The 56,081-nt window shown below is 66.0% G+C and carries 57 protein-coding genes, 1 tRNA gene and 1 pseudogene (2 of these 59 running past the window's edge); 44 read left to right on the forward strand and 15 right to left on the reverse strand.

Features of this window, described 5'->3' with window-relative positions; all coding sequences use genetic code 11:
* The 10 genes from folK to cls all read left to right on the forward strand — a co-directional run.
* Window positions 1-146, forward strand: partial view of a 2-amino-4-hydroxy-6-hydroxymethyldihydropteridine diphosphokinase gene (gene folK, locus MQH31_RS09575; RefSeq protein WP_243011842.1) — the 3' portion only. 475 nt of this gene lie to the left of the window's left edge; the window shows 146 of its 621 coding nt (coding positions 476-621); the start codon falls outside the window, past its left edge; the stop codon is at window positions 144-146.
* Window positions 143-628, forward strand: a complete 486-nt coding sequence (locus tag MQH31_RS09580) for a DUF3180 domain-containing protein (RefSeq protein ID WP_243011843.1) — start codon at window positions 143-145, stop codon at window positions 626-628. The genes folK and MQH31_RS09580 overlap by 4 nt, the downstream gene beginning before the upstream one ends.
* Window positions 621-1,181, forward strand: coding sequence for a PH domain-containing protein (locus MQH31_RS09585; RefSeq protein WP_243011844.1), 561 nt, complete (start codon window positions 621-623; stop codon window positions 1,179-1,181). The genes MQH31_RS09580 and MQH31_RS09585 overlap by 8 nt, the downstream gene beginning before the upstream one ends.
* Window positions 1,178-2,890: a PH domain-containing protein gene (locus MQH31_RS09590; protein ID WP_243011845.1), complete on the forward strand. Its 1,713-nt coding sequence runs from the start codon at window positions 1,178-1,180 to the stop codon at window positions 2,888-2,890. The genes MQH31_RS09585 and MQH31_RS09590 overlap by 4 nt, the downstream gene beginning before the upstream one ends.
* Window positions 2,887-3,681: a Rossmann-like and DUF2520 domain-containing protein gene (locus tag MQH31_RS09595; protein WP_243011846.1), complete on the forward strand. Its 795-nt coding sequence runs from the start codon at window positions 2,887-2,889 to the stop codon at window positions 3,679-3,681. Before MQH31_RS09590 ends, MQH31_RS09595 begins: the two co-directional genes overlap by 4 nt.
* Window positions 3,678-4,568 (forward strand): pantoate--beta-alanine ligase, encoded by an 891-nt coding sequence (panC, locus tag MQH31_RS09600; RefSeq protein ID WP_243011847.1) that lies wholly within the window; start codon window positions 3,678-3,680, stop codon window positions 4,566-4,568. The genes MQH31_RS09595 and panC overlap by 4 nt, the downstream gene beginning before the upstream one ends.
* Before the next feature lie 114 nt (window positions 4,569-4,682).
* A complete protein-coding gene (gene lysS, locus MQH31_RS09605) occupies window positions 4,683-6,215 on the forward strand; it encodes a lysine--tRNA ligase (protein ID WP_243011848.1) in 1,533 nt (510 codons plus the stop codon).
* A gap of 5 nt (window positions 6,216-6,220) precedes the next feature.
* Window positions 6,221-6,433: a hypothetical protein gene (locus tag MQH31_RS09610; protein WP_243011849.1), complete on the forward strand. Its 213-nt coding sequence runs from the start codon at window positions 6,221-6,223 to the stop codon at window positions 6,431-6,433.
* A 12-nt stretch (window positions 6,434-6,445) separates the two neighbouring features.
* Window positions 6,446-6,619, forward strand: a complete 174-nt coding sequence (locus tag MQH31_RS09615) for a hypothetical protein (RefSeq protein ID WP_166792679.1) — start codon at window positions 6,446-6,448, stop codon at window positions 6,617-6,619.
* Between the two features lie 6 nt (window positions 6,620-6,625).
* On the forward strand, window positions 6,626-8,089 hold the full coding sequence (cls, locus tag MQH31_RS09620) for a cardiolipin synthase (RefSeq protein ID WP_243011850.1): 1,464 nt from the start codon (window positions 6,626-6,628) through the stop codon (window positions 8,087-8,089).
* A 112-nt stretch (window positions 8,090-8,201) separates the two neighbouring features.
* On the opposite strand, the gene MQH31_RS09625 is transcribed toward cls, so the two are convergent.
* On the reverse strand, window positions 8,202-9,416 hold the full coding sequence (locus MQH31_RS09625) for a pirin family protein (RefSeq protein WP_372488138.1): 1,215 nt from the start codon (window positions 9,414-9,416) through the stop codon (window positions 8,202-8,204).
* A gap of 124 nt (window positions 9,417-9,540) precedes the next feature.
* On the opposite strand from MQH31_RS09625, the gene MQH31_RS09630 reads away from it, so the two are divergent.
* Entirely contained in the window at window positions 9,541-10,851 is a 1,311-nt protein-coding gene (locus MQH31_RS09630) for an amidohydrolase (protein WP_243011851.1), read from the forward strand.
* Window positions 10,852-10,870: 19 nt separating this feature from the next.
* Here MQH31_RS09630 and MQH31_RS09635 read toward each other — a convergent pair whose 3' ends face one another.
* On the reverse strand, window positions 10,871-12,130 hold the full coding sequence (locus tag MQH31_RS09635; RefSeq protein ID WP_243011852.1) for an AI-2E family transporter: 1,260 nt from the start codon (window positions 12,128-12,130) through the stop codon (window positions 10,871-10,873).
* Between the two features lie 235 nt (window positions 12,131-12,365).
* Here MQH31_RS09635 and MQH31_RS09640 point away from each other — a divergent pair, with 235 nt between their 5' ends.
* The 5 genes from MQH31_RS09640 (at window position 12,366) to MQH31_RS09660 (ending at window position 18,721) form a co-directional block, all read left to right on the forward strand.
* Window positions 12,366-14,891: an ATP-dependent Clp protease ATP-binding subunit gene (locus MQH31_RS09640; RefSeq protein WP_134535667.1), complete on the forward strand. Its 2,526-nt coding sequence runs from the start codon at window positions 12,366-12,368 to the stop codon at window positions 14,889-14,891.
* A gap of 214 nt (window positions 14,892-15,105) precedes the next feature.
* A complete protein-coding gene (locus MQH31_RS09645) occupies window positions 15,106-15,612 on the forward strand; it encodes an amino-acid N-acetyltransferase (protein ID WP_134535666.1) in 507 nt (168 codons plus the stop codon).
* A 127-nt stretch (window positions 15,613-15,739) separates the two neighbouring features.
* On the forward strand, window positions 15,740-16,360 hold the full coding sequence (locus MQH31_RS09650; RefSeq protein ID WP_243011853.1) for a hypothetical protein: 621 nt from the start codon (window positions 15,740-15,742) through the stop codon (window positions 16,358-16,360).
* Window positions 16,361-16,464: 104 nt separating this feature from the next.
* Entirely contained in the window at window positions 16,465-16,929 is a 465-nt protein-coding gene (locus MQH31_RS09655) for a dehydrogenase (protein WP_243011854.1), read from the forward strand.
* 160 nt (window positions 16,930-17,089) lie between these two features.
* The gene (locus MQH31_RS09660) at window positions 17,090-18,721 is read left to right on the forward strand and encodes a GGDEF domain-containing protein (protein ID WP_243011855.1); all 1,632 of its coding nucleotides are present in this window, start codon (window positions 17,090-17,092) and stop codon (window positions 18,719-18,721) included.
* Window positions 18,722-18,928: 207 nt separating this feature from the next.
* Here MQH31_RS09660 and radA read toward each other — a convergent pair whose 3' ends face one another.
* Both radA and MQH31_RS09670 read right to left on the reverse strand, forming a co-directional pair.
* Complete coding sequence (gene radA / locus MQH31_RS09665; RefSeq protein ID WP_243011856.1) at window positions 18,929-20,296, reverse strand: DNA repair protein RadA; 1,368 nt, start codon at window positions 20,294-20,296, stop codon at window positions 18,929-18,931.
* Window positions 20,297-20,461: 165 nt separating this feature from the next.
* The gene (locus MQH31_RS09670) at window positions 20,462-21,262 is read right to left on the reverse strand and encodes an SGNH/GDSL hydrolase family protein (RefSeq protein WP_241976368.1); all 801 of its coding nucleotides are present in this window, start codon (window positions 21,260-21,262) and stop codon (window positions 20,462-20,464) included.
* Window positions 21,263-21,410: 148 nt separating this feature from the next.
* Between MQH31_RS09670 and MQH31_RS09675 the strand changes: the two genes are divergently transcribed.
* Window positions 21,411-21,500: transfer RNA gene (locus MQH31_RS09675), tRNA-Ser, on the forward strand.
* Window positions 21,501-21,767: 267 nt separating this feature from the next.
* Here the strand turns inward: MQH31_RS09675 and MQH31_RS09680 are convergent.
* Window positions 21,768-22,904, reverse strand: a complete 1,137-nt coding sequence (locus tag MQH31_RS09680; protein WP_243011857.1) for a tyrosine-type recombinase/integrase — start codon at window positions 22,902-22,904, stop codon at window positions 21,768-21,770.
* A gap of 553 nt (window positions 22,905-23,457) precedes the next feature.
* Between MQH31_RS09680 and MQH31_RS20870 the strand changes: the two are divergent.
* The 11 genes and pseudogenes from MQH31_RS20870 to MQH31_RS09730 all read left to right on the forward strand — a co-directional run.
* Window positions 23,458-23,568, forward strand: a pseudogene (locus tag MQH31_RS20870) (thioredoxin domain-containing protein); the annotation flags it as partial.
* Window positions 23,569-23,735: 167 nt separating this feature from the next.
* Window positions 23,736-23,858 carry a hypothetical protein gene (locus tag MQH31_RS20650; protein WP_279238669.1) on the forward strand — a complete coding sequence of 41 codons (123 nt, stop codon included), beginning with the start codon at window positions 23,736-23,738 and terminating at the stop codon, window positions 23,856-23,858.
* A gap of 72 nt (window positions 23,859-23,930) precedes the next feature.
* The gene (locus MQH31_RS09690; RefSeq protein ID WP_243011858.1) at window positions 23,931-24,152 is read left to right on the forward strand and encodes a hypothetical protein; all 222 of its coding nucleotides are present in this window, start codon (window positions 23,931-23,933) and stop codon (window positions 24,150-24,152) included.
* A gap of 709 nt (window positions 24,153-24,861) precedes the next feature.
* A complete protein-coding gene (locus MQH31_RS09695) occupies window positions 24,862-25,098 on the forward strand; it encodes a hypothetical protein (protein ID WP_243011859.1) in 237 nt (78 codons plus the stop codon).
* A 316-nt stretch (window positions 25,099-25,414) separates the two neighbouring features.
* Window positions 25,415-26,365, forward strand: coding sequence for an RHS repeat-associated core domain-containing protein (locus MQH31_RS09700; RefSeq protein ID WP_243011860.1), 951 nt, complete (start codon window positions 25,415-25,417; stop codon window positions 26,363-26,365).
* A 2-nt stretch (window positions 26,366-26,367) separates the two neighbouring features.
* The gene (locus MQH31_RS09705) at window positions 26,368-26,565 is read left to right on the forward strand and encodes a hypothetical protein (protein WP_243011861.1); all 198 of its coding nucleotides are present in this window, start codon (window positions 26,368-26,370) and stop codon (window positions 26,563-26,565) included.
* Window positions 26,562-27,047 carry an RHS repeat-associated core domain-containing protein gene (locus tag MQH31_RS09710; protein ID WP_243011862.1) on the forward strand — a complete coding sequence of 162 codons (486 nt, stop codon included), beginning with the start codon at window positions 26,562-26,564 and terminating at the stop codon, window positions 27,045-27,047. Before MQH31_RS09705 ends, MQH31_RS09710 begins: the two co-directional genes overlap by 4 nt.
* A 6-nt stretch (window positions 27,048-27,053) precedes the next feature.
* Window positions 27,054-27,260, forward strand: a complete 207-nt coding sequence (locus tag MQH31_RS09715; protein ID WP_243012179.1) for a hypothetical protein — start codon at window positions 27,054-27,056, stop codon at window positions 27,258-27,260.
* Window positions 27,173-27,664, forward strand: coding sequence for an RHS repeat-associated core domain-containing protein (locus MQH31_RS09720; protein ID WP_243011863.1), 492 nt, complete (start codon window positions 27,173-27,175; stop codon window positions 27,662-27,664). The genes MQH31_RS09715 and MQH31_RS09720 overlap by 88 nt, the downstream gene beginning before the upstream one ends.
* A gap of 908 nt (window positions 27,665-28,572) precedes the next feature.
* On the forward strand, window positions 28,573-28,992 hold the full coding sequence (locus MQH31_RS09725; protein WP_243011864.1) for a hypothetical protein: 420 nt from the start codon (window positions 28,573-28,575) through the stop codon (window positions 28,990-28,992).
* An 83-nt stretch (window positions 28,993-29,075) separates the two neighbouring features.
* On the forward strand, window positions 29,076-29,321 hold the full coding sequence (locus MQH31_RS09730; protein WP_243011865.1) for a hypothetical protein: 246 nt from the start codon (window positions 29,076-29,078) through the stop codon (window positions 29,319-29,321).
* 373 nt (window positions 29,322-29,694) lie between these two features.
* Here MQH31_RS09730 and MQH31_RS09735 read toward each other — a convergent pair whose 3' ends face one another.
* Window positions 29,695-30,234 (reverse strand): GNAT family N-acetyltransferase, encoded by a 540-nt coding sequence (locus tag MQH31_RS09735; protein WP_243011866.1) that lies wholly within the window; start codon window positions 30,232-30,234, stop codon window positions 29,695-29,697.
* Between the two features lie 93 nt (window positions 30,235-30,327).
* On the opposite strand from MQH31_RS09735, the gene MQH31_RS09740 reads away from it, so the two are divergent.
* From MQH31_RS09740 to MQH31_RS09765, 6 genes are all read left to right on the forward strand, one after another.
* Entirely contained in the window at window positions 30,328-30,786 is a 459-nt protein-coding gene (locus tag MQH31_RS09740; RefSeq protein WP_243011867.1) for a prevent-host-death protein, read from the forward strand.
* A gap of 332 nt (window positions 30,787-31,118) precedes the next feature.
* A complete protein-coding gene (locus MQH31_RS09745; RefSeq protein ID WP_243011868.1) occupies window positions 31,119-31,580 on the forward strand; it encodes an SRPBCC domain-containing protein in 462 nt (153 codons plus the stop codon).
* 238 nt (window positions 31,581-31,818) lie between these two features.
* Window positions 31,819-32,388, forward strand: a complete 570-nt coding sequence (locus MQH31_RS09750; RefSeq protein WP_243011869.1) for a dihydrofolate reductase family protein — start codon at window positions 31,819-31,821, stop codon at window positions 32,386-32,388.
* A 204-nt stretch (window positions 32,389-32,592) separates the two neighbouring features.
* Complete coding sequence (locus MQH31_RS09755) at window positions 32,593-33,783, forward strand: CE1758 family FMN-dependent luciferase-like monooxygenase (RefSeq protein WP_243011870.1); 1,191 nt, start codon at window positions 32,593-32,595, stop codon at window positions 33,781-33,783.
* Window positions 33,780-34,256 (forward strand): MarR family winged helix-turn-helix transcriptional regulator, encoded by a 477-nt coding sequence (locus MQH31_RS09760; RefSeq protein WP_243011871.1) that lies wholly within the window; start codon window positions 33,780-33,782, stop codon window positions 34,254-34,256. The genes MQH31_RS09755 and MQH31_RS09760 overlap by 4 nt, the downstream gene beginning before the upstream one ends.
* Window positions 34,253-34,975 carry a CE1759 family FMN reductase gene (locus tag MQH31_RS09765; RefSeq protein WP_243011872.1) on the forward strand — a complete coding sequence of 241 codons (723 nt, stop codon included), beginning with the start codon at window positions 34,253-34,255 and terminating at the stop codon, window positions 34,973-34,975. The genes MQH31_RS09760 and MQH31_RS09765 overlap by 4 nt, the downstream gene beginning before the upstream one ends.
* Before the next feature lie 84 nt (window positions 34,976-35,059).
* Here MQH31_RS09765 and MQH31_RS09770 read toward each other — a convergent pair whose 3' ends face one another.
* Window positions 35,060-36,673: a M1 family metallopeptidase gene (locus tag MQH31_RS09770; protein WP_243011873.1), complete on the reverse strand. Its 1,614-nt coding sequence runs from the start codon at window positions 36,671-36,673 to the stop codon at window positions 35,060-35,062.
* A 220-nt stretch (window positions 36,674-36,893) separates the two neighbouring features.
* On the opposite strand from MQH31_RS09770, the gene MQH31_RS09775 reads away from it, so the two are divergent.
* Window positions 36,894-37,352: a DoxX family protein gene (locus tag MQH31_RS09775; RefSeq protein WP_243011874.1), complete on the forward strand. Its 459-nt coding sequence runs from the start codon at window positions 36,894-36,896 to the stop codon at window positions 37,350-37,352.
* A 3-nt stretch (window positions 37,353-37,355) separates the two neighbouring features.
* A complete protein-coding gene (locus MQH31_RS09780) occupies window positions 37,356-37,928 on the forward strand; it encodes a TetR/AcrR family transcriptional regulator (protein WP_243011875.1) in 573 nt (190 codons plus the stop codon).
* Between the two features lie 132 nt (window positions 37,929-38,060).
* Here MQH31_RS09780 and MQH31_RS09785 read toward each other — a convergent pair whose 3' ends face one another.
* Window positions 38,061-38,714: a TetR/AcrR family transcriptional regulator gene (locus MQH31_RS09785; RefSeq protein ID WP_243011876.1), complete on the reverse strand. Its 654-nt coding sequence runs from the start codon at window positions 38,712-38,714 to the stop codon at window positions 38,061-38,063.
* Window positions 38,715-38,859: 145 nt separating this feature from the next.
* Here MQH31_RS09785 and MQH31_RS09790 point away from each other — a divergent pair, with 145 nt between their 5' ends.
* On the forward strand, window positions 38,860-39,957 hold the full coding sequence (locus MQH31_RS09790) for an oxygenase MpaB family protein (protein WP_243011877.1): 1,098 nt from the start codon (window positions 38,860-38,862) through the stop codon (window positions 39,955-39,957).
* 194 nt (window positions 39,958-40,151) lie between these two features.
* Here MQH31_RS09790 and araA read toward each other — a convergent pair whose 3' ends face one another.
* The 3 genes from araA to MQH31_RS09805 all read right to left on the reverse strand — a co-directional run bounded on the left by araA (window position 40,152) and on the right by MQH31_RS09805 (window position 44,424).
* Entirely contained in the window at window positions 40,152-41,672 is a 1,521-nt protein-coding gene (gene araA, locus MQH31_RS09795; RefSeq protein WP_134535650.1) for an L-arabinose isomerase, read from the reverse strand.
* On the reverse strand, window positions 41,669-43,309 hold the full coding sequence (locus MQH31_RS09800) for a xylulokinase (protein WP_243011878.1): 1,641 nt from the start codon (window positions 43,307-43,309) through the stop codon (window positions 41,669-41,671). Before MQH31_RS09800 ends, araA begins: the two co-directional genes overlap by 4 nt.
* A gap of 83 nt (window positions 43,310-43,392) precedes the next feature.
* Window positions 43,393-44,424, reverse strand: coding sequence for a LacI family DNA-binding transcriptional regulator (locus tag MQH31_RS09805; protein ID WP_243011879.1), 1,032 nt, complete (start codon window positions 44,422-44,424; stop codon window positions 43,393-43,395).
* A gap of 135 nt (window positions 44,425-44,559) precedes the next feature.
* Between MQH31_RS09805 and MQH31_RS09810 the strand changes: the two genes are divergently transcribed.
* A complete protein-coding gene (locus MQH31_RS09810) occupies window positions 44,560-45,405 on the forward strand; it encodes a sugar phosphate isomerase/epimerase family protein (RefSeq protein WP_243011880.1) in 846 nt (281 codons plus the stop codon).
* On the opposite strand, the gene MQH31_RS09815 is transcribed toward MQH31_RS09810, so the two are convergent.
* Window positions 45,378-46,262, reverse strand: coding sequence for an AraC family transcriptional regulator (locus tag MQH31_RS09815; RefSeq protein WP_134535646.1), 885 nt, complete (start codon window positions 46,260-46,262; stop codon window positions 45,378-45,380). The genes MQH31_RS09810 and MQH31_RS09815 overlap by 28 nt on opposite strands.
* Before the next feature lie 166 nt (window positions 46,263-46,428).
* On the opposite strand from MQH31_RS09815, the gene bglB reads away from it, so the two are divergent.
* The 6 genes from bglB to MQH31_RS09845 all read left to right on the forward strand — a co-directional run bounded on the left by bglB (window position 46,429) and on the right by MQH31_RS09845 (window position 51,850).
* The gene (gene bglB / locus MQH31_RS09820; protein WP_243011881.1) at window positions 46,429-47,529 is read left to right on the forward strand and encodes a beta-galactosidase BglB; all 1,101 of its coding nucleotides are present in this window, start codon (window positions 46,429-46,431) and stop codon (window positions 47,527-47,529) included.
* 33 nt (window positions 47,530-47,562) lie between these two features.
* Complete coding sequence (locus tag MQH31_RS09825) at window positions 47,563-48,375, forward strand: gluconate 5-dehydrogenase (RefSeq protein WP_134535644.1); 813 nt, start codon at window positions 47,563-47,565, stop codon at window positions 48,373-48,375.
* A 57-nt stretch (window positions 48,376-48,432) separates the two neighbouring features.
* Window positions 48,433-49,071, forward strand: coding sequence for an RpiB/LacA/LacB family sugar-phosphate isomerase (locus MQH31_RS09830; RefSeq protein WP_243011882.1), 639 nt, complete (start codon window positions 48,433-48,435; stop codon window positions 49,069-49,071).
* A gap of 228 nt (window positions 49,072-49,299) precedes the next feature.
* Window positions 49,300-50,634: an MFS transporter gene (locus MQH31_RS09835; RefSeq protein ID WP_134535642.1), complete on the forward strand. Its 1,335-nt coding sequence runs from the start codon at window positions 49,300-49,302 to the stop codon at window positions 50,632-50,634.
* 130 nt (window positions 50,635-50,764) lie between these two features.
* Window positions 50,765-51,235 (forward strand): MarR family winged helix-turn-helix transcriptional regulator, encoded by a 471-nt coding sequence (locus MQH31_RS09840; RefSeq protein ID WP_243011883.1) that lies wholly within the window; start codon window positions 50,765-50,767, stop codon window positions 51,233-51,235.
* Window positions 51,236-51,373: 138 nt separating this feature from the next.
* Window positions 51,374-51,850 (forward strand): peroxiredoxin family protein, encoded by a 477-nt coding sequence (locus MQH31_RS09845; protein WP_243011884.1) that lies wholly within the window; start codon window positions 51,374-51,376, stop codon window positions 51,848-51,850.
* A gap of 352 nt (window positions 51,851-52,202) precedes the next feature.
* Here MQH31_RS09845 and MQH31_RS09850 read toward each other — a convergent pair whose 3' ends face one another.
* The 3 genes from MQH31_RS09850 to nrdD form a co-directional block, all read right to left on the reverse strand.
* A complete protein-coding gene (locus MQH31_RS09850) occupies window positions 52,203-53,726 on the reverse strand; it encodes an HNH endonuclease signature motif containing protein (RefSeq protein ID WP_243011885.1) in 1,524 nt (507 codons plus the stop codon).
* Window positions 53,727-53,875: 149 nt separating this feature from the next.
* A complete protein-coding gene (nrdG, locus tag MQH31_RS09855) occupies window positions 53,876-54,478 on the reverse strand; it encodes an anaerobic ribonucleoside-triphosphate reductase activating protein (protein WP_243011886.1) in 603 nt (200 codons plus the stop codon).
* Window positions 54,471-56,081, reverse strand: the 3' portion of a protein-coding gene (gene nrdD, locus MQH31_RS09860) for an anaerobic ribonucleoside-triphosphate reductase (protein WP_243012166.1). The gene runs 627 nt beyond the window's last position; the window shows 1,611 of its 2,238 coding nt (coding positions 628-2,238); its start codon lies off the right edge, out of view; its stop codon occupies window positions 54,471-54,473. Before nrdD ends, nrdG begins: the two co-directional genes overlap by 8 nt.

Here is a 56,081-nt window from a genome sequence, read left to right on the forward strand (position 1 = left end):
GCGCGGCCGAGCGCGACTTCGTGCTCGCCCCCTGGCTCGACCTCGACCCGGGCGCGGTCCTGCCGGGCCGCGGACCGGTGTCGACCCTCCTCGCCGCGATCGATTCGACCGTGCACCACTATCCCGTCCCGGAGGCGAGCCGATGAAGCGCACGCGTGCCTCCGTGATCGTCGCCTGGGTGCTCGGCTCCCTCGTCGGCGGGCTGCTGCTCGAACTCGCCCTCGCGGCCGCCGGCCGGTCGATCCTGCTGCCGCCCGCGAGCATCTCCCTCGCCCTGGTGCTGTGCGCGATCGTGGTCTTCGGCCTCGCCTGGCCGATCCGCAAGGCCACCAGGGGAGCCGTGGACGGCAGGCCGCGCAAGCCCGTGAACCCGTTCATGGCGGTTCGCGTCGCTGCGCTCGCCAAGGCATCCGCGTACAGCGGGGCCCTGCTGCTCGGGGCGGCCGGCGGTCTCGGCCTCTATCTGCTGACCCGTTCGGTGGTTCCGGCGGTAGCATCGGTATGGCTCACCATCGGGATGGCGTTCGGCGCAGCGGTCCTCCTGGCGAGTGGTTTGGTTGCCGAGCATTTCTGTACTCTCCCTCCGGACGACGACGAGGACAGCAAACGAGGAGAAGTGCGTGCCTGACACCACTGAGGGATTCGCCGCCCCGGCACCGGATGCCGCGCCGGCGCCCGACCCGGTCCTCGAAGCGGACGGTCGTCTCGAGCTCCCGGTCGACGGCGAGTGGAAACGGGTCTCGCCGCGCTACGTCGTCGTCGAGATCGTCGGCACCGTGATCTTCGGACTCGTCCTCTGCGCCGGGGCGACCGCCCTCTGGCTCCTCGCCGAGGTGTCCTGGGCGCCCATCGTGCTCGCCCTGATCGTCGTCGTGATCCTGATCGTCGTCCTGTTCGAACCGAGACGGGTGCGTTCGATCGGCTACCAGCTCCGGCAGGACGACCTGCTCTTCCGCCGCGGCATCATGTTCCAGCGCTTCGTCTCGGTGCCGTACGGCCGGATGCAGCTCATCGACGTCACCCGCGGCCCGGTCGCCCGCTGGCTCGGCCTCGCCGACCTCAAATTCGTCACCGCGGCCGCCTCCTCCGGCGTGCTCGTTCCCGGCCTCGCCTTCGACGATGCCGAAGCGCTCCGCGACCGGCTCGTCGAACTCGCCGAGAGCCGCCGGGCGGGACTGTGACCACCCTCGCCGACGGGGAGTGGCACCGGCTGCACCCGGCGAGCCCGCTGCTGCGCGGCGGGCTCTTCATCGTGGCCATCCTCGGTTTCATCATCAGCAATCTCCGGGAGCGCCTGCTCGACTTCTTCTTCCACGTGCCGACCTACGGCGACGACCCGATCGACGAGCTCTTCCGTCGTGGGGCGGTCGGCTGGGCGCTGCTCGGGGTCGTCGTGATCCTCGTCGTGATCCTGGTCGCCTTCTACCTGTCCTGGCGGATGCACACCTTCCGGGTCAGCGGTGAGGTCGTCGAGGTGCGCAGCGGGCTCGTCTTCCGCAGCAACCGCCGCGCCCGCCTCGACCGCATTCAGGGTGTCAACATCGTGCGCCCGTTCATCCCCCGGCTGTTCGGCGCGGCGAAACTCGAGGTCAGCGTCGCAGGCCAGGACGCGAACGTGCACCTCGCCTATCTCGGCTCCGCCGCAGCGGATGCCCTCCGCCGCGACATTCTGCACCTCGCCTCCGGTGCCCGTGCGGCCGCGGCACTTCCCGCCCCGGCATCGACCGACGCCGCCGCCGAGGGCGAGGACTGGGTCGAACACGCCGGGACCCGCGCGGCCGGCAGCGCTCTCGGCCCGTCCCTCGGCAGCTACCTCGGTACCGCGGCGGGCGGCATCGCCGGCGGCATCGGCGGCTTCGCGACCGACCGCGCCCACGAGTTCTTCGCCCCCGAGCTCGACCCGGACGCGGCACCGCCGGAGTCCGTGGTGCGAATCCCGCCCGGCCGGCTGATCGGCTCCGTCGTCTTCAGCGGATTCACCGTCTTCGTCCTGATCGCCATCGCGGTGCTGGTCTGGAGCGTCTCCGCCGGCGGCAGCGGCTGGCTGCTCATCGCGATCTTCCCCGGCCTGATCGCGAGCCTCAGCTTCTACTTCAACCGGTTCACGAAGTCGCTCCGCTACAGCATCGCGGGCACTCCCGACGGTGTGCGGGTCGGCTTCGGTCTGCTCTCGGTGAGCAACGAGACGCTCCCGCCCGGCCGCATCCACGCCGTCCGGGTCTCGCAGCCGCTGATCTGGCGCCCGTTCGGCTGGTGGCAGGTGCGCATCAACACCGCGGGTCATTCCACGAACAAGGGCGCGGCCGGTGAGGCGCACACCACGACGCTCCCGGTCGGCACCCTCACCGACGTCGCCCGGGTGCTCGAACTGATCCTGCCCGGTTTCGACAGCGACTCCGGTTCCGAGAACGGCCGGGAGACGCTGCTGGTCGATCACGGCGTGCGCTCGCCCGGCGGCGACGACGGGTACACGAACGCGCCGCGCCGCGCGGCCTGGCTCCGCCCGTTCTCCTGGCGGCGCACGGGCTTCACCATCGCAGCCGACACGGTGCTGCTGCGCCGCGGTTTCGTGAGCCGTGAGCTCGTCCTCGTTCCGCTCGCGCGGCTGCAGAGCATCTCGATCCAGCAGGGTCCGATCCGGCGGATGCTGCGCCTCGCGCATCTCCGCGTGCACACCGTCGCCGGCCCGGTCATCGCCGCGCTCCCGGTCATCGACGTCCGTGAGGGGGAGCGCCTGTTCGAGCGCCTCTCCGCGGGAGCGATCTCCTCCGCGCGCGCCGACACCAGTCATCACTGGGCCGACCCGCGGCATCCGCTGAACCGGGCGCCGCTCGCCCCGCCTGCGCAGCCCCTCGCGCCCGTCACGCCGACCGCGGAGGCGGCGCTGTGAGCGCGCGCCCCGGTCGTCTCGGCATCGGGATCGTCGGTGCAGGACGGGTGGGCCCGATTCTCGGCGCGGCCCTCGCCGGAGCCGGTCACGCGATCGTCGGCATCTCGGCGATCTCGCAGTCCAGCCGCGACCGGGCCGAGGCGATCCTGCCGTTCGTGCCGATCCTGACCGTTCCCGAGATCGTCGAACGCAGCGAACTCGTGATCCTCGCCGTGCCGGACGCCCAGCTCGCGAGCCTCGTCGCGGGCCTCGCCGCGACGAACACCTGGCAGGCCGGGCAGCTCGTGCTGCACACCTCGGCGAAGTTCGGCATCGGGGTGCTCGCCCCGGCCCTCGCCCAGGGTGCCATCCCGCTCGCTATCCACCCGGCGATGAGCTTCACCGGCACGAGCATCGACCTCGCCCGCCTCGCCGACAGCTACTTCGCGGTCACCGCGCCGACGCCCGTGCTGCCCATCGGGCAGGCGCTCGTCGTCGAGATGGGCGGAGAGCCCGTCGTCGTCGCCGAGGGGGACAGGGCCCGCTACGCCGAGGCCGTCGAGATCGCTACGGCGTTCTCGACGTCGATCGTCGACCAGGCTGCGGCCCTGCTCAGCTCGATCGGCATCGACCGTCCGGGAGGGGTGATCGGCCCGCTGATGCGCTCGGCGATGGAGAACGCCCTCGCCCGCACCGCGCCGGACCGCCTCGACCTGTCTGCGCTCGACGACGAGCTCGACGAACTCGACGACCCCGACGACCCCACCGGCCAGAACGACCGCACCGACCGCACCACAACGGAGGACGAGTGAACGTGCTCATCAAACCAGAAGTCATCAGCACCATCGACGGGCTGCGCGAGCGCATCGCCGCCGCGAAGAACCGCGCGGAGCCCGGCCCCGCAGCGCGGGTCGTCCTCGTCCCCACCATGGGCGCCCTGCACGCCGGGCACCTGTCGCTCGTGCGCCGCGCCCACGCCCGCGGGGGCATCGTCGTGGTCTCGATCTTCGTCAACCCGCTCCAGTTCGGGCCCACCGAGGACCTCGCGTCCTACCCGCGCACCCTCGACGCCGACGTCGCGGCGCTCGCCGCGGAGGGTGTCGCATTCGTCTTCGCCCCCGAGGTGTCCACGATGTACCCGGACGGCGCCGCGGACACCCGCGTCACCGCCGGCCCGGTCGCGGCGCTCCTCGAGGGTGCCGTGCGCCCCGGCCACTTCGACGGCATGCTCACGGTCGTGACCAAGCTGATCAACATCGTCGGCCCCGATGTCGTCGTCTTCGGGCAGAAGGACGCCCAGCAGGTCTTCCTCGTGCAGCAGGCCTTCGCCGACCTCAATATGCGCACCGAGATCGAGGTCGTCCCGATCGTGCGCGAACCGAGCGGCCTGGCCCTTTCGAGCCGCAACCGCCGGCTCGAACCCACGGAAAAGGAGGCGGCCCTGGCCCTCTCCGCTGCGCTCGCTGCCGCGGCGGCGGCCGCCCCTGACGGGCTGCAGGCTGCCCAGGTCGCCGCGCACACGATCCTCGCCGCCCAGCCACTGGTTAAGCTGGACTATCTCGTGGTCGTGAGCCCGCAGGACTTCCAACCGGTCGCGGCGGGCTTCACCGGTCCGGCACGGATGCTCGTCGCCGCCCACGTCGGCAGCATCCGGCTGATCGACAACGAGGCCATCGACCTCGGCAGCGCACCGGCCTGAAGCGCCCGCCCTCAGCATCCGTTCGACCGGCACGACCCGCACGACCGCACGAGCACGACCCGCACGAGCACGACCTCGCACCTGCACGAACCTGAACCGCCAACGGAGATCCGCATGAGCCAGCACACCGAACCGACCGAGCAGACCGAGCCCACCGCCGAACAGGTCGAGCAGGAGAACAGCGAGCAGAAGCTCGTGCGCCTCGCCAAGCGCGAGCGGCTCATCCAGGCGGCGACCACGCCCGGCGGCGGCGCGTACCCCGTCGGCGTGCCCGTCACCGACACGATCCCCGCCGTCCGTGCCCGCTTCGGCGACCTCGAAGCGGATGCCGTCACGGGCGTCACCGTCGGCGTTGCCGGCCGTGTCGTGTTCCTCCGCAACACCGGCAAGCTCTGCTTCGCGAGCCTCCAGGCCGGCGACGGCAGCCGGATCCAGGCCATGGTCTCCCTCGCCGCCGTCGGCGTCGACTCCCTCGCGGCCTGGAAGGACCTCGTCGACCTCGGCGACCACCTCTTCGTCGCCGGAGAGGTCATCTCCTCCCGCCGCGGCGAGCTCTCCATCATGGTCACCGAATGGCAGGTTGCCGCGAAGGCTCTCCTCCCGCTGCCGAACCTGCACTCCGAGCTGAGCGAGGAGACCCGGGTGCGGAGCCGCTACCTCGACCTGATCAGTCGCGAGCAGGCCCGCCGCAGCGTCATCCAGCGCTCACAGACCGTCGCGAGCCTGCGGAAGACCTTCACGGACCGGAACTTCCTGGAGATCGAGACGCCCATGCTCCAGGTGATGCACGGCGGCGCATCCGCTCGCCCGTTCTCGACCCACAGCAACGCCTTCGACACCGAACTCTTCCTGCGGATCGCCCCGGAACTCTTCCTCAAGCGCGCGGTCGTCGGTGGCATCGACCGGGTCTACGAGATCAACCGCAACTTCCGCAACGAGGGCGCCGACTCCACGCACTCTCCCGAGTTCGCGATGCTCGAGGCCTACGAGGCTTACGGCGACTACAACTCGATCGCCGACCTCACCCAGACGCTGATCCAGAACGCGGCGACGGCGATCGCAGGCTCGCACGTCGTGACCTGGGCCGATGGCACCGAGTTCGACCTCGGCGGCGACTGGGACCGGATCGGCATGTACGACAGCCTCTCCGCCGCCGTCGGCCACACCATCTCCCCGGAGACCCCCCTCGCCGAACTGCAGGAGCTCGCGGCCAAAGAGGGCGTCGCGGTCGAGCACCCGATCCACGGCAAGTACGTCGAGGAACTCTGGGAGCACTTCGTCAAGGGCGGCCTGACCCGGCCGACCTTCGTGATGGACTTCCCCGTCGACACGAGCCCGCTCGTGCGCGGGCACCGCTCGGTGGCCGGCGTTGTCGAGAAATGGGATCTCTACGTGCGCGGCTTCGAACTCGCGACCGGATATTCCGAGCTCGTGGACCCCGTCATCCAGCGGGAGCGTTTCATCGAACAGGCCAACCTCGCCGCCGGCGGCGACCCGGAGGCGATGCGCCTCGACGAGGAATTCCTCCGCGCCCTCGAGTACGGCATGCCGCCCACCGGCGGCATGGGCATGGGCATCGACCGGCTGCTGATGGCCCTCTCCGGCCTCGGCATCCGCGAGACCATCCTGTTCCCGTTGGTAAAGTGAAGGCCATGAGCACCCAGCCGCAGGACGACAACACCCCGGTAGAGCCAACCCCGGCGACGGATGCCGTCGACAAGGCTGCCACGGACGCGACGCCGGAGGACAAGGCCCCCAAGGAGCGCCAGCCGATCACGACCAACCGGATCGTGCTCTGGGTGATCGTCGCCGCGATCGGGATCTACTTTGTCGGCACCGGCCTCTACGGCATCCTCGTCAAGTAGTCTGAGGGAACTATGGACTTCTTCTGGGGTGCGTTCTTCTCGATCCTGCCGACGGTCGCGCTCGGATTGATCTTTTGGGTCATCATGCGCTCGATCATCAGGGCCGACCGTACCGAGCGGAAGGTCTACGCCGAGATCGAGGCCGAAGAACGCGCCAGACTCGGCCTTGAGAAGCCGACCACCTAAGTTCGCATGTTCGGCATCGACATCTCGACCTTCATCCTCGTCGTGGCCCTGGTCGTCGATTTCACGATCCGTGTCGTTGCGATCATTGTCGTTCCCCGCAACCGCCGCCCGACCTCGGGCATGGCCTGGCTGCTCGCCATCTTCTTCATCCCGTACATCGGCGCATTGCTCTTCCTGCTGATCGGCTACCGCACCCTGCCGAAAAAGCGGATTGAGATGCAGGCCGAGATCAACCAGTTCATCCTCGAAAGCACCGACGGGATCGAACAGGTGCGCCGCGACCACCCCTGGCCGGGGTGGCTCGAGTCCGTGGTCGAGCTCAACCGCAACCTCGGGGCGATGCCGCTCGTCGGAGGCAACACCGCGCGCCTGCTCGGTGACTACAACGCGACCTTCGCCGAGATGATCGTCGACATCGACAAGGCCAAGCGCTGGGTGCACGTGGAGTTCTACATCCTCTCCCTCGACACGACCACCGCGCCGTTCTTCGACGCGATGGAACGCGCGGTGCAGCGCGGCGTGACCGTGCGGGTGCTGATGGACCACATCCAGTCGATGCGGAAGCCCGGCTACCGCAAGACCCTGAAGCGGCTCACCGAATCCGGGGTCAAGTGGGAGCTCATGCTCCCCTTACAGCCCCTCAAAGGCAAATGGCAGCGGCCGGACCTCCGCAACCACCGCAAGCTCGTGACGGTCGACGGCGTAGTAGGCTACATGGGCTCGCAGAACATCATCGACCGCACGTACAACATGAAGTCCAACCTCCGGCGCGGGCTCAAGTGGAAAGACCTGATGACGCGGCTCGAAGGCCCGATCGTCGCCGGGCTCAACGCGATCTTCATCACCGACTGGTACGGCGAGACGAACGAACTCCTCACCCGCGACATCCAGCCGGTGCAGCCCACGCAGGCGCCGCACACGCTCGACTGCCAGGTCGTGCCGAGCGGACCGGGGTTCGAGGGCGAGAACAACCTGCGACTGTTCCTCGCGCTGCTCTACTACGCCCAGGAACGCATCGTGATCACGAGCCCGTACTTCGTGCCCGACGAGTCGATCATGTACGCGATCACGACCGCTACCCAGCGCGGACTGCACGTCGAGCTCTTCGTCTCCGAGATCGGCGACCAGGCCCTCGTCTACCACGCCCAACGGTCGTACTACGAGGAACTGCTGCGGGCCGGCGTGATCATCTACATGTACAAGGCGCCGTACGTGCTGCACGCGAAGCACTTCACGATCGACGACGAGGTCGCGGTGATCGGGTCGAGCAACATGGACATGCGCTCGTTCAGCCTCAACTTCGAGGTGTCCCTGATGGTGCGCGGCCGCAGCTTCGTGCGCGACCTGCGCGCGGTCGAGGACGTCTACCGGGCAGACAGCACCCTGCTCACCCTCGAAGACTGGATGAAGCAGCCGCTGCGCTCCACCATCCTCGACAACCTCGCCCGCCTCACCTCCGCCGTCCAGTAGCCCCGCCCCGCCGCGTACCTTTCCGGTCGAGAGTTGCCGTTGCGCGGGTCACTCTCGACCGGAAAGGTACGTCTCGTGCGGGTGCGGGTGCGGGTGCGGGTGCGGTGCTGGGTTAGGCGCGGGGCTTGAGGCGCACGGTCGGGAGCTCGGGGGCGGGGAGCGCGGGACCCGGGTAGCCGGCGACCGTGCCGAAGCGGCCCGCGGCATCCGCCCCTTCGATCACCTCGGACTGCCACTGGGCCCGCCAACCGGCGACCTCCTCGTGGCTGCGGCCGATGAAGTTCCACCACATTACGAGCTGCTCCGGGAACGGTTCGCCGCCGAGCAGCAGCACCCGCGCCGGATGCCTGGAGTGGTTCTCCAGGCGAATGCTGCCGCGCCCCGCGCCGAGGTAGCCCAACTCGCTGCGCGCGAGCGTCACGCCCTCGACGAGCGCCGGGCCGCGGTCGACGAGCACCCCGTGCTCGAACGCGGGGTCGAGGTCCAGGTCGAGAGTCGCGCCGACCGGGAGGTCGATCTGGGCGCCGAGGACCGGGCTGTACACCTGTGCCGCGGAGACGACCGTGTCGCCGTCGCTGCCGGCAGGGGCGCTGTCATTCCTTCCGGCACCGAGCGTGCCGATGAACACCCGTGCGATCGCCCCGCCGCCGAGCGGCGCCTGCGGAACCTCGTGGTGCTCGAAGTGCGGCGTCTGGTGCCGGTGCTCGTCGGGGAGCGCCAGCCAGAGCTGCACCCCGTGCAGCACCCGGGTGTCCGGCGTCGACACCTCGGAGTGGCTGATGCCGCGCCCCGCGGTCATCAGGTTGAGCTCGCCGGGGCGCACCGCAGCGTGGCTTCCGGTGCTGTCGCGATGCTCGATCTCGCCTTCGAAGAGCCAGCTGACGGTCTGCAAACCGGTGTGCGGATGCGGCGGAACGACCATGCCGCGCCGGGCGCCGTCCGCGACGCCTCCCGCAGCCTCCTCGCGAGCGCCGGCCACGATCCTCGGGAGGATTCCGGACGCGGTCCCGGAGCCGATCTCGGGCGCGTTCGGCGCCACGATCTCGTCGGGGCCGTAGTGGTCGATGAAACACCAGGCGCCGATCGTGGATCGGCCCCGCTGCGGTAGAGTGCGGCGCACGTTCATGGCGCGGGGGCCGCCGAGTGGCACGTCCCGCGGGAGCAGCAGGAGCACCGGGCCACCGGCATCCGCTGTGTGGTCGGGGGCGGTTCGTCCACCAGCCGCGGCACCGCCCGCCGCCACCGAACCGGAGGGAGTCGCGGTCGCCACGGCGCCCGTGCCGCCGGCAATCACGAGCTCTGAGGAGTCACGTTCGAGGTTGCTCACGCTGGCAGCCTAGGCGCAACTCCCCGGTCAGCGCTGGAGGCTCTGGCGGAGGGCGCCCGGAGCGGGCACTATGGACCTGCCGAGTACTCCTCGCGTCACCGAACCCCTCGGCCCAGGAGCCGTCATGTCCGATCAGACCCCGGCGGGGACCCCGCCGGTCCCCGGTCCCGCTGCCGACGAGGCCGCTGCTGCCGGGGCGCAGACCGTCGCCATCGCAACCCTGCTCCCCGGGCTCCGCGCGCTCTACGAGGACCTGCACCGGAATCCCGAGCTCTCCTTCGCCGAGCACCGCACCGCGGCCCTGCTCGCCGGGCGGCTGCGCGCCCTCGGCTACGAGGTGACCGAGGGAGTCGGTCGCACCGGCGTCGTCGGCCTCCTGCGCAACGGTTCGGGACCGACCGTGCTGCTGCGCGCCGACATCGACGCCCTGCCCGTCTCGGAGAGAACCGGGCTGGCCTATGCGAGCACGGTCACGCAGGTCGGCGTCGACGGCGTGGAGTCGCCGGTGATGCACGCCTGCGGCCACGACATGCACGCGACCTGGCTCGTCGGCGCCGCCGCCGTGCTCGCCGGGCAGCGCGCCGACTGGTCGGGCACCCTCCAGCTCGTGTTCCAGCCGGCCGAGGAACTCGGCGCCGGCGCCGCAGCGATGATCGAGGACGGCTTCTTCGACCGCTTCGGCACGCCCGACATCACCCTCGGCCAGCACGTCACGCCGTGGCCGGCCGGCGAGCTGCTCTATCGGGCAGGGAGCGTCATGACCGCGGCCGATTCGATCCGCATCGTGCTGCACGGCACGGGGTCACACGGGTCCACCCCTGAGCAGTCCGTCGATCCCGTCGTGCTCGCGGCAGCCGTCGTGCTGCGCCTGCAGACGATCGTGTCGCGGGAGATCGCCGCCGCTGACTTCGGCGTGCTCACCATCGGCACCCTGAACGCCGGTACCAAGCAGAACATCATCCCCGACTCGGCCGAACTGGGCATCAGCATGCGCACCTACGAACCGCTCGTGCGTGAGCGGATGCTCGTCGCCATCACCCGGATCGTCACCGGAGAGTGCGCCGCGGCCGGGTCGCCGCGCCCGCCGGAGATCGAGGTCACCTTCTCGGTGCCCGCCCTGGTCAACGAGCCGGCCCTGACGGCCGAGTTCGCGGGGCTCTTCACCGAACGCTTCGGCGCCGGCCGGGTGGGCGTCGGACCCCAGGCTGCGCCGAGCGAGGACTTCGGAATCTGGGGCGAGCGTGCCGGGTGCCCGTCCTTCTTCTGGTTCACCGGCGGGGGCGACCCCGCCGCGTTCCGGGCCGCGATCGCCGCCGGCCGCATGCAGGACGTGCACTTCAACCACTCGCCGTTCTACGCTCCCGTGCAGGACCCCACGATCCAGACCGGCGTCGAGGCCCTGGTCGCCGCCGCCCGCCACGCCCTGACCCGCTGACCCCGCCTGCAGCATCCGGTCAGTGGGCGCGGTCCTGCCGCGGCACGACGACGGTCTTGATGATCAGCAGGATCGAGGCCGTGACCGGGATCGCGATGAGCGCCCCGAGCATGCCGAGCAGCGCCCCGCCGGCGATCGCCCCGATCACCACGAGCGAGCCCGGCACGGCGATCGCCTTGTTCATCACCCGCGGGGTGAGCACATACGCCTCGATCTGCAGGTAGACGAGGTAGTACAGGCCGATCCAGAGCGCGGTCGCGGGAGAGGCGAGCAACGCGACCGCGACCACGATCACGGCGGCGAACACGGAGCCGATCAGCGGCACGAGCGCGAGCGCGAAGACCACGACCGCGAGCACCCCCGCGAACGGCACGCCGATGATGAGCATCGCCACGAGGCCGAGCCCGGAGTTGAGGCACGAGAGCAGCAGCATCCCGTTCACGTAGCCACCGATCGACCCGGTGATCTGCTCGGAGAGGTCGATGAACCCCGGCCGGCGTGGACGCGGCACGAGCGAGTAGAGGGCCTTCTTCATCGCGTCGAGTGACGCGAGGAAGTACAGGCTCAGGATGAGCACAATCATCCCGCCGGTGACCCCGTTGATGAGCCCCACGCCGACCTTGACCAGGCCGGAGCCCACGAACAACCAGCTTGCCGGGTCGGTCGCGAGGGCGATCAGCCCCTCGAACAGGGCCGGGAGGTCGATGATCCCGAGCTGGTCGGACAAGAAGATGAACCAGTCCTGGTGTTCCAGGCCGACCAGGTAGGCCGGCGCCAGCTGGGCGAACGTCACGATCTGCCGCACGATCACGGGAACGACGAGGAGCACGAGCAGCACGGCGACCACGGTGAGCGCCACGAACACGAGCCCGATCGCGAGCGGCCGACGCAGGCCCCTGCTGACGAGCAGCCGCACCACGGGATCGAGTCCGAGCGCGATGAACAGGGCGGCGCCGATCGAGATCAGGATCGTCGACAGCGACGCGAGGGCGGCGCCGAGCGCGACGGCCGTCAGCACACCGAGCGCCCCCACGAAGCCCGCGACGAAAGGCGAGCGCAGGGTCGCGGCCACCGAAAGCGGTGCGGCCAGGCGAGCGGATGCCGCCCCGCGGCCCCAGTGCACGCCCGGCGTCACCCGTGGCCGGGACGCGCGGCGCCGGGCATCCGTTCGCTGTGGCCGGATCGGGGCGAGGCCGCCGCCCGCTGCTGACCCCGCAGCTGAACCCGCTGCCGAACCCGTAGCCGGGGCCGCTGTCCGCGCATTGTCAACGCCGTCCATCTCCGCTGCCTCTCGCCGTCGTCGACCGCGTCGTTGTCGACCACGTCGTCCCTGCCGTCCCTGCCCGCTGCCGAGGGTATTACCACCCCGAGCGGCACCGCAAGGAGGGTCAGACCGCGACCCGGGGCAGACATCCGTCACGCCTGCGGCGAACAGAGGCGCGCTTTGGTGGCTTCCCTCGTTACTCTCGATGTATCGGCGCCACACCTGCCCCTGGTGCCAAGGGAGTGATCACATGTTTGAGAGATTTACCGACCGAGCTCGTCGTGTCGTCGTTTTGGCCCAGGAAGAGGCCAAGATGCTCAACCACAACTACATCGGCACCGAGCACATCCTGCTCGGGCTGATCCACGAGGGTGAAGGCGTCGCCGCCAAGGCCCTCGAGAGCCTGGGCATCTCGCTCGACGCCGTGCGCGAGCAGGTCCAGGACATCATCGGCCAGGGCCAGCAGCAGCCGACCGGGCACATCCCGTTCACGCCGCGCGCCAAGAAGGTCCTCGAGCTGAGCCTCCGCGAGGCCCTGCAGCTCGGCCACAACTACATCGGCACCGAGCACATCCTGCTCGGCCTCATCCGCGAGGGTGAAGGCGTGGCCGCCCAGGTGCTCGTCAAGCTCGGCGCAGACCTCAACCGGGTGCGCCAGCAGGTCATCCAGCTCCTCTCCGGCTACCAGGGCAAGGAGCAGGTCCAGGTCGGCGCCAACGAGACGGCGAGCGGACCGGCGGGCAGCCAGATTCTCGACCAGTTCGGCCGCAACCTCACCCAGGCCGCGCGCGAGAACAAGCTCGACCCCGTGATCGGTCGTGAGAAAGAGATCGAACGGGTCATGCAGATCCTGTCCCGGCGATCGAAGAACAACCCGGTCCTGATCGGTGAGCCCGGCGTCGGCAAGACCGCCGTCGTCGAGGGCCTCGCCCAGGCCATCGTCAAGGGCGATGTGCCCGAGACGCTCAAGGACAAGCAGCTCTACTCGCTCGACCTCGGCTCGCTCATCGCCGGAAGCCGCTACCGCGGTGACTTCGAGGAGCGCCTGAAGAAGGTCACCAAGGAGATCCGCACCCGCGGCGACATCATCATCTTCATCGACGAGATCCACACCCTCGTCGGTGCCGGTGCCGCTGAGGGCGCCATCGACGCGGCCTCGATCCTCAAGCCGCTCCTCGCCCGCGGCGAACTTCAGACGATCGGTGCCACCACGATCGACGAGTACCGCAAGCACTTCGAGAAGGATGCCGCGCTCGAGCGCCGCTTCCAGCCGATCCAGGTCGCGGAGCCGTCCCTTCCCCACACCATCAACATCCTCAAGGGACTCCGCGACCGGTACGAGGCGCACCACAAGGTGTCCATCACCGACGGCGCCCTCGTGGCCGCGGCGAACCTCGCCGACCGCTACGTGTCCGACCGGTTCCTCCCGGACAAGGCCATCGACCTGATCGACGAGGCCGGCGCACGCCTCCGCCTCTCCATCCTGTCGAGCCCGCCCGAGCTGCGCGAATTCGACGAGAAGATCGCCGTCGTCCGCGCCGCAAAGGAAACCGCGATCGAGGACCAGGACTTCGAGAAGGCCGCCGGCCTGCGCGACGAGGAGAAGAACCTCCTCGGCGAGCGTCTGCGCCTCGAGAAGAAGTGGAAGTCCGGCGACGTCAAGACGACAGCCGTCGTCGACGAGGGCCTGATCGCCGAGGTTCTCGCCCAGGCGACCGGCATCCCGGTGTTCAAGCTCACCGAGGAGGAGTCCTCGCGGCTCGTCTTCATGGAGAAGGCCCTGCACCAGCGCGTCATCGGTCAGGAAGAGGCCATCTCGGCGCTCGCCAAGACCATCCGCCGCACCCGTGCCGGACTCAAGGACCCGAAGCGCCCGAGCGGTTCGTTCATCTTCGCCGGCCCCACCGGCGTCGGTAAGACCGAGCTCGCCAAGGCGCTCGCCGAGTTCCTCTTCGATGACGAGGCCGCCATGATCTCCCTCGACATGAGCGAGTACGGCGAGAAGCACACCGTGTCGCGCCTGTTCGGTGCGCCTCCCGGGTTCGTCGGCTTCGAAGAGGGCGGCCAGCTCACCGAGAAGGTGCGCCGCAAGCCGTTCTCCGTCGTGCTGTTCGACGAGATCGAGAAGGCCCACCCGGACATCTTCAACTCCCTGCTCCAGATTCTGGAAGAGGGCCGGTTGACGGATGGCCAGGGTCGCGTGATCGACTTCAAGAACACCGTGATCATCATGACCACGAACCTCGGCACCAAGGACATCAGCAGCTCGCCCGTCGGCTTCCAGCTCGAGGGCGACACGACGACCGGCTACGAGCGGATGAGCGGCAAGGTGAAGGAGGAGCTCAAGAAGCACTTCAAGCCCGAGTTCCTCAACCGCGTCGACGAGGTCATCGTGTTCCCGCAGCTGACCAAGCCGGAACTGCTCCAGATCGTGGACCTGTTCATCAAGCGTCTGAGCGACCGTCTGCTCGACCGCGACATGACCGTCGAACTGACGGTCCCCGCGAAGGAGCACCTGATCGAGGTCGGCTTCGACCCCGCACTCGGCGCCCGGCCGCTGCGTCGCGCGATCCAGCGCGAGGTGGAGGACCGTCTCTCCGAGAAGATCCTGCAGGGCGAGCTCAACGCGGGTGACCACGTGCACGTCGACTTCATCGCCGGCGAATACGTCTTCACCACGACGGCTCGCGCCACGGCCGTGTCCGTCGGCGTGAACGCCTCCGCGGCGCTCGGCACCGGCTCGGGCACGCCCGACCTCGCGGTCGCCACGGACTAAGCGGCGACGCACGACAACCTGGAGGGGCCAGGCGGAGACATCCGCCTGGCCCCTTCTGTGCGCCCACTGCCGCCGGTCCTGCCGCGCCCGCGCGGGGGCTAACTCAGGAAGAACGACCCGGCGATTGCGTCGGGTCGCGGAAACACGGGCCGGTCTTCCGTAGACTGGAACGGTTTTCCTGAGTTAGCCACACGAGAGGCCGGGCACGCAGCAGATGCAGGAGTATTCGGTTCGCCGGGCGCGCACGAGCGACGTCCCCCGCATCCAGACCCTGGTGGCGCCGCTCGTGCAGGAGCGCATCCTGCTCGGCAAGGAAAGCGTCGTCTTCTACGAGGCCGTTCAGGAGTTCCGTGTCGTCGAAGACACCGCGGGCGAACTCATCGGCGTCGGCGCCCTGCACGTCATGTGGGAGGACCTCGGCGAGGTGCGCACCCTCGCCGTGACCGCAGACTGGCTCGGCCGCGGCGTCGGCCACGCGCTGCTCGCCCGGCTCGAAGCGGATGCCCGAGAGCTCGGCCTCTCCCGCCTGTTCTGCCTCACGTTCGAGGTCCCCTTCTTCACCCGGCACGGATTCACCGACATGGGCTCGGAGACCGTCGACCCGCTCGTCTATGCCGAACTCGTCCGCTCCCACGACGAGGGTGTCGCCGAGTTCCTCGATCTGGCCAGGGTGAAGCCGAACACCCTCGGCAACACCCGAATGGTGAAGCGACTCGGCTGACCCCGCGCGCCCGGCCCGCCCGGCCCGCACGGCGCGCGCTGGGCATCCGCTGCGGAAGCGGGGGAATCCGCGCCGACACGCACCGGCCTTCCCGCAGCTGCCGGACAAAGCTCGTTAGCCTTGGGGCATGTCGACGATCAAACATCCGGTCGGCCCCCAGTCGAGCAAGGTCTACTGGCGCCGACGCCTCATCGTGGGTCTCGGCCTGCTCTTCGTGATAGTCATCATCGTGCTGATCGTGGTGCGCCCGGGATCTGGCGGCAGCCAGCCGGCCCCGACGCCCTCGGCGACGACCGGTACCGACGCCCCGGCCGCCGCCGCGGCAGCAGACGCCGCCCCAGCCGCGTGTGACCCTGCCGCCGTGACGGTGGAGGCGCTGACCGATGCCGTCACCTACCAGCCCGGCCAGAAGCCCGAACTGTCCCTCAGTATCACGAACACGGGAACCGTCCCCTGCGTGATCAACGCGGGCACCTCGAAGCAGGTCTTCACGATCTCAAGCGGCCAGGACATTTACTGGACGTCGACGGACTGCCAGAGCGCCGCGGCCGACGCCGAGGTGACGCTGCAACCGGGCGTTCCGGTGAGCTCGACGACACCGATCGCCTGGGACAGGGTCCGTTCCAACGCCGCCACCTGCGACGAGTCCACCCGTACCGCCGCGCCGGCCGGGGGAGCCTCGTACCACCTCGCCGTCACCGTCGACGGAATCGCGTCGGCGACACCCAAGCAGTTCATCCTCGACTGAACGTCGGCCCGCACTCGCCATCGGCCAGCACCGGACACCAGCCCAGAGCGGAATAGCCCGCTCCGGTGCCCGGCAGGTGCAGGCGGAATGATTGAATGGATGGCGTGACTGACGCGACCGACCCGACCCCGCCGATTCCGGTAACTCCGCCGACCCGCTCCGTGGCCCTTGCCGCCGCGCTCGCGGCCCAGGATGTGGCGGCCGTCGCATACGCCCTCCGCAACGACGTCGTGATCGTGCCGCAGCTCGTCGTCAACGGGCAGGGCGAGCAGGTGCGCGTCTTCGGCCGTGAAGGCACAGACAAGCGGATGCTGCTGCTCTTCTCCTCCGCCGAGAATTACGTCCGCATGGTGCCGGACGAAGTCGACCCGCAGGTCATGGTCGGTGACGCCCAGTGGCTGCGCGATTTCCTCACGGTGCACCGGAACGTGCTCGAGATGGTCTTCTTCGACATCGCCGGGCCGCACGTGATGCAGGCGGCCCCGGATGACCTGATGGCGGCGCTCGGAACCCTCCCGGAAGCCGGGACCGGCACCGAAGCGGCGGCCGGGTCCACAGGCGACGTGTGACCCGACACCCCCCGTCGGCGGGCATCCTGCGCGGTCCAGTCGACGGTATCTGGGCTGGGCGCTAGGCTGAGCCTCGACAGTGTTTCACCCTCTCTCGGAGAGGGTTCCCGGTGGGGAGACTGCAGGCCGGGAACACACGCCTGTCGGGGAGCAGGCCACGATGAACGTACCGTCGAATGAGTCGATAGATGCGAGACTTGCGCGCGTCGAACGCCTGTTCTGGATCGACCGCGATGAGGCCACCCAGGCAGCCAGAGACTGGCTGATCGAGTTGGGCGTCGTCGACGTGGACGGCGTGAACGGCGAGCCCGTCGACTACAGCAGCGTGGAGATCGGCCTCGGCCGGGGAGCCGTGGCCCGGCGCCTCCGGGTGCTCCTGGCCAACATCAGCCGCACCCGCGGCGACCCGAGCCGCAGCGCCGCCGAGGTCCAGCAGATCCTCGCCTGGGCCGAGCGTCACGGCGAGGTCGCCCTGCAGTCCCGCTGCCACGATGTGCTCGGCTCGGTATTCGAGATGGTCGGCGATCCCGCACTCGCCCTCGAGCACGCCGTTCGCGTCAACGACCTGATCGACGAGAGCGAGGTTCCGCTGATGCGCGCCGCCGCACGGCTCTGCCTGGCCGACGCCCTCGGCTCCGCCGGATCCTTCGATGAGTCGCGACGCCGCTACAACGAGGCCCTGCGCCTCGTCATCGACGACACCGACACCAACATCCGCTACATGATTCTGAACAACCTCGCGTACACCGAGTACCTCGCCGGCAACCCCGAGGCCGCTCTCGAAACCGTCGAGCACCTGATCGCGCTGTCTGCGGCGAACTCCCGCCCGATCGGCATGTACGCACGTGACACGATCGCCAGGGTCTACCTGACCGCGGGGCGGCTCGACGAAGCCGAGCGGATGCTGCTCCCGGCCATCGAAACCGCGAACGACGATCCCAACCCCGATGCGATCTCGGCAGCACTGGTCACCCTCGCCGAGGTCTACCGGACCCAGGGGCGGCTCGACGCTGCACAGAGCGTCATCGACCAGTGCGCCACGCTCGCCGCCGGCCACGGCCTCGTCCGCTGGCTGACCGAGGTCGCCCGCGAGCAGGCCGAGTCCTACGCCGCGAACCTCGACTACCGGCGGGCCTTCGAGGCATACCGGAGCTACCACGCCCAGTCGGTCGCGCTCGGCGCGAGCGAGAACGAGGCCCGCGGGCGCATCCTCGAGGCCATGTTCCAGACGGCGGAATCACGCCGCGAGAGCGAACGCTACCGTGAACTCGCCGAGCGCGACCCGCTCACGAGCCTGCACAACCGGCGCTTCGTCGACGAACACCTGAGCATCGCCGCGATCCGGTCCGGCGAGGGCGGCCCGTGCTTCGCCATCGCGATGATCGACATCGACCATTTCAAGCGCATCAATGACGCCCTGTCTCACGCGGTCGGCGACGAGGTGTTGCGCAAGCTCGGCGAGATCCTGAAGCACGCCGCCAACCGGGTCGCGGGCGGGATCGCCGCGCGTCTCGGCGGGGAGGAATTCCTGCTGATCCTGCCCGGCGCCGACGCTGCGGAGGCCCGCGAACGCTTCGAAGAAGCCCGAAGCGACATCGCAGACTACGACTGGACCCCGATCACCGCCGGGCTGCCCGTGACCGCGAGCATCGGGGTCGCCCTCGCGCCCGAGGACGGCGTCCAGACCTCCGACCTTCTGCGGGCCGCGGACGTGCGCCTGTACGTCGCCAAACGCGACGGCCGCAACCGGGTCGTGCACACCGCGACCATCCAGGCCTCGGCCGCGCGCTAGCAGCGCCCGCGACTGCGGCGCACCCTGCGGTTGCGTGCGCATGCCGTCGTCCCGCCTGCGCTGAGGCTGACTGAGCGTCGCGCACCAACTTCGCCGCTTCGCGCCAGGCATGCCTGGCGCGAAGCGGCGCAAGTGGCGCGCGGCAGGCGCGAAGTGGCGCAAGTGGCGCGCGCGGAATGCCGTGCCTGCCCGGCCGGCACGGTCCCGCTACCGGAAGGCCGCGTCGAGCTCCGCGTCGCGTGCCGAGACCGGCTCTCGCAGCGCGAGGAGGATCGCCGAGTCGAGCCGTCCGGCGCCCGAGTCGATCCGGGTCACGAACCCGAGCCGAGCCGCCTCACTCGCACGCTGCTTCGCCGACGACACCGGCCGCACCTCGCCGGCGAGGCTGATCTCGCCGAACGCCACGACGTCGTGCCCGATCGGCTTGTTCCGCGCCGCCGAGGCGATCGCGAGCGCGATGGCGAGATCGGCGCCGGGTTCGGTCAGACGGATGCCGCCTACGGTCGACACGTAGACATCCGACGCCCCGAGGCCCTTCACGTCAGCTCTCTGCTCGAGCACGGCGATGATCATGGCGACGCGCGACGAGTCCACGCCGTTGGTCACCCGGCGCGGGTTCGGCGCCGTGCTCGGCATGACGAGCGCCTGCACCTCGACCGGCATCGCCCGGCGCCCCTCGAGGGCAACGGTGACGCAGGTGCCGGGAACCAGCACGCCGCCGCGGGTGAGGAACAGGCCGCTCGGGTCGGGTACCTCGGAGATGCCCTCCCCGGTCATCTCGAAGCAGCCGACCTCGTCGGTCGGCCCGAAGCGGTTCTTGAGCGCGCGCACGAAGCGCAGGGCCGTCTGCCGGTCACCTTCGAACTGGCAGACGACGTCCACGAGGTGCTCGAGCAGCCGGGGGCCGGCGATCGACCCGTCCTTGGTGACGTGCCCGACGAGGAGGATCGGCAGGTTGCGGTCCTTGGCGACCCGAATGAGCGTGGATGCGACCTCGCGCACCTGGCTCGGCTGCCCGGGGAGCCCGTCGGAGAGACCACTCGCGACGGTCTGCACGGAGTCGATGATGACGAGGCTCGGCTGCACAGCGTCGATCTGGCCGAGGATGGTCGCGAGGTCGGTCTCGGCCGCGATGAACAGCTCCGGCTGCAGCGCCCCTGTGCGCTCGGCGCGAAGGCGCACCTGGCTCACCGACTCCTCGGCGCTCACATAGAGCACCCGGGACTTGGCTGCCGCGGCCTTCGAGGCGACCTCGAGCAGCAGCGTCGACTTGCCGACGCCGGGCTCGCCACTCAGCAGGATCACGGAACCGGGAACGATGCCGCCGCCGAGCACCCGGTCGAATTCGCCGATGCCGGTCGGCCAGTGCGAGACCGCGGTGGTATCCACGTGGGTGATCGGGCGCGCGATGCCCGAACCGATCACCGCGACGGGCTTCACGGCGCGGGAGAGACTCGCCTTCTCCGTCATGTCGACCACGGTGCCCCACTGCTGGCACTCACCACAGCGCCCGGCCCACTTCAGGGTGGTCCAGCCACACTCGGTACAGCGGAAGGAGGAAACGGGTCTGGCCATGCCTGCGAGCCTAGCTTCGGCCACCGACACCCGGACAATCGGCCAGGTGCCCGCGCTGCTCAGGGCCCGTGCGTGCCGCGCCGCTCGCAGCGCGCGCGTGCCGCGCCGCTCGCAGCGCGCGCGTGCCGTACCGGCGATCCGCGCGCCCACCCCGCTCGGGCGCGGCTACCCTTCGCGCAGGTCGGCGAACTCCTCGGAGTCCTCCGGCACCAGCAGCGCGATGTCCGCGCTCAGTGCCGGGAGGAACGCCTCGGCCCAGACCCGGTAGCCGCGGTCGTTCGGGTGGAACAGGTCGTTCGCCACATGGGTGGCGACGCTGCGCAGCCCCGGCCGCTTCGTCGTCGCGTGCAGCGGCACCACGGTCAGGCCGTATTCGGCGGCGACGGACCGCAGAATGCGGTTCCCGACGGCCACGATCCGCTCATTGTGCGGCAGGTGGAAGCACGGCAGGTCGGCAACGAGCGCATGTGGTGGCAACGCGGCGAAGATCGTGCGGATCCCGGCTTCGAACACCGCGGCATCCCACACCGCCACGTTGTTCGCACCGATCGCGACCGTGACGATGTCGGGGGAGAGCTCCGCGAGGAGCGGCAGCTGGTCGCGCACAGCGAGTTGGACGGTCGCCCCCGAGACGCTCAGATTGGCGACGCGCACCGTGCGACCGGTGGCCAGGCGGATGTGATCGGCCAGCAACCCGACGTAGCTGCGCCCTGGTTCGCTGGCCCCGATTCCCTGCGCGGCGCTGTCGCCGATCGCCACGTAGAGCAGCTCGCCCGGCTCGCGGCCGTGCTCCCGCCACCACTGCGCGTGGGCGGGGAGGGTCTCGTTGAGCACCCGGGCATTGCCCTGGCGCCATTCCCGGAATCCGCGTGCCCGGATGACGGCGGCAGCGGTCATTCCGGTGGCGGTGGTGACGGCGCCGAGGGTGACCAGGAGCGCGCGAAGGTTCGGATTGACGTTAGACACGGGGGGAGCGTACCGCCGGTTTCTGGGTGCCGGCTTTCCGCTTCCTGTGCCCGCGTGTCGGGGTTTCGGCTGCAGCGGATGCCGTCCGCACGTTCTCGAAATCCGCCGGATTCGCGCAGACCCCGGTTTCTCACGTACAATCTCCCTCGGTACCGTGTCCGAGCGGCCGAAGGTGCAACTCTCGAAAAGTTGTGTGGGGGAGACTCCACCGTGGGTTCAAATCCCACCGGTACCGCCACGAATCACCCCCTGCATCCCTTGAAAACACTGGGATGCAGGGGGTTTTTCATTGCCCAGAAATGCTCCAAAATGGCCCCGTGCCCACATCTTGCCCACACTTTAGAAGATCCCGACGTGAAAATCGGCTCATCTAGTGAGCGAACGCGGGTGTTCGGTTCGATCTCGACGCGCCCAGCGGTCCGTCGGATCGACCACTGTGGCAGGAAGAAATCGCGATTCCGGAGAGCGGATGAACACCGGAGACCGCTGTCGTGGAGGGTTGCTGCTACTGGTCGCGCACCTTCTCGTCTTTGACAATGCCGCGCTGACGAGTCGCTGATTGGGCCCTCGCATCATCGAGGGCGCGGCCGACGCGATCCAGATCGTCGTCGAAGAGATCGGCGTACGTGTCGAGCGTCATGGCCGCTGAGGAGTGTCCCAACATTCGCTGAATAGCTTTCACATTCGCACCCGCGGAAATCGCCAGGCTCGCGGCCGTGTGCCGTAAATCGTGACGTGTTATCCACGGGAAGCTGGGTTCTTCGACTCGACACTTCTTGAGCGCTCCAATCCACCATCCTCGACGACTGTCCGGAGGCCGGATAAAGACCGTGCCCGAGCCAAACACGAGGTCTCCGGGCGCCTTGCCTGTGCAGAGCTCTGCCAGCGGCTCGGAGAGGAAATGTGGGAAGGGAACACTACGAGACTCGTGCGTCTTCGGCGTACCGACCACAAACGTGCCACCGACCTCCACGGCATTCTGCTGGACGTTGATTCGATGCCGGCTGAAGTCGATATTGCGGACACGGAGGGCCGTCATCTCGCCCCAACGGAGGCCGGTGTAGGCGAGAAACTCGACCAGCGTCTTGTGAGGGCCCGAGTGCGACGCAAGTAACTCAACCTGACCGTGCGAGAGGTATGTGTGCTCCTTGCCCACCTTTCTGGGCAGTTTGACGCCGCGAGCGGCATTCGTCAGCACGCGTCGGTCTCTCACCGCGACATCCAGGATGGCGGCGAGCACTCCGTAGGCCCGAATCACTGTCGTCGGGCTCTTGCCCCGTGTCAGGTGCAGGTCGGTCACCCACGCTTGCACCTCGCTGAACACAACGTCCGCCACCGGGATGCGTGCCCAACGTGGCGCGACATGAAGTCGCCATGCGATCTCGAGCGAGCGAGCCGACGATGCTTTGAGGTGGCCATGATGGGCAAGCCAGTCCGCTGCGAGGGCCCCCACACTGATTCTCGCTTTGGTCGCGTCGACGTACTCGCCCCGTGCCTTCGCGACCTCCGTAGACGCCAGGAAAAGTTCAGCATCACGCTTGGTCCGAAAGCCGCGCTTGTCTGTTTGAGTGCGGTCGGGCTTCCGGTAGCGGACCCGGTAACGCCTGCCTTCGTTCGTCTCGTACGCCGTGATGGAACCCATAATCGCCACCCCTTCAATGACCGCGGGGACGCCGTCTCGCTGGGCCAATTGTGTGAGGAGGTCGTCCTCCCCAGGCAATTCTCGACAGTCCTCCAGCGAGTTCGATACCGTCGAAGCAGAGACTACCCAGCGCCACTGACATGGCAACTACCTAGTTCAGGTCGGCGTGCAAGGCACGAATTCGAACTCAACTTGGCCAGTTCGAAACCACTGTCGCGGACGACCCGCGCTGTGGATAACTTCCGCGGTTCAGACCGTAAGGGGACCAATTATTCGTCCCTCATGGGGACCAAAAATTCGTCCCTGAAGGGGACCAAAAAGTTGTCTCAAAGGGGACCAGAAAATGACCCCCCTAACAGTAAGGAACAGGAATGAACAACAACGGAGCAGTACGCGCGCGCGAAACCAGCCTGTGGATAACTCTCAGAAGGGCCTCGGCTGAGTTGCGACACCGCAGTTCCGTACTGCCCGGGATCCACTCGACGGACCAGCAACCGCTGCCAGGGAGAACACCATGACCGACACCGTCACCGTGTAAGGCAAGCCCGGCTGCGTGCAATGCGCCGCCACCCTCCGCAAGCTCACCCAGGCGGGCATTGACGTTACCCTCGTTGACGTCACGCAGGACCCGGCCGCGATTGCGTACGTCGCCGGCCTCGGGCACGTCCAAGCGCCCGACCTGAATACGCCTGGCGTCAGCTGGAGCGGCTACGGGCCTGACCTAGTCAAAGTCCCCCAGAGTGCGCCTCGTCCTCGCACGCGGGGAAATAGCGCCCACCCCGTGACACCTCGAGTACATCTCGCGCACCTCTCTTCGACAAGGAGCAGATCATGTCTACACGCACCGTCACCGGCAACCTGCCCGCTGACCCGGTGGTCGTCCCGGCCTGGCAGATCCTGATCACGAAGATCCGGGTGGTCGAGAACACTAGCGAGTACCGCGCCTGCGGCTGACAGGCCCATGCGGCATAGACGAGCAAAGACTAAAAATCGAGACTCGATGCTCGGACGGCTGATGAAGGCACAATGCTTCCTGGGGCAGGTGTTCGAGCAGCTCGCCAGCTGGCAAGCACGCACGACGGTATCCAATGCGACGGTGAAGACGGTCGCGGAGCCGGACGGGTCGCCGGCGTCATTCGGGCCGAGCTGGCTCTCCGGGACGCGGCAGATCTCGCGGACAAGGCCGACGGCGCCCTGATGCTGCCACTGGCTGCGAACGGAGTCATCCGCTGGTACGACTACTACTAGAGTCCCTTCCGAGGTGTCCGAGGCCGGCCTGCAGAGTGACCTCGTTTCACATATTTCCGGTCGGAATTGCCGCTGTAGGAGACCGGTTTTTGGGGCTGCCTATTCGTTTGGGTATTCGTTTGGCTATTCGTTGAGAGCGAATAGGCAAACGAATAGGTAAGGGCCCTCTTTCCCTGTCCCACCGCGACCCCCTCGCTGCGCTCGCTTCCCAACCCCCCACACCCAACGGCATTGTGTGGGGGGGTTGGGAAGTAAAGGGGTAGCGGTGGGACAGGGAAAGAGAGAGATCAAAGAATGGAGAGGGATAGAAGAAAGAAAGAACAAAGAAGAGAAACAAAACAGGAGCAAGAGCAAGAGCATGGAAGACGAAACGCAGTAGGAGTGGAACCTCAGAAACGGGCCTGCATGGTTTGGAAAGATGCCGTGCATACGGATCGGTGCCTCGCCATGGTCAACGCGGCGAGGGTCGCAAGCACGTATGAGTTGGATGCAATTTTTCAAGTTCGCAGCGTCGAGCCGGTCAGAGTGGCGTGCGAGAGCCCCAATTCTTGAAACTAGCTCATTTTCCCTGATCGGGGGTTGATTTGTGCCCCAAACTGGGGTGAGCGAGGTTCGTTGTTCCATCCTAAGTTTCCAGCGAGTCATGCGGCGCCTGCCGATTCGGTTCGACTGAGTGAGCCCTGTGGTTCACCATTTGGGGGGAAGTGCAATGAAGCGGTCTTATTCCACGCTGACGGTGCTCGTTGCCGCCGTGCTATTCGCCAGCGGCCTCGCAGCTGTGCAGCCTGCAGGTTCGGCGTCGGCGAATGAGTCGCGGGCCAGTGTTCAAGCGAAACTGGCCGCGCATCTCGCCGCTACCAGTGGCTCGGCGATTGCAGCATTGACGACCATTGGAGGCGCATTCACAAGCGCGCTTTCCATTGGTGGCGTCGTCGGCAGTTGCTAGGCGCAGGTTGGGACGCAATCGTGGCAAATTACAAGCAGTGGTATTGGTGCCCGGTCACGTACTGGATACTTTCAGCGACAATGGCGTTAGCCTTCCTTGTTTCCGCCCTTTTCGTAAATGACGTCGTAGTTAAAGTGGTTTCCATGGTCAGTACAGCTTCTATTGGGCAGGTGCTGTTCGGTTACGGTATTGCAGTGCGGCGACTGAGAAAGTGACAGCCTCAGAGCGCTTCCAGCACGCGGTGAGCCGGTTGCAACCGGCGGCCCCACGGCGACGCTTGCTCAGAGGTATGTCGCAGCCCTGTGTGCGATTGGGGTTGCCAGAGCATGACGCAGCCAATCAGCTGACGAAAGTGGTGGTGTCGGCCATTGAGAAATCCGGGGCCACCACCACCGCGTCCTGGGCATACACGTACGACAAGGCCGGCAACCGCACCAAGCAGGTCCGAACTGGGGCCACCGGGGGCACCGCCGGAACTATCGATTACAGCTACAACGGTGACAACCAACTCACCAGTACCACCGCCGACGTCAGCACCTGGACCTACGACGCGGCCGGGAACCAGAAGAAAAGCGGCCTGACGGGAACCCCGGCAAACTACGAATATTTCGGTGCAACGACTGCCATCGGCGCCACCGACTTCAGCTACCTTGGCATCGGAAACAGCGACCATACCGTCGCCGGCAACCGCACCTTCACCACCACCGCCCTCGGCCTCGACTCCCAAACCAACGGGACGACCACGCTGAACTTCTCATACCGCGGAGCGAACACGCCACTGGGATACACCAATTCGAGCAGCCACTACTACATCACCGATCACCTCGGTAGCGTGGTCGGCATGTTCTCCGCAACTGGCACCTACGAAGGCGGGTACTCGTACTTGCCCTACGGTGAAGCGCGCGCAACCGGCACCGCCAGTGCCGCCACCGCCAACACCCAGCGCTACATCGGCGGTTGCCTGGAAGCCACCAACCTCTACAAACTCGGAGCCCGCTACTACGACGCCACAACCGGGAGATTCACCCAAACCGACCCGAGTGGACAAGAAGCCAACCCCTACGCGTACGCCGCATGCAACCCCATCAACGCCAAAGACCCCACGGGACTTGCAGTCTCCGGCAACTGCGTTTTGCAAGCGGTGATTGCGCTAGCTGCAGTTGTCGGGGTAGCCGCCAGTGCAGCAGGTGGCCCGCTAACCTTTGGGCTTGGCGTGGCGACCTTCGGTCTCTACTTAGTTGACATCGGGACAAACGGAACGTCCTGATAATGAAATTGAACTGGTTTTTGATTGTTCCAACGGTCGTGCTCGCTGCGTTCGGGTTCTATCTGCTGATATCTGCGGATTCGGTCGTAAGCAAGGTTATTGGTGGTGCGATGGTCATCACTGCTTGCGCGACCGTTATCGCTCATATTTTTGAAAAAAAGCGCGGACGAGTCAAAGACAACAGTGATGAGGAAACGTGACTTTGGCACCTTTGAAGGCGGGTGTTCGTACCCCCTACGGAGAAGCCCGTTCCACCGGCACCGTGGTCACCACCAACACCGAGCGCTACATCGGCGCATACCAGGAAACCACCAACCTCTACAAACTCGGAGCCCGCTACTACGACGCCACCACCGGCAGGTTCACCCAATCCGACCCCGCCGGACAAGAAGCCAACCCCAACATCTACGCCGGCTGCAACCCCATCAACTCGAAAGACGCAAGCGGGTTCGCGGTTAGCCCCTGCGGAGCGACTTCCGTGATCCTCGGGCTCGCAAGTTTCGCGCTAGGAGTAGCGGCCGTTGCCCTCGCCCCCTTTGCTGGCGGCCCGAGTCTCCCAGTTATGGCTGCGCTTTGGGAGCCCTTAGTGTCGCGGTGGGGGCAGGAAGTGCGACGCTTGGCATCTTCTACCTGTCGTCAAACGGTTCTTGTTGAACTACATCCAGTTGCGAAACGGGATTGACTGATCATGACTGATAAACACCACGAAGATGTGGCGCGTTTTTACCTGAGTTTCTTCGTAACTCTCGGCCTGCTTGGCTTAGTCGCAGTCGTGGCTGGGGTGGTATTTCTTGTCACCGGACATCAATGGGGCGTGGCAATTCTCGCCGCAGGAATCATTTCGGAAATTGCTTGTGCCGCCTTGTTCCTTTTCAAACGCCGCGGAATAAAGTAGTGGGCCCAAAGGTAGCTTCGACGAGGTCGATCGGCACCGCCAGCGCCGTCACCACCAACACCCAGCGCTACATCGGACTCGGCGCCCGCTACTACGACGCCACTACCGGCCGATTCACCCAAACCGACCCAGCCGGAAAAGAAGCCAACCCCTACTCCTATGCGGGCTGTAACCCTGTGAACGCGAACGACCCGACAGGACTGTCGGACGGAGCCGCTATCTCCAAGGCCGCTGCCATCGGCGGGATCGCTGGAGCAGCGGGCGGTTGCGTTGCCGGGGCGGTAGTAACTATTTGGACAGGACCAGGGGCGGCAGCGGCGTGTGGCATCTGTGCGGTCGCCGGCCTCGTAGGGGGAGCGGTAACTGGAGCGGCTGAGAGCTTGCTGACGCGGTTATTGGGTTAACATCTCAATTCGAGAAATGGATATAGCGACATGACAGCGTGGAAAAGTAAGCGAACTGCAATTGGAGCCGTCTCGTTCGCAGTACTTCTGTGCGCGATCCTTATCGTTGTGCAAATCGTGAATGGTGTCTGGTTTCTCGTTGCCATCCTCGTTGCCATGGAGGTGGGATTCGTTGCCTTCCTGATTTATGCGATCCGTCGGCCTTGGCCTTGGGTTTAGCTCCGTGCCGCCGATACGCAAACGCTTCCAGCACACCGTGAGCCGGTTGCAACCGGCGGCCCCACGGCGACGCTTGCTCAAAGGTATGTCGCAGCCCTGTGTGCGCTGGGGTTGCCCCAGCATGACGCAGCGAACCAGCTGACCAAGGTGCAAGAACCCGACGGGTCCTGCCCTGCGACCAGGATCCCGGCCGCGAGCACGGGCTGCGTTCTCTTCGAGTACAACGTGAACGCCGCCGAAACCAAACGCACCTACCCTGCCGGCGCAACCGTGACCACGACCCGAGATAACTCTGGCCGGCCGACCCGGATCACGGCGAAAACCGGCTCGAGAACCACGGCCGTGGACATCGGCTACACCTACACTGCCGCCGGCGCAGACCGGACTGCGATCCAAACCCGCACCGCTTACCAGGAACCTTGTCCTAAATTCGGACTACGTCGTATGATCCTGACACCGTAATCCTTGACACCGTAGAAGGAGGCTAGATGCGGTACCTCGTCTTGGCCGCCGCGGGCGTGCTAGGTTGCGGCGGCGGGCTCGTGCTTCTGCTCGCTGACAACAGTTGGGGCCTCTTGCTCGCGCTGGTGAGTGTGACGGCAATCGTCTTTGGGATCCAGGGGTACCTGCGCTCGAGAAGACGCCAGTGACTGCAAGCGTGCGCTGTCCGTACAGGAATTGAGGTCGTCATGAAGGCTGGAGCCGTCATCACCGCGGTGTCCGCGCTCGTCTTGGCACTCGTTGTGCTGGTGTTTCCCTCCCCGCTGGGTCTTATCCTTTCCGTCGCCGGCGTCGTGGTCGGCTTTCTAGTCCTGACCTTTCAGGGATATCGGCTGCGATCCAAGGAGGGATGGAAGCCGATCGCGTCGCAATCGGGGGTGCATCAGGACGCCCAATTCGCCGTGTTGATTCTCATTCCACTGATTGTTTTACTCGTCGGTGCGTCTGCGGCCATTCTTCAAATCCGCGCTTTGGTCGTCGAGCACGATTCGAATTCATGGGTGCTGCTCGCGCTGAGCTTGGGGCTGATCGCCGGCGCGCTCGTACTTTTTGCCTATCTCCGAAAAGTTCGTCGGAACGAGGCAAGGGGCACTCACGAAGACACGTGATCCAAGTCGTTCGAGCCGGGACGAGGTCCTCCGCGCCCCGAAGGCATGAAATGCAACAACTCCCTTTTGAAAGGAATCCAGTGGTGAGTGAAGACAGCACGTATGGAGAACCACGGCCAAGAAAATACCAATGGCGCTACGGGCCACTCCGTATCGTCATGCCATGGCTCTGTATCGCCGCGGGCATCCTGATGGCCATCAAGGGCGCTTTCGATGTGGGGACAAACGCCAGCGCCGGCCCACTTTTCCTGATCCTGGGCGCAAGCCTCATCGTGCTGGGGGTCGTCGCGTTCTTCGTCTACCGATGGATGGCCAAACGAGGCATCTGACTCCGCAGCGCGGAACGAGGCCTTTGCCCAGACTCCTGTCTCGGATGGCATCACTCACAGTGTCCTGCCGGGGTGTCGCGTGCCCACATTTTGCCCACATCTGTTGGAAACCACCCTGATTTTGAAGGTGTCAAGGTGACCCAAAAACGTTGAAATTACGCGGAATTTGGACCTCTGTCAGGCAGTCACTGGGGTCCGATTAGAGTTCAAATCCCACCGGTACCGCCACGAATCACCCCCTGCATCCCTTGGAAACACTGGGATGTGGGGGGTTTTCTTTTCGTCGCGAACCCCTTTTGGCAACAACCGTCAGAGGCGGGAGGTGGTTCCAGTGGACCAAGGAGATCACAACGGCGCTGACTCGGACGAGTATCTATGAGTCGTCGTCGGCAACTTCTCGGAGTCTCAATGATGGCCGAGCCAACCTGATTTGCCAGATGCCCGTGTCGGGATCGATTTCGCGGGCTCCATCGGCCTCAAAACCGAATTTCGTGTAGAACCGGTGGGCTCGTGCGTTGTCTTCGAATACCCATAGGACGGCGGATGACTCGCCGACGGCCGTTTCTAGCAACAATTGGCTCAAACCCGTTCCGCGACTAGCGGAGTCGACATAGAGGCTCGCCAGTTGCAATGGCTCGGAGTCGCCAGCGCTGCTCACAACACCCCGCAAGACTGGTCCGTCGTGTGCGACCCAGACTGCGCGCAGCGCGAGCGCAATACGCTGCTTCCAGCGAATGGCGCGGGCAGCAGGATCAACCCGTTGAAGATACTCAGCTGGAACCAAATCGACGTACGCCTCTCGCCAACAATCAGTCTGGAAAACCGCAATGGCTGAAACATCATCGAGGCCGGCCCGGCGGATCATTGGTCCCTGACCGAATTCAGTCGCTGATGGGAGGGCCAGTTCTGTCATCTACCCATTATCGAGGGCCTCGGAAGTAGCTGAACGAGAATCCAGTCGACGCCGAGTCTAGACTTCCGAATACATTCCGAATATCATAATCGCATGACGCTGATCAACGAACTTCGCACCACGACCAGGCGCTCATCAGACCTGAGCAAGCACTCGGCCGACGTGTTCGCCGAGGCTGAGGTCCACACCGTCCGGATAACTCGTCGCGATGGTGAGCCGCTGGTGCTGATGTCACAGCGCGAGGCTGACGCCCGCTCGGTACTTCTGCAATTCGCGGCAGACCTCATTACGGTCACACTCGGTGACGAGGGCACACTCGCATCGAGAATGGCCGACCGGTTCCAGTGGATGTTGGCGCTCTCCCCCGAGGACCAGGCAACGTGCGCGCACGATCTGGTCAACGCCGCTCGAGCCTCGTTCGCGACTGGTCAGTCCTACCTCGCCACCGCCGAGCTCACCTCCTGGCGCGAGACGGCGACCGCGATCGCTGCTGGACTCACAAGCCACCCGGTCGAGTGGCTCGAGGACGCTGAGCGGGTCGAGCGTCCCTGACCTTGGCGCCGGCCGAGATGGCCAGGCTCGCTGCTATGTGTCGCAGGTCGTGCAGCGTGAGGCTCGGGAAGGCCGCGTCGACTGACCGCGACTTGCGCACCGCGGACACGAACCAGCCGCGCCGAGTGTCCGGGCTTCGCATGTGGTCGCCTCCGTTGCCTCCCCACGGACGGACCTCTGAAGAGTTGCAGCTCGGTTCAGGGGGTTCGCCCGCCCGTGAACCGATCCGCAAACATGGGTACGCTCGATGAGGTGCGTTTGCAGAACTAGTCGACGTGCCGCTCGGCGGGCAGTGTCCCCGTCGCGCTCGGCTCGAACGTGAAGGAAACACCGTGTCTGATCACGCAAGAATCAAGGGCCACACCGTGACCCGCACCGTGCACATCGAGGCCTCGCGCGCGAAAGTCTGGAAGGCGCTGACCGACCCCGAGGTGATGGTCAAGTGGTTCGGAGACGGTGTGGAGTTCGGCGCGCTCGAGTCCGGTGCTACCGGCAGCATCGACTGGGATGACTACGGCAGCTTCCCGATCGAAATCACCGAGGTGGTGCCCGACGGCTCGTTCGGTTTCCGTTGGTCGGGCATCCCCGCCGAAGAGCTCGACGAGTACTCGACGCACGTGCGCTTCACCATCGCCGATGCTGGTACCGGGACGGATGTCACGGTGATCGAGTCGGGCTTCGAAACACTCCCCGGCGGCACCCTCTACCGCCGCGAACGTCTTGAGCAGAACCGAGAGGGCTGGGACGTCGAACTCGACGAGCTCGTAAACCTACTCGAGGGTGTCACCCAGTAGTTCAGGTTTGCGGGGGGCGGTGCCAGCGGTCACGCAGTGGAAACAGCAGTGTCGTGTGCGACCTGCCCAGGTGGGTGAACACGACGGCCCGGTTCGATCCAGGTGCGCCGAACGCGAGCACATTGCCGTCGGGCAACCAGGCTGACTATTCTCTGCCCATAAACGACGTGCGCGTGCACGCGGTCTGGCAGACTTCCGGTCCCGTGAAGACGCGCTGCGCATCAGAGGGGAGCCTGAGATGAGACCACTTCGATACTCGATCAACGTGACACTCGACGGCTGCTGCCATCACGAGGCGGGGCTCCCGCCAGACGAGGAGTCCATGCGCTACTGGACCGCGGAGATGGAGCGAGCCGATGCCCTGCTGTTCGGCCGGGTGGCCTACGAAATGATGGAGTCCGCGTGGCGGAAGCCTGCCACGGGCGCCTGGCCCGACTGGGTGAATGAGTGGCAGCTTCCGTTCGCCGAGGCGATTGACCGGGCGAAGAAGTACGTTGTGTCCGCCACGCTGGGCGGCGTCGAGTGGAATGCCGAGCTGGTACAGGGCGGATTGGCGCAGGCGGTCCAGCGGCTCAAAGAGGAGCCCGGCGAGGGCCTGTGGGTCGGTGGAGTGACACTCCCCGTGGCGTTGGCGGACCTGGGACTCATCGACGAGTACGAGTTCGTCGTGCACCCGGTCCTGGCCGGACACGGGCCGACGTTGCTCGCCGGTCTGCGCGAGCGCATCCAGCTCGAACTCGTTGACCGCCACGAGTTCCGGTCGGGAGCGGTCGCCGTGCGATACCGGCCTACGCGAGAAGCAGCTTAGCCACAGAGAAGGCGATTCTCCTGGGGCGTTCGTCTCGTCGAATGACGGATGCGAACCGCGCTCCGGACTCCGCGGCGCGCCCACAATACACAACTGGGAATGTATTTGGCAGACGCACGGTTACAGCCATCGTTACGCAGAACATACATAACCAGTCATGCAGTCAAACCGCTCGGCTCCCCGGGCAGAGGAAAGGAACCGACGATGCAGTTCGGCATCTTCGCGGTCAGCGATATCACCCAGGATCCCACCACCGGATACACACCCAGCGAGGCCGAGCGCATCGACGCATCGGTGAAGATCGCCGTCAAGGCGGAGGAAGTCGGCCTCGACGTCTTCGCGATGGGTGAGCACCACAACGCCCCGTTCTTCTCCTCATCGCCCGTGACCCTGCTCGCCCACATCGCGGCTCTCACCCACCGGATCATCCTGTCGACGTCGACGACCCTGATCACGACCAACGACCCGGTTCGTATCGCCGAGGAATACGCGATGGCGCAGCATCTGGCCAAGGGCCGCCTGGACATCACCCTCGGCCGCGGCAACACCGTCCCGGTCTACCCGTGGTTCGGTAAGGACATCCGTCAGGGGCTGCCGCTCGCCCTCGAGAACTACAACCTGCTGCACCGCCTGTGGTCGGAGGACGTCGTCGATTGGGAGGGAACGTTCCGCACCCCGCTCCAGGGATTCACCTCGACTCCGCGCCCTCTCGACGACGTGGCCCCGTTCGTCTGGCACGGCTCGATTCGCACCCCCGAGATCGCGGAGCAGGCGGCGTACTACGGCAACGGCTTCTTCGCGAACAACCTGTTCGCGCCCAACGGGCATTTCAAGCCCCTCGTCGACTTCTACCGCAAGCGCTTCGCCCACTATGGCCACGGCACGGAGGAACAGGCCATCGTCGGTCTCGGCGGTCAGGCCTTCATCGCCCACCGCTCCCAGGACGCCTTCGACGCCTACCGTCCCTACTTCAACAGCGCTCCCGTCTACGATCACAGCATCTCGCTCGAGCAGTGGGCCGAGGCTTCACCGCTCAGTGTCGGCAGCCCGCAGCAGATCATCGACAAGACGCTCGAGTTCCGTGACGTCTTCGGCGACTACCAGCGTCAGTTGTGGCTGATGGACCACGCCGGACTGCCGCTGGGAATGGTGCTCGACCAGCTCGAACTCCTCGGCTCCGAAGTCGTTCCCGTGCTTCGCAAGGAAATGGCCGCACGCCGGTCTCCCGGCGCCGCAGAGGCGCCCACCCACGAGAGCCTGGTCCGGGCGAAGTACGGCGATGCCGAACCCCGCCAGCCCCGCCCGAACGCCAACCGCGGCGACAACGTGACCGGCACGTCGCCGTACCAGGACAGCGACCCCGAGCGTCCCGCCAACTACCCTGTGCTGCTGTGAGCAGCGAGACCCGGTTGGCCAACGAAGCCTGGGAAGCGATGTTCCGGGCCCAGGTGGCGCTCCTCCGAACCTTCGGCGCAGACGACGTCTGGATCGAGGTCTCCCAGAACGAATACGACGTGCTCTATACCCTGTCCAAGTCGGCCAACGGGATGAGCATGGTCGAGATCAACCGCGGCATCCTGATGACCCAGGCCGGCATCTCCCGCCTCGTCGCCCGACTCGAGACGCGCGGACTTCTCGAACGCTGCGTGGACGATCACGATCGCCGGGCCGTCCGGATGGTCCTCACGCCCGATGGCGCACGCATTCAGAAGGTCGTCGGCCGCCGCCACGCGTCGGCCGTCGCATCCACCATGACCCGAGCGCTCAGTCACGAGCAGCTCGAGCAGCTGCGCGACATCTCGCGCACGATCACTTCCGCGATCCACCCCACGCACACCGACCAGGAAAGCCCGCGAATCCGCGCATGAGCACCACAACCCAGAACCTCACCGACACCCCTGATGAGCCTCGGCGCATCGTCATCGTCAACGCAGGCACGAGCGACCCATCCTCGTCACGGATGCTCGCCGATCGGATCGCGCAGAAGACCATCAATCAACTTCGCGCCCAGGGCATCCCGGCCTCGGTCCGCCTGATCGACCTCGGCCCACTCGCCGGGGAGATCGCGCACGCCATCGTGTCCGGGTTCCCCCAGGGCGCGCTCCTCGACGCCGTCCACCAGCTCGCCGCTGCCGACGGAGTGATCGTGGCCACACCCGTCTACAAGGCCGGGATGAGTGGCCTGCTCAAGTCGTTCGTCGACATCCTCGACAACGACCTCCTGATCGCCAAGCCCCTCGTGCTCTCCGCAACAGCGGGCACAGCGCGCCACGCCCTCGTCATCGACGACCAGCTGCGCTCCCTGTTCGCGTTCATGCGATCGCTCACGACGCCGACCTCGGTCTTCGCGGCACCGGAAGACTGGGCGGACCCCGCCCTGCTCGGCAGGATCGAACGGGCGGCGAACGAACTGTCCGCCATGATCGCAACCGGCATCAGTGCCGCCATCACCGGCAAGGTCTGGGACAAGTATCAGCACTCCTTCGGCAGCAATGCCCGCCCTGACGGCGCTGCTGCCGAGTTCGATTTCGACACCGACCTGATGCGCCTCGCGACCGGCGGCAGCTCGATCGCGGCGCGCAGCTGACGGTGAGCGCCGGTGCCGCGCGCCGAGAGCGCTCCGCGGCACCGGCGCACGGACCGGGCAAGGGCGAGGAATCACTCTCCGTGGTCAACGAGCCTCTCGGTGGCCCGTGTTGGGGTCGGATGCGGCCGGCCCCTGGGTTGCGTTACTCGGGCCCGCAGAGGGTTCTGCCTGCAGTTGCGCCGTCGCCGGGCGGACGCCTTGACGCAGCCACTCGTTGAAGAAGGTGGTGAGCGATTGGCCTGAGGTCTTCTCCATCACGGCTTCGAAGTCTGCCGTGGTGGCCGTGGAGCCCTTGTACCGGTTCAACCACAAGCGGGCGCCCGCGAAGAACGCCTTGTCGCCGACCTTCGCGCGCAACGAGTGCAGGGCGGCCGCCCCCCGCAGGTAGACCGGAGCCGCGAAGAGTTCGTCGCGACCGGGGTCTGCGATGTTGAGCGTCCAGCCGTCGTTCGCGTCCAGGTACGAGACCGCGTTGGCAAACTGCGCAGGAATCGTTGCGGTGCCTTGATGTTCAGCCCAGAGCCATTCGATGTAGGTGGCCCAGCCTTCGTTGAGCCAGATGTCCTTCCAGTCGGAGGGCGTCACCGAATCGCCGAACCATTGGTGCCCGAGTTCGTGGACCACTGTCGCTTCGTCTGCGACCTGGGAGTAAACGGGCCGGGTTTGAGTCTCCAGGGCGTAGTCGACGGAATCGTCGTCGACAATCGCGCCGAACGACTCGAACGGGTAGCGCCCGAACGTGCCCTCGAGGAAGGCAATCATCTGGGGCTGAAGCGCGAGTGACGCCTTCGTCTCCGCGAGAGCCGGGCCCGTCACGCCCGCGTCGATGGCATTGACGATCGGGAGTCCGTGCGTGCCCTTATCGTTGGCCAGGGTGAAGTCACCGACCGTCGCCGTCGCCAGGTAGCTGGACATCGGGTCCGTGGCCTCCCACGACCAGGTGGTCCACCCGGCTTTGGTCCGTGGCCGGCCGTCGGCCAGACCGTTCGCAACGGCCGTCTTTCCCTCCGGCACGGTGATGTGGAACGAATAGGTGGCCTTGTCTTGCGGATCGTCGTTCACGGGATACCAGGTCGAGGCTCCGTCGGGCTCGTTGACCACCATCGCGCCATCCGCAGTCGTGACCCACCCATAGAGGGCTCCCGTTGTGTCGAGCGGACGCCCGGTGTTTCCGCCGTATTCGATGATGATCGTTGTGGACTTTCCCTCCCTGAGCTTCGGCAGCAGACCGACGGTGAGCTCCCAGAACCGGTTGGCGTCGTCCTGCTTCTGCGACCATTCGGCGCTGCCGTTGCCCGGCGATTTCCCGTGAGCCGCCGCCTTGCCGTCCACGCGGACCGATGTGACGTCGAGACCGCGCAAATCGAAGTTGAGCGACTGCAGGTTCTGCTTCGCTCGCAGTGTGATGGTCGCGATGCCGCTGAGCTTTCCCACGAGTGCCGCGGGGTCCGTCGGCGGCGCATAGCGCAGGGCGAGATCGTAGTGCAGCACGTCGTAACCGCCGTTGCCGTCGTAAGGAAAGTACGGGTCGCCGCTCCCGGGAGCCCCGACCGTGTAGGCGGCACTGGCGGCACTGTTTGCACGTGCTGTGCTCGCGTGCGTGCCGAGGGCGGCAGCGCTTCCCGTCCCGAAGGCAGTGAGTGCCAGCACGGACAGCCCTGCGACGGCGGCGGTGTGGAACCTTGTGAATGACTGCACGGAACAACTCCTTTGGTGGGCGAACCAGTGGCGCATTCCCGTCAACCTACTTCGGTCGCGTACAAGCGGCTAGCTCGATTCACCAGAGCGCAGCGGAGCGGCCGCCCTCGCCTCCTCCTGTCCCGGAGCCGCGCCATTGACCGGGTGATCATTGACCGTGCGATCAATGTAGAGTCGGAGCATCGCTTCTCCCTGCGAATCTCCCGACGAAAGCCGCACCATGAACCTCCTCGCACCGCAGAAGAAGCGCACGACCGTACTTCGCACCATATTCAGGATGGTGCTGGGAGCCTTCCTGCTGCTTGCCGGCATCAGCCATCTCACGGTGAACCGTGAGGCGTTTCTCGCCCAGGTGCCCACCTGGCTTCCGATCGCGGGAGACTTCGTCGTCCTGGCCTCCGGCGTCGTCGAGATCGTCCTCGGTGCCTCCCTGCTCGCGCTGGGCCGGTACCGCGTACAGGTCGGCTGGATCGTCGCGGCGTTCTTCGTCGCCATCTTCCCGGGAAACATCTCGCAGCTGGTCACGCACACCGATTCCTTCGGGCTGAACACCGACCTCGATCGCGCAGTTCGGCTGCTGCTCCAGCCCGTCCTGGTGCTGTGGGCGCTCTGGTCTTCTGGTGCCTGGCTGGCCTGGCGCCGGTATCGTGCCGAACGGCGCACCGAGGAAGACGCCTGATCGATGGGTGGCCCCAAGAAGCCCGAACAGGAGCGCTGCGCTGCGATCCTCGCCGCTGCGTACGAGATCGCCCTCGCCGAGGGTCTCGATGCCGTCACCGCACGCCGGGTGGCCACCGCGGCCGGTATCTCCACGGGCCTCGTGTTCTTCCACTTCCAGTCGAAAGACGGTCTGCTCGAGGCGTTGCTCGGCGTGCTGCTCGATGGCACGCTCGACGCCCTGTCCGACTCCGGCCTGGAACGGCTGGAGCCGTGGGACCGCCTCGAGCGGATGATCCGGGTCGAGCTGGAGCGCCTGGTGGAGTACCACGCTGCGGTCGAACTGATCTTCGCGTTCTACTTCTCCCGACGCGACGACCTGTTCCGCGCCCGCATCGAATCGAGCTTCGGGCGTTACCTCGCGGCGTTCTCGCCGGTCTGTCGTGAGGTCGCCGTCGGGACCCGCATCCAGGGTGACGAGCTCGCGGCAACGGTGGTCGCTCTGGTCCAGGGTGCCTCGATCCAGGCGATCCGCAATCCGGAGACCTTCGACCCGGAGGCGATCCTGGCGACGCTTCGAGCGGTGCGCCCGGCCTGATCGGAATGGCCGGAGCGAGTGATCCGGTCCGGTGGGCTGCGCCGGACTTATGACCGGATCGCCTGGCCGAAAGCGGTCAGGCGTCGTTCACGGAACGTTGAGAGGTCGCGGTCAGCAGCCGGGAAGGCGACGTCACGCCCGGGCGCGTCCATCCGGACGAACTGCGTGGGGGAGCGGCTGGTGCGAGGGCAAAGCGCCCTGCAGCAGCTGGTTCACGAGGTGTTCGCAGTAACGGGCGGCGGCTTCCGCGTCCCGAGGTGGCGGAACGAAGCCCATGAGAGTCCCCACCAACACCGATCCGGTGATTGCCTGGATGAGGATGTCCGGGTCGCATTCCGTCGAAAGTTCGTCGCGCGTGATTGCGGCGACGATGAGTGCACGGTTCTGGAAATGGATGACGTTTCGGAGTCTCTCAAAATACTGTCGATAAAGCCCCGGCTGCAGCCCTCGCTCAGAACTCAACCGCAGGATGAACGCACCTTGCTCAGAATGAGCGAGTCTCAGTGTGGCCATCGCGATTTCCTGGAGTTCCCCCCGGAGGTCTCCTTGAAGAACGTTCTCCGGGACCAGGGTGTGGGAGCGAAGGACATCGTCCATCAGATCGTCGACGGATGCCCATCTGCGGTAGATCGCTGGCTTTCCGACAGCAGCTTCTCGCGCGATTGCCTCGAATGTGAAGCCTGCTCGGCCGCCCTGCACATAGACGCGTTGCGCAGCGAGGAGGACCTTGTTGTGGATTTCTGGATCTCGAGGGCGCCCCGGCCGGCGTTGTTTCTGCTCGTTCACCCTGCTCCCTCCACATGCCCGTTGTCCACCAGCCTACGCATCGAGCGCCGGCTGGCGTGGGCGCAGAAACACTTGTGATCGGGAGTGGTCACTACCTATGATCAGTTACGTACGGTCATCGTACGTAAATGACGAAGGAGTCCACGTGAATATTGATGGCATCGCACCCGAACGCACGCCCAAGATCCCCGTGATTACAGAAGAGCTCATGCTCGGTGATGCCGGTCGATGGCGTCGCTTCGGCGACGTTGTACCTGCAGGCGGGTCGCTGAACGATGATGGATCGGCGGACTACGGCCTTTTCGGGCCTGGGTCGATCGTTTGGGAGGTGCTGCTCCATCCCGCCTCGATCGTTTTCGAGACGGCCGCGCAAGGGGCGGTGCAGTTCCTCTACAAGCCGATCACGGCGGGCATCCGCGACTTGGATCCGATCTCTCGCAAGGCTCGAGCGGGCAGATTCACCATGTTCGACTTCTTCGAACGGTTTCAGCGCAATTCGGGAATGCACGCGCCGATGTGGCTTGGCGATACGGCCACGGCGACGAGCATGGCCACGCATCTTCATCGCATCCACAGTCACGTGAACGGCGATGTCATCGACCCGAAAGACCCGTCGCTGGGCGGCTACGCTGCGGCCGAGCCGCGGGACGCGATGTGGGCGGCGATCACAGAGATGCACGCGATGCTCTGCGCATACGAGAAGCTCGCGTGGCACGGCGATGAGCCCCCTCGACCGCTCACTGCCGCCCAGCGGGACCAGTTCGTCATGGAGATGGGCTCGTATTTGCGCCTTGTCGGTGCTGAGGAGTCCGAGATTCCGCAGAGCATGGCTGACCTGGACGCTCTCTACGAGAAGTATTGGCCCTACTTCGGACACCGCGAGAGCGTCTTCCGCGACAGGGAGACCGGGGTGGACATGATCGCCCAGTACAAGCAAGTCGGTCAGCAGAACTGGGACCCCAGTCACAAGCTCGCGACCGACGCGTTGGCCGAAGTCTATGAGCAGTGGCACGACGTGATGCACGCGGTGCTTCCGGAGAAGTTGCAAGTTGCGGCGGACGTGCCTCAGGACCGGATCGATGCCTCGGATGACGTCATCCGCCGTCGCGAAGCTGACATTCGTCAGATTCAGAACCCTGCAAACGAGGCGCGCATCATGCGGCTGTTGTGGGGGCCGGACGGAGTGGACCTGATTCATAATGCGCGTCGACTCCAGCAGGAGGCACTCGCTCAGACGGCATAAGAGCACAGGTCCTGCAGGACGAAGTCTCGAGGGTGCCAGTGTGTTCGAGCGATTCGACTAGATCGAGCGTCCAACATCAACAGGTGTGACGCCGATTGGGATCACTGACACGATGCGACCTGGGCTGCATCGCCCTTAATGAACGGATCGCCTGACCGAAAGCGGCCAGGCGATCCGTTCTGAGGTTCCTGGGCTTAGAGGCCCTGGGCCAGACGGTAGTACGCCGCGTTCCAGCGGATTCCCTGTTCGAAGCTCCGCAGTTCGGTCGTCTCGTCGATGACGAGAAGCTCCGTCTTCGCGATGTCGGCGAAGTCGGTGAACGCCTCGAGGCCGAGCGCGGTCGACATCACGGTGTGGTGCGCCGCACCAGCGGTGAGCCAGGCGGCCGCCGAGACGGCGAAGGACGGTGCGGGCTTCCAGACGGCGCGGCCGACCGGCAGCTTCGGCAGGGGCTCGGTGGGCTCGACAACTTCGATGACGTTGGCGACGAGGCGGAACCGGTCGCGCATGTCGCTCATCGCGACGACCACGGCGGGTCCAGGATCGGCCGTGAACACGAGGCGCACGGGGTCTTCGCGGCCGCCGATACCGAGCGGGTGGATCTCGAGCGTCGGCTTCGCGGTCGTCAGGGCGGGGTTGACCTCGAGCATGTGGGCACCCAGGATGACTTCCGCCCCGGGGGTCAGGTCGTAGGTGTAGTCCTCCATCAGGGAGGCGCCGCCGGGGAGCCCGGAACCCATGACGTTGGCGGCGTGCACGAGGATGGCCGTCTTCCAGTCGCCTTCGGCGCCGAAGCCGTAGCCGTCGGCCATCAGGCGCTGCACGGCGAGGCCGGGGAGCTGGCGGAGGGCTCCGAGGTCTTCGAAGCTCGTGGTGAACGCGCCGAATCCGCCTGCTTCGAGGAATGACCGGAGGCCGATCTCGATCGCGGCGCCGTAGCGCAGCGACTCGTGACGCTCGGCGCCCGCCCGCAGTTCCGGCGCGACGTCATAGAGTTCCTCGTACTCGGCGACGAGGGCGTCGATCTGGTCCTCCGTGGCCGCGTCGACGGCCTCGGCGAGGTCATTGACGCCCCAGGTGTTGACCTGAACGCCGAACCGCAGCTCTGCCTCGGTCTTGTCACCCTCGGTGACCGCGACGTAACGCATGTTGTCGCCGAACCGGGCGAGCTTGAGGCTCTTGGTCGCAGCCCAACCGGCGGCGGCACGGGTCCAGGTGCCGATCTGCGCGGTGACCGCGGAGCTCGAGGCGTGGCCGACGACCGTCTTCCGGGCGACGCCCAGGCGGGTCTGGATGTAGCCGAACTCCCGGTCGCCGTGCGCGGCCTGGTTGAGGTTCATGAAGTCCATGTCGATGTCCGCCCACGGCAGTTCGACGTTCGCCTGGGTGTGGAAGTGCAGCAGGGGCTTCTGGAGGGCGTCAAGCCCGGAAATCCACATCTTTGCGGGGGAGAAGGTGTGCATCCACGCGATCAGGCCGATTACGTTGTCGGCGGCGTTCGCCTCGAGGATCGCCCGCTTGATCGACTCCGAATCCTTCAGCACCGGCTTCCACACGATCGTGACCGGAATGTCGGATGCTGCCGCGAGCGTGTCCGAAATGGCGCGCGACTGTTCCGCCACCTGACGGAGGGTCTCCTCGCCGTACAGGTTCTGGCTGCCGGTGAGGAACCAGACCTCGTAGGAGCGTAGGTCGGGAGTGATGCGGTTGCTCATAGGGTGCTTTCCTTCAGTGAGAGTGTGTCAACTGCGGTACGTTCGACGGCGAGGCCGGCGGAATACCGCGCAAGGTAGGTCGTGAATCCAGCGACGTCCGTCGGATCGGGCTGGGTGGTGTCGAACGCGGTGTTCGCGAAGACGTGTTCGTCGAGGTAGTCGTCGAGGCTCTGGCCGTGCTCGGCGGCCCGAAGGTAGGACGCCAGCACTGCGATGCCCCAGGCCCCGCCTTCGGAGGCCGTTTCGGTCACGGTGACGGGGGTGCCGAGCGCCCCGGCGAGGAATCGCTGCGCGACCCCGGCGGTGCGGAACATGCCGCCGTGGGCGAACATCTCGTCGATCACGACGCCCTCGTCGGCAAGGACGCGCATCCCGAGGCTGAGAGTGCCGAAGACCCCGTAGAGCTGGGCCCGCATGAAGTTCGCGAGCGTCAGCCGGCTGTCCGGCGTGCGCACGACGAGGGGCCTGCCCTCGGTGAGGCCGGCGATCGGCTCGCCCGCCAGGTGGTTGTAGGCCAGCAGCCCGCCGGCGTCCGCCTCGCCCTCGAGTGCTTCGCTAAACAGCGCGTTGAAGACGGCGTCGCTGGCGAGCGGCTGGCCGGCGACCGTGGCGAACCGGGCGAAGAGGCCGACCCAGGTCGCGAGTTCGCTCGCACCGTTGTTGCAGTGGACCATTGCGACGGGGTCCCCAGCCGGAGTAGTGACCAGATCGAGCTCGTGATGCACATTGTCGAGCGGCCGTTCGAGCACGACCATGGCGAAGATGCTCGTGCCCGCACTGACATTGCCCGAGCGGGGGGCGACGGACCGGGTCGCGACCATTCCCGTTCCGGCATCACCCTCGGGCGGGCAGAGGGCCGCGCCGGGCTTGAGCGTACCCGTCGGGTCGAGAAGGCGGGCGCCCTGGACGGTCAGGTTCCCAGCGGGCTGACCCGCAACGAGCACCTCCGGCAGCAGGTCGACGAGGTGGGATCCGGCGGTTCCCGATGCGGAGAGCCCGTCGTAGCGCGCCAGGAGCTCGGTGTCGTAGGTCTTGGTCAGTGCGTCGATCGGGAACATGCCCGATGCGTCGCCGACGCCCAGGACTTTCCGACCCGTGAGCTGCCAGTGGACATAACCGGCGAGGGTGGTGAGAGAGGCGATCTCGGGAACGTGTGGTTCGTTGTCGAGGACCGCCTGGCGGAGGTGTGCGATGGACCAGCGCAGCGGGATGTTCACGCCGAACAGCTCGGTGAGTTCCGCGGCGGCCGGGCCGGTCGTCGTGTTCCGCCAGGTCCGGAACGGCGCGAGGAGGTCACCGGCCGCATCGAAGGCGAGGTATCCGTGCATCATGGCCGAGACGCCGATCGCCGCGAAGCTGTCGGGGCGCACGCCGTAGTGAGATTCGGCATTGTCGATGAGGTCGGCGTAGGCAGCCTGCAAGCCGGACCACACGTTCTCGAGCGAATAGGTCCACACCTGTCCGACGAACTCGTTGTCCCACTCGTGACTGCCGACCGCGATCACCTGCGACGGGTCTTCGCCGATCAGACAGGCCTTGATCCGGGTCGACCCCAGTTCTATCCCGAGGGAGAGACGCCCCGCGCGCAGGTCGTCTCGCGCGGAATCGCCGGGGGAAACGGTTTTCGATGTCGACACAAGACTCCTTTGACTTGCTCATGTGATCGATCACATGCGCGATGGTATGCAGTCTACGACATCGTCCTCCCGTCTGTCGACTGTCAGTGTGCGGAGCGCAGCCGCTCCGGCGGGGCGCCGGTGGACGCCCGTTCGATGAGCTCCGGGTCGACGACCGGGCGCACGTCCGCTTCGCCGAGGAGAAGCGCCACGGCGCGCCGCCCGGCTTCGGCCAGGTCCTGACGAACGGTCGTCAACGCGGGCTGGTAGTAGGCGGCCTCGGGAACGTCATCGAAGCCGACGATGCTGAGATCCCCCGGCACGGTCAGGCCCAGGGAGACTGCGGCGCTCAGGGCGCCGAGCGCCATCTGGTCGTTGCCGGAGAAGATGGCCGTCACGCCCTGTCCGATCAGCGCCCGGGCCGCACGATGACCTGACGCGGCGCTCCAGTCGCCGATCTCCACGAATCGTGGATCCAGCTGTCGCGACCGGAGCTCCTCCTGGAAGCCGGTCAGGCGCTGTTGTGCGTCGAGCCATTCCGGCGGGCCGGCGATGTGGCCCACGCGCTGGTGGCCGAGGTCCAGCAGATGCGAGGTGGCCAGCCGGGCCCCCCGGACCTGGTCCAGCATCCCGTCGTGTGGCGCGCTCCCCGCCGCCGTCTGCAGCGTCACGTACGGCACCGGGATCGTCAGGCCTTCGAGCGCGACGAGCACCTGGGTCTGTGGGGCGACCACGATCAGCCCCTCGGCCGAGAGGTCGGCCAGGTGGCTGAGGGCGTCGTCCACCGATTTCCGGTCGAGTCCGTCCGCGTTCGCGATCGTCACGCTGTAGCCGCGACTGCGTGCCGCGGCCCCGATGGCCGCGACGATGGTCGCGGGTCCGTACTCTCCACTCGAGGTCGACAGGATTCCGATCAGGCGCGATCGGCTCGAGGACAACGCGCGGGCGGCGGCGTTCGGCCGGTAGTTCAACTCCCGCATGGCATCGAGCACCTTCTGGCGCGTGGCCGCGCGCAGGCTGGGGTGATCATTCAGAACACGGGAAACCGTCTGGTGGGATACTCCGGCGACCCTGGCCACATCGAACACACTGGCGGCACGAGGTCTGGCCTCCTCGTTGTCTCGATCTACGCCCATGGTCTGATTATCGCCGGGTGCGGAGGTCGTGCGGGTCACGGGGCGTCCGACCTCTGCCTGGATGACGAGGTCAGGGCTCGCCCAGGGACAGGAGTACAGTTCGGCGAGTTGGCCACCGCGGTGAAAGGTTGGGACATGACAATCAATTTCGGCGCTCGCGGGCACGATGTGACGTGGGCGTCGACTCCCGAGGAGCTGGCACGTGGCCTGGCGGGTTACGGGGTACACACCGTGCAACTTGCGCTCGGCCGGTCTTTTCCGGAGCTGAGCGGCGCGGACGCCCTCAACCCGGGAATGGGCGCATACTTCCGCCGCACGCTGGCCGCCCAGGGCGTGGACATCGCCGTGCTGGGTTGCTACGACAACATCATCCATCCGGATGCCGGGCGCCGGGAGTCGATCCTGCGGAAGTTCGAGGCCTACCTGCGCAACGCCCGGCATTTCGGCGCTCCGATGGTCGCGACCGAGACCGGAAGCATCAACCGGGAGGGCTTTGCCTTCACCAGGGCGAACTTCACCGACGAGGCGTATCGAGAGACCGCCGCGGTCATCCGGCGGCTGGCCGAATTCGGCGAACGCGTGGGGACCATCGTCGCCATCGAGCCGGGCATCAACCACCCGATCCACAACCTCGATCGGGTCGAGCAACTCCTCGACGACATCGACTCGCCCTACCTCGGCATCGTGTTCGACGCCACGGCGTTGCTCGACCCGCACGAGCCCGTCGACCTTGCGGTGTTGGCGGGCGACGCCTTCGAGCGGTTCGGGGGACGCATCGTCGCGGCTCACCTCGACGACTACCGCCTCTCGGATGGCCGGATCATCCGCTGCGACATCGACGACGGGGTGCTTCCGGTCGCCCAGATCCTGGCGACGATCAGCGCGCACTCTCCCCATCTCGCGGTGATCATGGAGGAAACCGTCAACGACGCGATCGCCAGGACGGTGGATCGCTACGCGGAATCGGGATTCTCGAAGTGAATGTCCTCGGGGTTTCGACTCCGGCGGATGAACTCCTTGGTCGTCATGCCGAACTCGTCCTTGAAGCAGCGAAGGAAGTGCGTGTACGACGAGAACCCGGCCTGCCGATAGGCGTCCAGGGCGTTTCCGTGTGTGCTCAGCAGATCCTTGCTGTGCAGCAGCCGTTTCTTCAGCGTGTACCGGTGGAAATTGAGTCCGGTGTTCGTCTTGAACTGCCGTGACAGGTAGTACTTACTGATGAAGAACCTGCCCGCGACGGCATCGAGCGACAAGTCCTCGTCGAGGTTGTCTGCGACGTAGCCCATGACCGCCGAGATCAGGGCGGACACGGGAAGGTCGTGGGGAACGACCGCGTTCTCGGAGTCGAAGACCGCCTTGTTGAGTTCGATCAGGAACTCGATCAGCCGGTTCTCGCGGACGAGGTCCGCGCCGAAGCCCCCCTGACCGGGATCGTCCAGGCGAGAGATCTGGTCGCGCAACCAGCCGGCATCCACTCGGATCACCTGGCTCGTCGGGGTGCCGTCCTTGGCGAACAGGAGGTTGAGGTTGGTGCTTTCCGACGAACGGCTCGTGAGGAACTCCTCGCGAATGTGGATGTAGGCACGTTCGTAGTACTCGCTGGACTGCCTGACGATGTTGTGCAGGTCGTTCCTCCGCACGAAGGTCACGGTTCCCGGTTCCGTGGAGTATTCGGTCCCGCCCAGCCGGAAGACACCCGTGCCGCTCAACACGCAGTTGATCTCGTGGAAGTCGTGATAATGCAGGTTCGCGTGCTCACGGACAGCATTGTCGACGTGGTACAGCTCGAAATGCCCGGAGATCATCGAGTTCACGATCACTGCGCGGCGAGGCTCCATCGTCCTCTCCTCTCCGTGAGCTCAGGCGACAGTCTGGCACGCAGCCTCCGCTGCAAGAAACGGCAGTTTTTGCGCAACGGTCGACATGACGGGGCCTGTATCCGCGGATTCGCGGGTTGTAACGTTTCAAATACCAAGGAATCAAAGAAGATTGTGAAGAGAAACCATGCATCTAGACACTGCCGTCAGCAGAGAGCAGATCGTCCACAAGATCGATGCCATGATCTCCAACCTGACCACAATCAGGGACGAGTCGGGTAAGTTTCTGCTCCATTTCAATGATGTCGTCGTTGACGACAAGAGCTGGAATGTGTGGAATTGGCCCCAGGGCGTCGGTCTCTACGGGATCTACAAGAACTACCGGATCACCGGAAATCCTCTCGCAGCGGATGTCGTGCACGAGTGGTTCGACACCGCGCTTGCCGCGGGCGCTCCGCCGAAGAACGTCAACACGATGGCGCCACTGCTCGCCATGGCCTGCCTGTACGAGGACACCAAGGACAGCAGGTACGTGCCGTACCTCAACCAGTGGGCGCAGTGGGCCATGCACGACATGCCGCGCACCCACGGCGGCGGCATGCAGCACATGACCTATGCCGGACCGAACTCCCAGCAGCTCTGGGACGACACCCTGATGATGACGGTGCTGCCGCTGGCGAAGATCGGTCGCCTGCTGGACCGGCCGGAATACATCGAGGAAGCCAAGTATCAGTTCCTCATCCACGCCCAGTACCTCATGGACAAGAAGACGGGCCTCTGGTTCCACGGCTGGTCGTTCGACCGCAGGGACAATTATGCCAACGCGCTCTGGGCGCGGGGCAACTGCTGGATCACCATCGCCATTCCGGAACTCATCGGAACCCTGGGGCTGAAGCCCGGCGACCCGGTCAGGGAGTGGTTACTCGAAATCCTGAACAGCCAGGTCTCCGCGCTCGCGGGACTGCAGGACGAGTCCGGCATGTGGCACACGCTGCTCGACGACCCGACCTCCTACCTGGAGTCGTCCGCGACGGCCGGCATCGCATACGGGCTGCTCAAAGCGGTGCACGAGCGCTACATCGACACGAGCTACGCGGCCGTGGCCGAGAAGGCCGTCGCCGCGCTCTTCGACCGGATCACCGACGATGGCGAAGTCCAGAACGTCTCGGTCGGAACCGGAATGGGCGATGACCTGGACTTCTACAAGAACATCGACCAGACGGCGATGCCGTACGGCCAATCGCTCACGGTGCTGTGCTTCGCCGAGTACCTCGTCTCATTCTGCTGAGAATCCCGCGCCTTTCACGAAAAGAGTAAGAACATGACCGAAAAATTCGACATGGGGAGCTTCTCCCTGAACGGCAAAGTCGCCCTGATCACCGGAGCCAGCTACGGCATCGGGCTCGCCATCGCCTCGGCGTACGCCGCCGCCGGCGCCCGGATCGCCTTCAACGATCGCGACCAGGCCGCGGTGGACCGGGGACTCGCGGCATACCAGGAGGCCGGGATCGAGGCCCACGGGTATGTGGCCGACGTCACGGACGAAGACGCGATCGTCGCGATGGTGAAACAGATCGAGCAGGAGGTCGGTTCCATCGACATCCTCGTCAACAACGCCGGCATCATCAAGCGTGTCCCGATGCTCGAGATGAGCGTCGCCGACTTCCGCCAGGTGATCGACGTGGACCTGAACGGTCCGTTCATCGTCGCCAAGGCTGTGCTGCCGGGAATGATCAAGAAGGGTCACGGCAAGATCATCAACATGTGCTCGATGATGTCGGAGCTCGGGCGCGAAACGGTGTCGGCATATGCCGCAGCCAAGGGCGGCCTGAAGATGCTCACGCGCAACATCTGCTCGGAATTCGCCGAGGCCAACATCCAGTGCAACGCCATCGGCCCCGGCTACATCGCGACGCCGCAGACGGCCCCGCTCCGTGAGCTTCAGGACGACGGCTCCCGGCATCCGTTCGATCAGTTCATCATCGCGAGGACCCCGGCCGCACGCTGGGGCACACCGAACGACCTCTGCGGCCCCGCAGTGTTCCTGGCCTCCGACGCGAGCAATTTCGTCAACGGACTGGTCCTCTACGTCGACGGCGGCATCCTCGCCTACATCGGCAAGACCCCTCAGTAACGCGGGACCGCCCGCACCAGCTCGTGAGCTCCATCAATGAAGAAGGTCGAAGAACCAATGAAGATTGCTTTGATAAACGAGAACTCCCAGGCCTCCAAGAACGCCGTCATCTACAAGGCGCTCGCGGACGTGGCCGACGAGAAAGGCTACGAGTCCTTTAACTACGGAATGACCGGTGCGGCGGGCGAGAGCCAGCTGACCTACGTGCAGAACGGTCTCCTCGCCTCGATCCTGCTGGGCACGAAGGCCGTGGACTTCGTCGTCACCGGGTGCGGCACCGGAGTGGGGGCGATGCTGGCTTGCAACAGCTTCCCCGGCGTGGTCTGCGGCCTCGCAATCGAACCGACGGATGCCTATCTCTTCTCCCAGATCAACGGTGGCAACGCGCTCTCCATTCCCTATGCGAAGGGCTTCGGCTGGGGAGCAGAGCTCAACCTCACGCTCATCTTCGAGCGCCTGTTCGCCGAGCCGATGGGCGGCGGGTACCCCAAGGACCGAGTGGTCCCCGAGCAGCGCAATGCCCGCATCCTCACTGAGATGAAGGCCGTCGTGTACAAGCCCCTCATCCAGGTCCTCCAGGAAATCGATCAGGACTTCCTGAAGGAGACCATCGCCACCGAGAACTTCACGGAGTACTTCACCGCGAACGCCGAACCGGGGGAGGTGCGCGACTACATCCTCGCGTCACTCGCCTGACCGGCGAGCGCACTGCTGTACCAACTTCACAATTCGAACTAGACGTCTATCCAAGGAAAGTACCCGAGACGTAAGTCTCTCGCGCCCGAATTCCGACGCGGTCACCACAAAGTTGTGCGTGGGCCCGCGCCCGAATAGGGGTTTCAGCCCGGCGAGCGCACGATGACAGTACTTCTTTCGAAAGCGATCAAAGCAGATCCACTTAGTTTAGGAAGATCAGGGTTAGTCATGACCGGAAGCACGGCAACGTCACTCAAGACGCCGTCCAACGACAAACAGGTTTCATCTCGCAATCTCAAGCGCGCCGCCTTCAGCGGGTGGATCGGGAGCGCACTGGAGTACTACGACTTCACGCTGTACTCCCAGGCCGCCGCGCTGGTGTTCCCCACGGTGTTCTTCCCCACCTCGAGCCCGGCCGTCGCCATCGTCGCCTCTCTGGCCACGTACGGTGTCGGCTATGTGGCGCGGCCGATCGGCGCCATCGTCCTGGGTAACCTGGCCGACCGCCACGGCAGGAAGCACGTCCTCGTCATCGCGATGATGATGATGGGCCTGGCCACGCTCCTCGTCGGCGTCCTGCCGACCTACTCCCAGGTCGGCATCCTCGCGCCGATCCTGCTGGTGGTGCTCCGGCTCGTCCAGGGATTCGCCGTCGCCGGGGAGCTGGGTGCCTCGAACGCCCTCATCGTCGAGCACTCGCCCGACTCGAAGCGCGGCTTCTTCGCAAGCTTCAGCCTCCAGGGGTCCCAGATCGGCAGCATCCTCGCCCTCGCGTTCATGCTCCCGCTCGCATCCGCGCTTCCCGCCGAGGCCTTCCAGACCTGGGGCTGGAGGATTCCGTTCCTGCTGAGCGCGGTCGTCATCCTCGCCGGCTACCTGATCCGCCGCAATATCGAAGAGCCGCCCGCCTACCTGAAGCAGTCCCAGGTCAAGGAGTTCAAGACCCCGGCGATCGAACTGTTCCGTCGCTACCCGCGCATGCTCCTCATCTGCGTGATCAGCACCCTGGCCAACGTGATCGGCACGGCGACCCTGGTCTTCGGTGTCACCTACGGCAAGCAGGAGAGCTACGGAGTCGGCTTCACGACGAGTGAGTTCCTCTGGATCATCCTCATCATCAACTCTGCCTCTGCCCTGACGATCCCGCTGTTCGGGAAGCTGTCGGACGTCTTCGGCAGGAAGGCGCTCATGATCACCGGCGCCCTCGGCGGCGGTCTCACCTCGATCCCGTTCCTCTTCGCGGTGCAGGAGAAGAACTTCGCCCTGGTGCTGATCCTCGGCGTGCTCGCCATGTCGATCTTCTTCCAGATGTGGAATGCCACGTTTGCCACGGCCTACCAGGAACAGTTCCCCACCCGGCTGCGCGTCACCGGCTTCGCCGTCTCGCAGAACGTCGGCCTGATGCTTGCCGCGTTCGCGCCGGCGATCTTCACGCTGATGGCCCCTCCCGGAACCAGCAACATCCCGATCGTGATCGGCATCACCACCCTGGTGGTCACCGTCATCGCGGCAGGTGCCACCCTGTTCCTCCGCAACGGATCCGGTGAAAGCCTGGCCGAATAGCCGGCACGACAGAAGCCCTCTGCCTCCCCGTGATCACGGGGAGGCAGAGGGCTTCTCCGTGAGTCGCCCAGATGGCGGGCTCGTGCGGGTATTGGTTGTGCACAAAGCGTTCGTGTGCAAAGGTTAGAGCATGACGAGTCCTTTGCTCGAGATGCCGTGCTTCGCCCTGTATGCGGCCTCGCGTGCCGTGAGCCAGGCGTATCGTGCCGTGCTTGCCCAGGAGGACATCACCTACCCCCAGTTCCTGGTGCTCGTCGTGCTTGCTTCCGAGGGTGAGTCCTCAGTGAGCGCGCTCGCGAGCGCCATGTTCCTGGACTCGGGCACCCTGTCCCCGCTCCTGCAACGGCTGGAGGCACGGCAGATCCTGACCCGCGAACGCCGGAAGGGTGACGAGCGCACGGTGATCGTGGCGCTGACCCCCGAGGGGCTGCGCTTGCACGGTCGGGTGACAGGCGCCGTTGACTGTCTGGTTCCCGCCTACGGGATCTCGACGGTCGATGAGCTTCATGGCCTGCTGGATAGCCTGCACGCCATCACCGCGGGTATGTCCGAGCTCACAGGAATCGTGCGCTCCTCGTCGCGAAGCGAACTCGTTGGCTAATTGAGCCCGTCTTCCGCTGTTCCGGCACCCGCTGTGCCGGCACCCGCTGTGCCGGCACTCGCTGTCCCGGCACTCGCTGTCCCGTCACTCACCATTCCGTCACCCAGCATCCCCGCACGGCCCAACCGGAGGAATCACATGCCACTTGAAATCGGCTCGACCCTGAACCTGCAGCTTCGGGAGATCGGCGGGGGTGACCTGAACCTCACCGACTACCGCGGAACCTCGAACGTCTTCGTCTACTTCATGCGTGCTCTGTCGTGCGCCCAGTGCAACGCAGCGGTTCGCACCCTCGCCGCGCAGCAGGATGAGCTGGCGGCGGCGGGAGTCCGGGTCATCGTGGCCGTGCCGGAAGACGAGGCTGCGGCGACCGCATGGAAGGCGAAGCGGGGCGTGCCGTTCCCGGTCGTGATCGGAAAGGACGGAACGGCCCACGCCGAAGCGGGACTGCTCCGCAAGGTCTTCGGCGCCATCCAGCAGTCTGGCGGTATTCTGCTCGACAAGGAGGGAACGGTCCGCTACTCCCACATTTCGACCAATCCTGGAACCAGCTATAACAAGGCCGACCTGGCTGCGGCGATCGCCGCACTGACGGCGAGCACGCCCGCCGAGTAGCTCCTGGTGTGAGGGGGTCGTGGCCATTGCTACGACCCCCTTTGTCATGCCTCAATTCGCTCGCGGATTAGAACCACATTCCGTCTAACGGAATGTGACTATGGCGGCATGCTCGGCGGAACAACATAATGTTTGTGACGTCGCGAGCGTCAAGCGGCGCAGTGCCAAGTCGCGAGCGTCTAGCAGCGCAGTGCCGATTAGGGAGCGTCAAGCAGCGCAGTGCAAAGCAGCGCAGTACCACGTCGGGCTGCACCCAGCATCACCGTACCCAGCACCGCCGTACCCAGCATCACCTCACCCAGGGGCGTCCGCAGGCATCAGCACGCTGACGCCTCTTCGGCTGCGCTGCTGACTAGAACTGGCTTGCGTTGTCGGGGTCGTTGGGTTCGGGGTCGAGGTTCCAGACGTCCACGATCGGGGCCGGTGGTTTCGGTGCGGGTTTGCGATGTTTGGGTGATCGCATGTCGGCGGAGGGTTCCACGATGTAGCGGTACCCGGCCGGGGACGTCCACTCGATGCGGCCGTCGCCGAGGTGTCTTGGTGTCCACCGCGTGTAGCTCTTCACCGCGTGGTGATACGGGCAGAGGTGGGCGAGGTTCATCGCGTCGGTTTGGCCGCCGTGTTGCCATTCGACGCTGTGGTCCACGTCGGAGCGTTTCGCGGACCGGCGGCAGCCGGGGAAGGTGCAGGTTTCATCCCGCACCTCGAGCCACTTCTTGAGCGCCGCGGGGACTTTGTAGGTGTCGCGGCCCATGGAGAGCACGACCCCGGTTTCCGGGTGGGTGAGTAGCCGGGTGAAACTCGGCGCACCGGCCGCCAGGCGCCGTGCGGTGTCGGTGTCGATCGGCCCGTACCCGGCCAGGTACCCGGGTTCCTCACTCTTCCCGAGGAGAGTCAGCACGGGGACGGTCACATTCACCTGCGCGGCCACCCCGGCACCGGTCCCGTCCGGGGTGACCCCGCCGATCAGGACGTCGGTGAGTACGTCCGCCGCGAGCTGGGTCAGCGTGCGTTCCTCGTCCGGGCCCTGCAGGGTGAGGGCGGTGTCGAGGGTGCGGTGGTAGGCGGCCTGAATCTTCTCCGCGTCGCCGGTCACATACAGGGAGGCCATGCTGTCGTTGAGGGCCTGGAACACCACGTGTCGCTCCTCGACGCTTTTCTGGTGCCGGGCGGTGATGGTTTCCGGGTGGGTGCGTTCCCGGACCCTCCGGGCCCGGTCGGCGAGCTTCGCCACGGTGAACACTTCCGCGTCGGGCACGAGGACGTCCTCGAACACGGCGCGGGCCCGGGCGGCGGCGTCCGGGTCGCCGTCGACGGTGATGCCCCAGGCCTGATCCATGATCACTTGCGCGTGCCGGTAACTGATCGCCCCGGAGGACAATGCTTCCCGGGTTGCGGGGAGTTCCTCGGCCAGGGTGCGGCTGGCTTCGATCAGGGTCTCCGTCGTGCGCCGCGGCAGTCGGAGCAGGGCGCCGACCTCGCAGGCGAACTCCTCCTTCGTGGCCTCCTCCGGCGACCACGGCGGGCGCCGCCCGCCGGCCAGCACGGCGGCCTCGGCTCGGGCCCTCCCGACGTCGATGAGTACCCGCTGCGCGGTGTAGATCGCATCGGCCCGTTTCGCGGCGGCCCGGTTCATCTCCCGGTCCGCCTCCTTGATCGCCTCGTAGACCTCGGCGAGGGACGGCTCCACCAGTTCGAGGTGGCGGGCGTTGAGGTAGCTATCGGGAGTGGTGTCGGGCGGGACGTCAGTGGGGATGTCGGGCGGGATGTCCGGAGGGGTGTCCGGAGGGGTGTCTGCAGGGGCCCGGGGAGGGGTCCCTGGCGGTGGTTCCGCCGTGCTGTCCAGGTGAGTTTCTGAGGGTTTTTCAACTGTCATGGGGGCACTCTATGGACCACCACCGACATTCCATCGGCATCCGCCACCCCACACATGCCCTGTGGAAAACCCGGTCAGAGAAACTTTGTTGAGGACGGGCCGCTCCGGGGTCGGTCGTGGCGAGCACGCTGTGTTCCCCGGCCCCTGGGCTAGATCAGCTGCCGCTTCTCGATCTGTTCGAAGGTGCTCGTCGCGTCCCGGAGTCCGCCCCACAGGACCGCCTGTCCGGCGGCCAGGGAAGCGGGGACATCGAGGATCCGCTGGTTGCTGCTGCCCCGGAACTGCAGTTTCAGGTCGCGTTTCGCGAGCTCGAACCGGCCGTCGACCAGGACGTCGATTCCGCGGAGCATGGCCAGCTTGTCCGGGCTCTCGAGCAGCAGCTCTTCGAAGGTGTACCCGGTCCAGGACCAGACGTCCTTCGACGAGCCGAACTCCCGGCGGACCCGATCGATCAACCCGAGACACACCCCGGTGTTGAGGAAGGGTTCGCCGCCGAGCAGGGTCAGGCCCTGGACGTATTCCTGACCGAGGTCCGCGAGGATCTGGTCTTCGAGCGCCTGGGTGTATTCCTGGCCGTAGCGGAAGCTCCAGGTGGCTTCATTGAAACAGCCCTCGCAGGCGAACAGGCACCCGGACAGGTACAGGCTGCACCGCACGCCTTCGCCGTCAACGAAGACGAAGGGCTTGTAATCCCCAACGTACCGCTGGCTCAGTTTCTCCGACAGCCACTCGCCGGGCTGCGGGTTACGCATCCTCGGAGACCGATGCCGCTGCATCCGCCCCGCTGACGCCCGTGGTGCCCGCCATGTGCTTGACCCGGGACGTGATCTCCATGTGCCGGCCGTGCACCATCGGACGAGCCTGCGGGTTGCCGAGGTAGCCGCACGTGCGCTTGACGACGTCGCAGGTCATCGGGTCGGCATTGCCGCACTCGGGGCACTCGAAGCCGCGTTCCGTCGCGTCGAAGTCGCCGGAGAAACCGCAGGCGTAACAACGGTCGATCGGGGTGTTGGTGCCGAGGTAGCCGATCCGGTCGTAGGAGTAGTCCCAGACCGCCTCGAGGGCCTTGGGGTTCTGCTGCAGGATCGGGTATTCGCAGTAGTGGATGAACCCGCCCGACGCGAACTGAGGGTAGTCCTTCTCGAAGTCGAGCTTCTCAAACGGCGTCGGGCTCTTGCGCACGTCGTAGTGGAAGCTGTTGGTGTAGTAGTCCTTGTCGGTGATGTCGGCCACCGTGCCGAACTTCGCGGTGTCGAGCCGGCAGAACCGGTCGGTCAGGCTCTCGCTCGGGGTCGAGTACACGCTGAACTGGTAGCCGTACTCATTGCTCCATTCCTGGGTGCGGTCGTGGAGCGTGCGCAGGATGTCGACGGTGAAGTCTTTCGCTTCAGGGTTGGACTCCCAGGCTCCGCCATAGAACGCCGCAGCCACTTCGTAGAGGCCGATGTAGCCGAGCGACACCGTGGCGCGCTTGTCTTTGAACAGGGTGTCGACCGACTGGCCGGCTTCCAGGTGCTGACCGAATGCGCCGTAGACGTAGAGGATCGGTGCGTTCTCCGGGGTCGCTTCCTTGCAGCGCTCGATCCGGAAGAGCAGGGCATCGCGGGCGATGCTCACGCGCTCGGCGAGGATGCTCCAGAACTTGTCCTTGCTTCCGGCGGCCTCGAGGGCGATCCGCGGCAGGTTGAGCGTCACGACTCCGAGGTTCATCCTGCCCTCTGAGACGTCGTTGCCGTCTTCGTCTGTCCAGCCCTGGAGGAAGGACCGGCAGCCCATCGGTACCTTGAAGCTACCGGTGAGCTCGACGATCTTGTCGTAGTTCAGGATGTCCGGGTACATGCGCTTGGTCGAACACTCGAGCGCGAGCTGCTTGATGTCGTAGTTCGGGTCGGTCGGGTCGAGGTTGAGGCCGCGCTTGACCGTGAAGATCAGCTTCGGGAAGATCGCAGTACGCTTCTCCCGGCCGAGTCCCTCAATGCGGATCTGCAGGATCGCCTTCTGGATTTCGCGCTCGAACCAGCTGGTGCCGAGGCCGAAGCCGAGCGAGGTGAACGGGGTCTGCCCGTTCGACGTGAACAGGGTGTTGATCTCATATTCGAGGCTCTGCATCGCGTCGTAGATGTCCTTGAGGGTCTTCTCCTCCGCGAACTGCTGGTGCTGGGACTCGTCGGCTATCCACGTCCGGGCGTCGGCCAGATGCTTCTGGAGGTTCTTCTCCGCGTAGGGGGCGAGCACCTCGTCGATGCGGTTGCCCGAGCATCCGCCGTATTGGCTGGACGACACGTTCGCGATGATCTGCGAGATCTGAGCGGTGGCCGTCTGGATCGAGCGGGGCGGGTCGACGTCGGCGTTGCC

The sequence above is a fragment of the Cryobacterium zhongshanensis genome (assembly GCF_022760445.1).
Classification (GTDB): Bacteria; Actinomycetota; Actinomycetes; order Actinomycetales; family Microbacteriaceae; genus Cryobacterium; species Cryobacterium algoricola.

Excerpts from the sequence above, each read along its gene's own strand:
- MQH31_RS09580 (WP_243011843.1), top strand. The coding sequence starts at position 143 with ATGAAGCGCACGCGTGCCTCCGTGATCGTCGCCTGGGTGCTCGGCTCC.
- lysS (WP_243011848.1), top strand. The coding sequence starts at position 4,683 with ATGAGCCAGCACACCGAACCGACCGAGCAGACCGAGCCCACCGCCGAA.
- MQH31_RS09610 (WP_243011849.1), top strand. The coding sequence starts at position 6,221 with ATGAGCACCCAGCCGCAGGACGACAACACCCCGGTAGAGCCAACCCCG.
- MQH31_RS09615 (WP_166792679.1), top strand. The coding sequence starts at position 6,446 with ATGGACTTCTTCTGGGGTGCGTTCTTCTCGATCCTGCCGACGGTCGCG.
- cls (WP_243011850.1), top strand. The coding sequence starts at position 6,626 with ATGTTCGGCATCGACATCTCGACCTTCATCCTCGTCGTGGCCCTGGTC.
- MQH31_RS09630 (WP_243011851.1), top strand. The coding sequence starts at position 9,541 with ATGTCCGATCAGACCCCGGCGGGGACCCCGCCGGTCCCCGGTCCCGCT.
- MQH31_RS09635 (WP_243011852.1), bottom strand. The coding sequence starts at position 12,130 with ATGGACGGCGTTGACAATGCGCGGACAGCGGCCCCGGCTACGGGTTCG.
- MQH31_RS09640 (WP_134535667.1), top strand. The coding sequence starts at position 12,366 with ATGTTTGAGAGATTTACCGACCGAGCTCGTCGTGTCGTCGTTTTGGCC.
- MQH31_RS09645 (WP_134535666.1), top strand. The coding sequence starts at position 15,106 with ATGCAGGAGTATTCGGTTCGCCGGGCGCGCACGAGCGACGTCCCCCGC.
- MQH31_RS09650 (WP_243011853.1), top strand. The coding sequence starts at position 15,740 with ATGTCGACGATCAAACATCCGGTCGGCCCCCAGTCGAGCAAGGTCTAC.
- MQH31_RS09660 (WP_243011855.1), top strand. The coding sequence starts at position 17,090 with ATGAACGTACCGTCGAATGAGTCGATAGATGCGAGACTTGCGCGCGTC.
- radA (WP_243011856.1), bottom strand. The coding sequence starts at position 20,296 with ATGGCCAGACCCGTTTCCTCCTTCCGCTGTACCGAGTGTGGCTGGACC.
- MQH31_RS09680 (WP_243011857.1), bottom strand. The coding sequence starts at position 22,904 with ATGGGTTCCATCACGGCGTACGAGACGAACGAAGGCAGGCGTTACCGG.
- MQH31_RS20650 (WP_279238669.1), top strand. The coding sequence starts at position 23,736 with ATGTCTACACGCACCGTCACCGGCAACCTGCCCGCTGACCCGGTGGTC.
- MQH31_RS09690 (WP_243011858.1), top strand. The coding sequence starts at position 23,931 with ATGCTTCCTGGGGCAGGTGTTCGAGCAGCTCGCCAGCTGGCAAGCACG.
- MQH31_RS09695 (WP_243011859.1), top strand. The coding sequence starts at position 24,862 with ATGAAGCGGTCTTATTCCACGCTGACGGTGCTCGTTGCCGCCGTGCTA.
- MQH31_RS09705 (WP_243011861.1), top strand. The coding sequence starts at position 26,368 with ATGAAATTGAACTGGTTTTTGATTGTTCCAACGGTCGTGCTCGCTGCG.
- MQH31_RS09715 (WP_243012179.1), top strand. The coding sequence starts at position 27,054 with ATGACTGATAAACACCACGAAGATGTGGCGCGTTTTTACCTGAGTTTC.
- MQH31_RS09720 (WP_243011863.1), top strand. The coding sequence starts at position 27,173 with ATGGGGCGTGGCAATTCTCGCCGCAGGAATCATTTCGGAAATTGCTTG.
- MQH31_RS09725 (WP_243011864.1), top strand. The coding sequence starts at position 28,573 with ATGAAGGCTGGAGCCGTCATCACCGCGGTGTCCGCGCTCGTCTTGGCA.
- MQH31_RS09735 (WP_243011866.1), bottom strand. The coding sequence starts at position 30,234 with ATGACAGAACTGGCCCTCCCATCAGCGACTGAATTCGGTCAGGGACCA.
- MQH31_RS09740 (WP_243011867.1), top strand. The coding sequence starts at position 30,328 with ATGACGCTGATCAACGAACTTCGCACCACGACCAGGCGCTCATCAGAC.
- MQH31_RS09750 (WP_243011869.1), top strand. The coding sequence starts at position 31,819 with ATGAGACCACTTCGATACTCGATCAACGTGACACTCGACGGCTGCTGC.
- MQH31_RS09755 (WP_243011870.1), top strand. The coding sequence starts at position 32,593 with ATGCAGTTCGGCATCTTCGCGGTCAGCGATATCACCCAGGATCCCACC.
- MQH31_RS09765 (WP_243011872.1), top strand. The coding sequence starts at position 34,253 with ATGAGCACCACAACCCAGAACCTCACCGACACCCCTGATGAGCCTCGG.
- MQH31_RS09775 (WP_243011874.1), top strand. The coding sequence starts at position 36,894 with ATGAACCTCCTCGCACCGCAGAAGAAGCGCACGACCGTACTTCGCACC.
- MQH31_RS09780 (WP_243011875.1), top strand. The coding sequence starts at position 37,356 with ATGGGTGGCCCCAAGAAGCCCGAACAGGAGCGCTGCGCTGCGATCCTC.
- araA (WP_134535650.1), bottom strand. The coding sequence starts at position 41,672 with ATGAGCAACCGCATCACTCCCGACCTACGCTCCTACGAGGTCTGGTTC.
- MQH31_RS09805 (WP_243011879.1), bottom strand. The coding sequence starts at position 44,424 with ATGGGCGTAGATCGAGACAACGAGGAGGCCAGACCTCGTGCCGCCAGT.
- MQH31_RS09810 (WP_243011880.1), top strand. The coding sequence starts at position 44,560 with ATGACAATCAATTTCGGCGCTCGCGGGCACGATGTGACGTGGGCGTCG.
- MQH31_RS09815 (WP_134535646.1), bottom strand. The coding sequence starts at position 46,262 with ATGGAGCCTCGCCGCGCAGTGATCGTGAACTCGATGATCTCCGGGCAT.
- bglB (WP_243011881.1), top strand. The coding sequence starts at position 46,429 with ATGCATCTAGACACTGCCGTCAGCAGAGAGCAGATCGTCCACAAGATC.
- MQH31_RS09825 (WP_134535644.1), top strand. The coding sequence starts at position 47,563 with ATGACCGAAAAATTCGACATGGGGAGCTTCTCCCTGAACGGCAAAGTC.
- MQH31_RS09830 (WP_243011882.1), top strand. The coding sequence starts at position 48,433 with ATGAAGATTGCTTTGATAAACGAGAACTCCCAGGCCTCCAAGAACGCC.
- MQH31_RS09835 (WP_134535642.1), top strand. The coding sequence starts at position 49,300 with ATGACCGGAAGCACGGCAACGTCACTCAAGACGCCGTCCAACGACAAA.
- MQH31_RS09840 (WP_243011883.1), top strand. The coding sequence starts at position 50,765 with ATGACGAGTCCTTTGCTCGAGATGCCGTGCTTCGCCCTGTATGCGGCC.
- MQH31_RS09845 (WP_243011884.1), top strand. The coding sequence starts at position 51,374 with ATGCCACTTGAAATCGGCTCGACCCTGAACCTGCAGCTTCGGGAGATC.
- MQH31_RS09850 (WP_243011885.1), bottom strand. The coding sequence starts at position 53,726 with ATGACAGTTGAAAAACCCTCAGAAACTCACCTGGACAGCACGGCGGAA.
- nrdG (WP_243011886.1), bottom strand. The coding sequence starts at position 54,478 with ATGCGTAACCCGCAGCCCGGCGAGTGGCTGTCGGAGAAACTGAGCCAG.